The sequence below is a fragment of the Mycobacterium sp. 3-98 genome (assembly GCF_035918355.1).
In the GTDB taxonomy this organism is placed as follows: domain Bacteria; phylum Actinomycetota; class Actinomycetes; order Mycobacteriales; family Mycobacteriaceae; genus Mycobacterium; species Mycobacterium intracellulare.
This window is the reverse complement of record NZ_CP142360.1, coordinates 4,323,504-4,381,174: the sequence shown is the minus strand read 5'-3', so window position 1 is coordinate 4,381,174 and position 57,671 is coordinate 4,323,504. Positions and strand designations below refer to the sequence as shown.

Here is a 57,671-nt window from a genome sequence, read left to right as displayed (position 1 = left end):
ATCGTCGGGAACATGGTGGGCAGGCCGAGGGATCGCATCACCTCATTGGGCGCCGACATGTCTCCTTTAAGGATGTGGTCGTCGGAGTGGCACAAGCCGGCGGCGGCCATCTGCACCAGGACCTCTCCGGCCTTGGGCGGATCCAGTTCAAATTCCTCGACCGACCACGGCCCTCCCACGTCGTGCAGGATCGCTGCGCGGCTTTTCATGCGGCGGGCGCGAAGGTGACCGGAAGCTTGTTGGGCGACCGGAAGGTTAGCCCGACGATCTTGGATTCCACGCCGGTGCCGTCGTCGGGGACGAACGCCAAATCCTCGACGCGATCGAACAGGCTGTTCAACATGACCCGCGTTTCCAGTCGCGCCAGATGCATGCCCAGGCACATGTGAATGCCGCCCGCGAAGGCGATGTGGGCCTGGCGCGGGCGGCAGATGTCGAACGTATCGGCATCGGTCCAGCGGGTCTCGTCGCGATTGGCCGAACCCATACACATGTCGATCTGGGCGTTGGCCGGGATTGTCTTACCGCCGATTTCGACCTCCTCGGTCGTGGTACGCATGACCGTGGTCAGTGGCGTTTCGAAGCGTAGGCCCTCCTCGATCGCCATCGGCAACAAGGATCGGTCCCGACGGACCATCGCCAGCTGCTCGGGGTGGGTCAACAGCAGATACAGCAAATTGCCCGACGAACGGTACGTGGTTTCCAGCCCGGCCGGAAGAAGCAGCCGCAGGAAGGCGATGATGGCCTCGTCGGTGAGCTTCTCGCCGTCGATCTCCGCGGCGACCAGGTCTCCGATGATGTCGTCGGTGAGCTTGCGCCTGCGCTGCTCGACCTGTTTGAGGAAGTAGTCGTAGAGCTCGTTGGCGGCGTTCAACCCCGCCTCGATGTCGGTCGGGATCGAGATGAGGTCGAGCGACAGGCGTCGGAACAGGTCGAGATCTTCGGCGGGCAGACCGAGCAGCGTGGAGATGATCCGCGTCGGGAACTCGAAGGTCACCGCCTTCACCAGGTCCGCCTGGCCGTCGTTCTTGATTTCGTCGACGAGCTGATCGCACACCGGCCCGATGACCGAGGGCTCCCACCGCGCCAGCGCGGTCGCACGAAAGGCTTTGGCCACCAGGTTGCGGTGGTCGTGGTGCTCCCTGCCGCCCATCGCCAGAATGGTGTGTCCCATCACCAGCCCGATGGTCTTGTCGTAGGCGGCCGACGTGAACACCCGGTCGTCGCGGAAAGCCTGGGACACAGCGTCGTAATCGAACAGGACCCATTCGTCGTCGGGCCGCAATTCCTCGGGCAGCTGTCCGGAATCGGCCAGGGAACCATGCCAGACCGGGTCCGTGCGCCGCATGTACTCGAAGAACGGATAGGGGCTGGTTTCACCGGTGAAGTCGAGCGGGGGCACCACGGGCTGACCGTTCGGGTCAGTGCTGAGCGTCATCAGCGCTTCCTCCTGAAAACAACCGAGTCAGGCCGTTCGCGCGGACCGATCGTCGACCGCGAGTCCACGGCGGGTGTGTACCGAGCGGAATTTAGCTATCATAGTATAAATAGCAACGAATCCCAACGGCTCGCGCGATCGCCACACCCCGGTTAGGCAATGCCGCAACGCGTTCGGCACGGCCGGTCCCGTTCGCCGCGCCGCCCCGGGGCTTTTCGCGCCAATACCTACCTCGTCTGCCTCCGGCCAAACGCGCAGGTCTACCTTGAAGGTGGTTTAGCGTGCATGACGAGCCGGAGAAAACGAATAGGTATGACACAGACGAACCTGGCCCGCCCACACGGCCTCACCCGCATCGACCCGGTACTGCGCGACGCCGCCGTCGAGTTGGGCGCCTTCGAGTTCCGCGCCGAGACACTGGCCGCCGAACGGGAGCACGCCAACCTGCTGGCCGCCCAGCGCGCCGCGGCGGCCGACACCAGCGGCGTCTCGATCGACTCCCGATCCATCGCCGGGCCCGGCGGTCAGCTGGGGCTCCGTTTGTACCGCGGCGACACCGAATCCCCGGCGCCCCTGGTGGTGTACGCCCATGGCGGCGGGTTCGTCACCGGCAACCTGGAGACGGACCATGCGCACTGCGTGGAGTTGGCCCGCGACGGCGGCTGTCTGGTGGTTTCCGTCGACTACCGGCTGGCGCCGGAGAATCCGTGCCCGGCGGCGCTGGACGACGTCGAAGCGGCCTTCCGCTACGTGGTCGACAACAGTGAAGAACTGGACGCCGACGCCGGCCGCATCGCGGTCATGGGGCGCGACGCCGGCGCGGCGCTCGTCGCCGGCCTGACCCAGCGCATGTTCGACCAGGAAGGTCCGGCCATCCTGATGCAGATCCTGCACCAGCCGATGCTCGACTCCGACGCCACGCCGTCGCGTCGCGAGTTCCAGCGCACCCCGGGCCTCAACGGCCCGGCCGTGAGCCGGGCATGGAATCACTACCTCGGCCACGCCAGCGCCAGTGGGCAACACGTCCCGGCGCACCGGGCAAACCTCGAGGGGCTGCCACCCACGTTCGTCAGCTGCTCCGAGATCGATCCCTGTCGCGACGAGGCCATCGACTACGCCAATCGGCTGCTGCACGCTTACGTCCACACCGAATTGCATGTGATTGCAGCGACCTTCAATGGCTTCGACTCGATGGTGCCGGATTGGATTGTTTCCCGGGAGAACCGGGCGTTGCACGCCCAGGCGGTGCGCCGCGTGTTCGCCATGTAGGAACGGCTCGTCCGGGTAAACGCGACGGCCCGCGCTGTTCGCCGAGGCGGAAACCTCGTCACCGCTTTTACCGACTGAACTCCGGTATCTCTTACCGTATTGCCCGTTGCTAACATCAGAAATGCCAGCCAACCGAGGACCGATCGGGCGGATGATCAAACACCCAAACCGTTTCCGTTGCACCCGCAGCGATCGAATGTCAAGAAGGATTCCCTCGGCACCATGACCACCATCGACTCCCCCGAAAAGGTCCTCTTCACCTCGACGACCCAGGCCTTTCTCGAAAAGGAAGCGCCGCTGCGCCGGGTGCGGGAGCTACACGCCGAGGGGGCGTCGTTTGACCCAGCGTGGTGGCGGCGCGCCGCGGAGCTCGGCTGGACGGGGCTGCTCGTTCCGGAGGAGCTGGGCGGCGGGAGTGTGTCGGAGAGCGGCTTCGCCGACCTGGCGATGGTCGCCGAGCAGCTCGGAAAGACGGTCGCGCCCGGGCCGCTGTATCCGGTCAGCACCGTCCTGTCGACGCTCGCCGAGTGCTCCAACTCCGAAGCGCACGCCGATGCCATCGAGGCGCTGATCGCGGGTGAATCGGTGGCGTCGTGGGCGGTTTGTGAGCCCGGCCAGGGCTGGGCGCCACTGGCTCCCGCGGTGACGGCGACCGAAACCGACGCCGGCTACCGCATCGACGGCGTCAAGGACCGCGTCGAGGCGGGCGCCCAGAGCTCGGCGCTGCTGGTGGTGGCGCGCGGCGGCCCGAATGGCGCTGAGATTCGCCAGTTTCTGGTCCCGACGGACGCTCCGGGCGTCAGCATCGAGCCCCAGCAGTCGGTGGACTTGGTCAAGCAATACGCCCGCGTGCGCTTCGAGGGTGTCGTCGTGCCCCGGTCTGCGGCCGTCGGCACCGCCGGTGAGACACCCGCACTGGTCGATCGACAAAGCCAGATCGCCCAGGTGTTGCAGTGCGCCGAGGTCGTCGGCGTCCTGCAAACGGTGTTTGACTTCACCGCCCAGTGGGCGCTGGACCGGCACACATTCGGTCGCCCGCTGGCGTCGTATCAGGCCCTCAAACACAAGTTCGCCGACATGAAGCTGTGGCTGGAGGCCTGCCGGGCGACCACGTGGGCGGCGGTGGACAACGTGGCGGGTCGCGCGCCGCAGGCGGGATTGTCGGCCAGCATCGCGAAGTCCTACGTGGGGGAGATGGCCGGCCAGATCGTCCAGGCCTGCGTACAGATGCACGGCGGCATCGGTGTCACGTGGGAGCATGACCTGCACCTGTACCTTCGCCGGGTTACGTTGTACCGCAGCATGTTTGGTACGCCCGAGGAACACAACCTGCGGGTGTACGAGTTCGAAAAGGCGGGTCGTTCGGACAGATGACGCACACCGAATCTGTCGCAGAGTTCGCCGCCCGGGCCAGGGCATGGTTGGCCGACAACATGCCCGCCATCGACCGCGACGCCCCACCACCGGCCCCGCGCGACGACGAGCGGGCCTGGCTGCGGGCCCGAGAACTCCAAAAGCGCTTGTACGACGGCGGATTCGCCGGCATCTGCTTTCCCCGCGAGTATGGCGGTCTGGGGCTGGACTACGAATACCAAAAGGCATTCGACGCCGAAACCCTCGACTACGAAATGCCCCTGATCCTTAACACCCCGACGTTCACCATCTGCTGCGCAACGCTGCTCGACACCGGCAGCGAAGACCAGAAGAAGCAGCACATCGCCGCGGCGCTGCGCGGCGAAGAGGTGCTGGTGCAATTGTTGAGCGAACCCAGCGGCGGATCGGACCTGGCCGGCGTGCTCACCCGGGCCGAGCGCGATGGCGACCGTTGGATCATCAACGGCGCCAAGACGTGGAGCACGAGCGCGTTCGCCGCCGATTACGGCCTGTGCCTGGCCCGCACGAATTGGGATGTGCCCAAACACGAGGGCCTGACCATGTTCCTGGTGCCCATCTCTCATCCGGGAATCACGTTGCGGCACATCACCATGCTGAGCGGTTCCACCGAGTTCTGCGAGGAGTTCCTCGACGGAGTCGACGTTCCAGACGACGCCGTTGTCGGGGAGGTCAATGGCGGCTGGGCGGTGGCCTCGCGACAGCTGTACCACGAGCGCCGCGCAGTGGGGCAGGGCTCGGAGTTCGCCAGCGGCGGCGGCAGCGAGGGAGGCAACGCGATCCCGGTCGACTACGTCGGCCTCGTGGAGAAGACCGGACAGGCCGACGACCCACGCGTGCAGGAAAAGGCCGGCAGGGTCCTGGTGCACCGGGCGGTGGCCGAGCAGTTGATCGGCCATGTGTACCGCAGTGTCAGAGACGGCGTCCTGCCGCCGGCGGCCGGAACGCTCATCAGACTGTTCCACTCCGAAACCGTGACCACCGACGTCGACACGGCGCTGGAGATCGCGGGAAGCGCCGGCGTTGTGGGGGAGCCGGGCGCGGGCCTGGAGGCGGGGCTGCGCTACCTGTCGCGGCAGACGGTCGCGATCGGCGGCGGCACAACGGAAATGGCCCGCAACGTGATCGGCGAGCGGGTGCTGGGCTTCCCCCGCGAATATGCCGCCGACCGCGGGGTGCCGTTCAGCCAGGTACGGCATGGCGAGCGGTCCGAGCGGTCCTAGCCCTCGGCGACGACGTTCTCGGCCAGACCGCTGACCACCGGGATCTGCACCAGTGACAAGACGTGGTGCGCCGGGCTTCCCGGCGGGGCCACCAGCACGTACTCGCTGCCCTGTCGTTGTGCCCGCTCCCGCGCGGCGGCAAGGGCGCTGACGCCCGACGATCCGAGGTGGGTGACCGCGCTGAGATCGATGGTCAACGGTGCGACGCCGGAACGGCTTTCGACCGCGATCTGACGGTCCAGCGTGGACGCGGTGTTGGAATCGACGTCGCCGCTGACCACGATGCGGCCCGGTTCGGTGACCGCGGAGACGAATTCGGAGTTGACCGTCCGCTGACGGGTCGCGTGGCTGACCAGCGAGTCGGTAACGAAGTCCGCCGGCCGCGACAGGTGGTGCGTCACCCGCGCGGTCGTCCCATCGGGGCCGTGACTGACGTGCGCCTCCGACACCAAGGCTTCGGCCATGGCAAGGCCGCGGCCGCGGCCCGTTTCGCCTTCGCGGTGATCCTTCCACCGTCCGCGGTCGATCACCGAAATGTGCAGATCGCCGTCGCCGGACAGCATCGCTTCGACGTCAACGCCGTCGGAGACGTCGGTCGCGTACCCGTGCTCGACCGAGTTCTCGACGAACTCCGAGATCGCGTGCACGACATCGGAGATGTCGTCGGCGGTGGCGCCGATCTCCGCCAGCCACTGCCGGAGCCGAGTGCGTACCGCGCGGGCGGCGTGCAGGGTTGCGTCCAGCGTCATGTGCAGCGGCGCGGGTGGAGTGCGGCGTTGCGCCGCGAGCAGTGTCACGTCGTCGCTGTAGCCGGTCGAGCGCAGCAGCAGTTCCAGTGTCTCCGAACAGATTCGGTCGATCGCTCGCATCGATGATTCGATGACGAAGCCGCGTTGGCCGCCGGCGATATTCGCGGCCAGTTCGGCGAATTCGGCGGTGCTGGCGCCCAGTGGCCGGCCGGGCCGCTCGATCAGGCCGTCGGTGTACAGCAGGATCGAGTCGCCCACATCGAGGAACTCGGTGCGGACCGGAAACCCGGTGCCGCTGCCGAGCGGACCCGCGCCGGAAGGCTCGAGATAGCGCGAGGTCGCCTCGGACGTCACCAGCAGCGGCGGCGGGTGTCCGGCGGTGCAGTAACGGAATTCGCCGGTGCCGAAATCGAGCGCGCCGACGCAAATTGTGGCCGTGTTCGACCCGGGCACGTGCTTGCGGAACCGGTCGACGGCCTCGAGCGCCTCGGCGATCGGATATCCCGCCACGACCTGCATCCGCAGCGCGGTCCGCAGCTGCGACATCACTGCCGCCGCTTCGACACCATGGCCGACGACGTCACCGACGACGAGAACCAGCCTGTCCCCCAGGGGAATCGCATCGAACCAGTCGCCACCGGCCGCGGTGTCCTCCGCGGCGACGAGATACTGCGCCGTCACATCCGCGCCGGGAATGACGGGCACCGACGGCGCGAGCAACGCCTGCTGCATGACCGTGGCGGAATCGCGGACGTTGCGGTACCGCTCGGACAGCTCCTCGAGGCGCGCCTCGGCGGCCATCCGCGTTTGCACCCGGTCTGTGACGTCGGTGAACGCCAGCTGCACGCCCTCGATCGTGCCGTCCTCGGCGCGGCGTGCCGTGACGATGAAGTCGAAGAAGTGTTCCTGCGCCTGCCCCGCGCCGTCGAAGTCGGCTTGGACCCGCCACTCTGTTCCCGATTGCGGCTCGCCCGTTTGGTACACCCGGTCGAACATCTGGATGATTTCCTGGCTCACCAGTTCGGGATAGACCTCGCGCGTCAGCAGCCCGATCGAGTCGATGGGCGGACTGAGGACGCGGTACGCCGCGTTGACCGCGACGAATCGGTGCTCGGGCCCTTCAAGGCCGACCAACAGCATGGGGACATTCTCGAAGACGCGCCGCACGTCCTCGGCCGCGCCGACCGTTCGGTCCCAGTCCTTTTCGGCCACCATCTGGCCGTTCCTCCTCGCAGTTTTCGACGGGCCTGCGGGCTAATCAGAGTCGTAACCGGGTCAAATCAAGCGACCAATTTTGCACACGTAGATGTTCAGATTAGCAATGGTATTAGTTGCATATCGCAACGGTTTGATACCGGAGTGTTACATCCGGCGAATTCGGCGACGCGCAAAATTGACGTTGCCGAAAATCGAGATAGCCATCGGCGGTGGCGCGCGGGTGCGGAAACGCGTTGCACGAGTGCGCCATCGGCGGCGCCACGCGGACCCGTCACGTCATGCCCACACCCGCAATCAGGTGGATCGACTACGCGCTGCCAACGTGCGAGTGCGCGATGGCCGCCCAAAGCAACGGGCGCACATCATGTTTCGGTCGTCCAGCGGACTGCGCCCGGCGCGCAATCAGGCCGAGACGGGCTTCTTCGACGCCGGCGCGGAAACCTTCATCAGCTTCATCAGGTTGCCGCCCATGATCTTTGCCTTGTCCTCGTCGCTGAAATCGGCCAGCTCGTCGACGAACGTGATCGGGTCTTTCAGGCCCTCGGGGTGCGGCCAGTCGGATCCGAAGACCACCCGGTCGGTGCCCACCATGTTGACGATCTCGGTGAACCGGTCTTCCCAGAACGGGCTGACGTAGACGCACCGCTTGAACGTCTCGATCGGGTCCTCGGTGAACGCCTGCGGCATCTTCTTGTAGACGCCCTTGAGGCCCCGGAACAGGGTCGGCACCCAGTCCGCGCCGTTCTCGATGGACAGTATCCGCAGGTCAGGGTTGCGGGACAGCGCGCCATGGCAGATCAGGGCACCGAACGCATCCTCGATGGGGCGATGGCCCATGGCCAGGCTGCGGAAGGCGGTCGGCTTGAACGGCAGGAACTCGTCGCCCGGCTCCCAGATGTTGAGCAATTCGGAGTAGCCGCTGTCCGAGGCGTGCATCGAAACGGGGATCTCGGCCCGCACGCAGGCCTGCCAGAACGGGTCGAATTCTTCGAGCCCGAACGACCGGCTGCCGCGGTAGCCGGGCACCGGCGCGGGACGCACCAGCACCGTGCGGGCGCCGCGCTCCAGGCACCACTGCAGTTCCTCGAGCGCACGGTCCACGATCGGCAGGGTGATCACCGGGGTGGCAAAGATGCGGTCCTTATAGTTGAACGACCATTGCTCGTACATCCATTCGTTGAGGGCGTGGATGACGTCATGGGTCATCTCCGGGTCGTCCTTCATGCGCTCCTCGACCAGGCTGGCCAGTGTCGGGAACATCAGCGCGAAGTCGATGCCGAGCTCGTCCATGACCTCCAGGCGCGCGCCCGGTTCGCGGAAGGCCGGGATGGCTTTCATTGGCTCGCCGAGGATTTCGCGATAGCTCTTGCCCTGTGAGCCGTTGCGGAAGTAGTCCTCCTGGGCGCCCGGGCGTGCCACCACCTCGAACGTCGGGTTGGGGATGTATTCACTGATGTGGCCGCGCACCACGATCTTGGTGCGGCCGCGCACCTGGACGTAGTCGATGACGTTCTTGCGTTTGTCCGGCAGGAACTTGGTGAGCGCCTCCTGCGGCTCGTACATGTGGTTGTCCGCATCGAAAACGGGGAAGGGAAGCTCGCGAGACGGCATGGCGATCTCCTTGCAAATGGTCTAAATTCTCATTGCGTGGTAACGACGTTACCACCGCTGGGCGGCGAGGGACACCCGCGTTATTCGTCGGCCCACGGCCCGATCGTCGGCGTCGCGCCGTTGATGATGGCGAAGTTCACGGTGGCCGTGGCGAGCAATTCGTCGTCGTCGTCGCCGTCTCCGTCGCCGAAGATGTCCACCTGCATCACCATCGCCCGTCGTCCGGATCGCAACACCTTGGGCACCGCGAACGCCGAGCCCTGGCGGACGGGCCGCAGGTAGCGCACAAACAGATCCGAGGTCGTCATCGTGGTGCCCGGCTCCAGGTAATCCAGCCCGAATTGGCCGCCCGCCACGTCCACCAGCGTCGCGATCAAGCCGCCCTGCAGGGCGCCCGACGTGTTGACGACTTGCGGGCTGACCGGCATGGTCATCGCGAACTCGCCGTTGCGGCTGCCCGGGCGCATGCCGATCTGAGCGAACAGCTCGGCCAGCGACGGGACCGTCGACTCTTCGTCCGTCTCGCGGATGCCGAGCGCGCGGCTGCAGAAGTCGTAGAGGTGGCCCGTATCCACGGGTGCGCCGTTCAATTCCGAACCCAGCCAACGCAATCGCTGCGCGCCCATCACCGTCTGCATGACGATGGCGGCGGCCGCACCGACGTCCAATCCGGGGTTGAAGACGCCCTCGGTGATGCCCTGCCCGACGATGTCGCGAGTCAGCCGGTGCAACGGTGTGAGCACCCGGGCGTAGTCACGGGGACGAGTCTCGGCCAAGTGCTGGTTGTAGAGGGTCAGCGCGCGATTCAGACTGTCCTGGGTGCTCGATTCCGGTTGCTCGCTGAGCCGATCGATCAGCAATTTCAGCGCCGACGTGCTGTCCAGTCCCGCGGTTTCGGCGCGCCAGGCCTGAACCGATTGAGCGATGGTTCTGTCGAACAGCGCCAGAAGTAGTTCGTCCTTGCTGGCGAAGTGTTGGTAGAAGGCCCGCAGCGACGTCTTGGAGCGGGCGACGACCTCCTGCACGGTGAAGTCGGTGCGTCCCGTCTCGCCCAGGATCGCGACGGCGGTCTTGATGAAGCGGTCGCCGCGCGTCACTTCGGCTTCGTCATTGGGGGCGGTCATCGGCGCTGTTCCCTTCCGTGGCGCAGTCCTTACGCTCTGAGAATGAGGTTACCGCGTCCTGGGGCCCATCCGCGAAGCCAGACCTTCTGGGTCGTCGCGCCGACCGACGGTCGGACGCTCAGCCGCCCCGCGCCGCGATCATCGCCGAGCGGTTGACCTTGGTGGCCGCGGTGCGCGGTATCGCGTCGACGAATTCCACCGTCTTGGGCGCCTTGTACGGGGCCAGGCGGCTCTTCGCGTAGTCGATCACGCCCTGCTCGGTGAGGGGCTCGGCGCCGTCGGCCTCGGCGCGCTGGATCACCGCGTGCACGCGGCGCCCCCACTGCGGATCGGCAAGCCCGATCACGACTACGTCGGCGATACCTGGGTGGCCGGCCAGCGCCGACTCGACCTCGGCGGGAAAGACATTGGCGCCGCCACTGACGATCATGTCGACGCGGCGGTCCACGATGTAGAGAAAGCCGTCCTCGTCGAGGTGGCCCATGTCCCCGGCGGAGCGGAAGCCGTCCTCGGTCGACGGCAGTGGGGGCGCCCCACCCAGGTAGCGATACCCCGCGCTCATCGGTGCCCGCAGATACACGTCCCCGTCCTCGCCGGGACCCAGCGGCCGCTTCTCTGCGTCCAGAATCCGGATCTCGGTGTCCCGGAATCCGCGGCCCACGCTGCCCGGGTGGGCGAGCCACTCGTCGCCGCGCAGCGCGGTGAGCCCCAGGTTTTCCGTCATCCCGTACGCCGTCACGATCTGCTCCGGGCTGAGCAGTTCGAACCACGTATGCAGCAGCGAGGGCGGCATCACCGCGGCGCCCTGCAGGATGAAGACGATGCTGGACAGGTCGCGCTCCCGGACGTCGGGCCGGGCCGCGATGCGCGCCAGCATGGTGGGCGTCGCGGTGAAGTTGGTGATCCGGAAGCGCTCGATCACATCGAGAGCCAATGCGGCGTCGAACTTTTCGAGTATCACCAGATGGTCGCCCGCCAGCAGCATGAGGAAGGTGGCGAAGCCGTTGGTGTGATACATCGGCGCGGGCACCATGATTGTCTGCGGCTGGGAAACCGGTGTCCAGTTCGACAGGAACGGCTCGCCCTGCTGGGGGATCCACAGCGAGGGCGCCAGGTTGAGGATCACCTTGGGCACGCCGGTCGAACCGCTGCTGCAGATCCCGTTGGCGGTGGGGGAGACGGCCACCGGCAGGGGGCCGTCGGACTCGGCGGCCGCGCGGGCCTCGAGGTCCCAGCGGCTCTTTTCATCGACGACGACGGCGGGATCGATCACCTCGCGCACCCGGTCGCGCTCCCACTCGGGAAGATCCCAGTGCATGGGCACCGGAACCGCGCCAATCTTCCAGCACCCCAGCGTCGCCAGCACCAGATGCTGAGAATTCGGAATAGCAAGCGCCACAAGGGAACCGATTGCGGCGCCGGCGGCGGCAAGGGCGCGGCCCCACTGGTTGGCGCGGGCGTCGAGCTCACCGAACGTCAGCGTCTGCGCGGTGCCGTCGAGCGCGACGATCGTGACGCCGGCATCGTTCCCACGTTGTTCGGCGAGCTCTCGCAGCTTGGTTCCGAAGGGAACCCCGTCGGCGAACGGGTTCGCCGCCGCTTCGGCCGCGACAGGTTCGCTACTCACCTGCGCCGCTCCTCCTCATCGCTTCGCTCTGCATCGTCGCCGGCGGTCACCTTCGCCGCTCCTCCTCATCGCTTCGCTCTGCATCGTCGCCGGCGGTCACCTGCGCCGCTCCTCCTCATCGCTTCGCTCTGCATCGTCGCCGGCGGTCACCTTCGCCGTTCCTCCTCAATCGTCGTGCGGCGGCTCACGCAGATACCGGCTCGCTGAACAGCGTCTCCAGCGACCCGTCCGACACGCTGGGGATCAGGCGCAGGGCGAGTTCGTCGGTGCCCAGCGGCAACCGGATCAGCGGCTGGGTGTGCCGGTCGAGCACGCTGACGTCGGACTCGTCGCAGAAACCCAGGGCCCCGAGTAACTGGTGCGACGTGCGCATCACCTGGCGCGCGGTGTCGGCGGCTTTGAGCCGAAGCACCAGTGCGTCGGCCGAATGGATCGGCGCCGGCAGCGATTCGGGTCGGCAGATCGTGTACTTCGCGAGTTCGTGCAGCCCGCGCACCGCGACGGCGGCGTCCGCGACGGCAAACCTGACGGCCTGAAAGTCCGCGAGCGGCTTACCGAACTGGATCCGGGCGCGCACGTGCTCGGTGACGATCTGCAGCGACTGCTGCACCGCTCCCAGAATCCGCCATGATCCGAGCACGAGATGAAGGTTAACGTCGGGGGCTCCGACGCTTCCCTCGGGTGCGCCCAAGGTCGCCGGAACCAGGAACGGCCCCAGCTTGGCGCCGGTGCGCGCGGCCGGCCGCGGCCGGTACCGGTTGCCGTCCAGGTCCGCGGCGATCCAGTCGCCGGCCAAATCGCCGTGGTCGATGCGCGGGGCTTTCGGATTCACCAGGGCCAGCCGCGCGCCATCGATCGACAACAGCTCCTCCACAAGTGGATAGGGCAGCACCGTGGCGCCGGCGGCCTGGCACAGCACCGCGGCGGCCAGCAGATCGTCCGGGGACGAGCGCACGTCCAGGTCGAACGCGCCCACCTCGTTCAACGCGGCACGGGCCGCGTCCCGGACGGAGTCGTCGGCCTCGGCGCGCAGCGCGGCCGGCGGTCCGCCTAATCGGGTGAGCCGCTTGCCCGCGACGGCGGCGAAGTCGCTGATGTCTTGTGGCAGATCGGTTTTCACCGGCTTCCTCCCAACACGTCTCGTGCCACCAGCATCTTCTGCACTTCGATGGTGCCCGATGCGACGGTGGCCGCCTGTGCGTAACGCCAATGGTCTTCGATCGCCCCGTGCAGCGGCGCGGAACTGCCGCTGTCCAGCGCCGTGGGGCCCAGCACGTCGAACAGCAGCTCGGCCACCTGCTGATCGAGGGTCGTCGTGACGATGCGCGCGGCGCTGGCGGCCGCGCCCGCCGCCGGATCGTCCTGCAGTGACACGGCGCGATAGGCCAGCAGCCGGGCGACCCGCAGGTCGACCAGCGCCCGCACCCACCGCGTCCGAATCGTCTCGGGCAGCTCGTCCCACTCGTCGCCGAGCTGGCTGCGCATGCGTTCGAGCAGCGACTCGCACCGCGCGTAGCGGGCGATGCCCACCCGCTCGAAGGCCAGCGCCTCGCGCATCACCCGCCATCCGTCGCCGACCTCGCCGAGCACGTCGCCGGGAAACGCCTGCACGTCGTCCAGGAACATCTCGTTGAGATGGTGCGGCCCCAGCATCGACGGGATCGGCCGGACGGTGAAACCGGGACGGTCCATCGGGATCAGAAACAGGGTGAGCCGCTTGTGTTTTGGGGCGTCGGGGTCGGTGCACGCCGCCAGCACGCACCACGACGCCATCAGCGCGTACGAGGTCCACACCTTCTGCCCGGTGATGCGCCATCCGTCACCGTCGGCGACGGCGCGGGTACGCAACGACACCAGGTCGGTTCCGGCCTCGGGCTCCGAAAAGCCTTGGCACCAGATGACATCCCCGGCGGCGATGGCCGCCAGGTGCTTGGCTTTCTGTTCCTCGGTCCCGTACCGCATCAGCGCCGGCCCGACCCAGTTGATCCCCATGTACTGCGGACCGCGCGGCTCGTGTTGCGCCCACATCTCCTCGCGCAGCACCGTCTGCTGCCAAACCGAACCCCCGCCGCCGCCATGCTCCTTCGGCCACGCCAGCGCGAGCAGCCCCTCGGTGGCCAGCAGTTTGCAGAACGTCTCGGTGGTGGCGAGGTCCTGCGGGTTTTCGGTGCAGGCGCCGAGGAAGTCGGCGGGGATGTGGTTGGCGACCAGCTCGCGCAGGTGGCTTCGCAGTTGTCCGGCGTCGTCGCCGAGGTCGTAGTCCATCGTGGTCATCCCTTCGGCAGTCCGAGCAGCCGCTCGGCGATGATGTTGCGCTGCACCTCCGACGTTCCGCCGTAGATGGTCGCGGCCAGCGCGTCCTGACGTTCGAACAGCAGGTCCGGATCGGCGGCCGACTCCGGGCCCGCAGCGGCGGCGCCGAGTTCCCAAACACGCTGCAACGTAAGCGATCCGAGCAGCTTCATGGTGTCGGCTTCTGGGCTGGGCCGCCCCGCCAGCTCGTTGCCCAGCGCGCGATATCCGGTGGCCCGCAGGGCTTCGGCGTCGGCGATCAGCGAGCCGAGCTCGGTGTAGACGTCGTCGCCCGAGACCCCGCCGCCGGCGGTGCGCACCGCCTCGAGCCCGCGTTTGATCTCGACCCAGTTCATGATCCAGATCATCTGGCGTTCATGCTGCAGCGACGACAGGGCGACATTCCAGCCGCCGTTGAGCGGCCCCAGCAGGTTGTCGCCCGGCACCTCGACATCGTCGAGGAAGACCTCGCAGAACGTCTCGTCGGAGATCGAGGCCATGCGGATCGGCTCGATCCTGACCCCGGGCGCGTGCAGATCCAGGATCAGGCAGGAAATGCCGCGGTGTTTCGGCGCATCGGGATCCGTGCGGGCATACAAGGTGCACCACCGCGACTTGTGGGCCTGGGTGGTCCAGATCTTGTGGCCGTTGACCCGGAACACGTCGCCGTCGCGTTCGGCGCGCGTGCGCAGTCCGGCGAAATCGGACCCGGCTTCGGGTTCGGACATGCCCAGCGCCCACCATTCGTCACCGCGTAACAGCGGGACGAGCAGGCGCTCGACCTGGGCGGCGGTGCCGAACTGACGAATGCCGGGCGCGGCGACGTTGGGACCGGCGATGTTGGGCAGTTTGGGCGCCGAGCGCAGCGCGGCCTCGAGCCGGACCTCCATGGCGTCGCGCAGACCGAGGGACCGTCCGCCGTGTTCGCGGGGCCAGGTCGGCTGGATCCATCCGGCCTCGAACGCGGCCCGCTGGTAATCGCGCCGCAGGCCCAGGTCCCACCGGTACTGCCGATACTTCTCGTAGTAGTCGTCGGGCAGGAACTCCGCCAACCACGCGCCGAATTCGTCCACCACCGGGCTCACGCGGCGCCCCCGCAGAATCGGCGGCCCACCTCGTGGTAGAGCGCGCGACTGTCGCCCAGCAGCGCGGCGCCCTGCCAGGCGCGCCTGACGTAGAGGTGGACGTCGTGCTCCCAGGTCTGACCGAGCGCGCCGTGCACCTGGACCGCCGTGCGCGCACAGGCGGCGGCCGCGTCACCGGCCGCCGCTTTGGCGAGCGCGGCGGAGGTCCACGCGTCGCCGGGTGCCGCAGCCGGATCGGCGAGCCGGGCCGCGGCCGCATACGTCAGACTGCGGGCGCGTTCCAGGCCGACGTAGTTGTCGGCCAACGCGTGTTTGATCCCCTGGTATGCGCCGATCGGTTGGCCGAACTGGCGCCGCGACTTCGCGTGCTCGACCGAGCGGCGCAACGCGGCGCTCGCGACGCCGATCAGGTCCGCGGCGCAGGCCACCCACGGCGCCGTCAATGCGGACTCGACGTCGGCGCTCGCGACGGCCACGGGCTCGGCGTCGATGTCGGCCGTCGCCAACGGCTGGGCGGGGTCGGTGGAGTCAGCCGCGGGCACCACGGTGACACCGTCGCCGCAACGCGCGACCGCCGCCACGGTGTCACCGGCGTCGTCGCGGGCAAGGGTGACGACCAGCTCGGCGCGCGACAGGTGGGGGACCGCGACCGCACGACCGCGCAGCCGTCCGTCGCGCAGGGTCATCGGCGCCCCGGGCAGGCGCGACCCGGGGGCGTGGACGGCCAGCGTCGCCACGGTTCCACCGGCGATGTCGGCCAGGACCGAGTCGAGTCCGGCGTCACGCAGCACGCCCGCGGCCAGACCGACGCTGCTCAGCAAGGGGATCGGGGCGAGGGCGGCACCGCATTCCTCGAGAACCACGGCCAGCTCGACCGGCCCGTAGTCGCCCGCCTCTTCCTCGGAGGGGGCGGCGAGCTCGGTCCACCCGAGATCCACGACCGTCTTCCACAGGGCGCGCCAGCGCTCCGGATCCGTGAGCGCTTGGCGGGCGGCCTCAGGCGGGCACTCCGTACGTAATATGTCGCGTACGGCGTCGCGGAGCGACAACTGCTCCGAGTTCAGCCCTACATCCATAAGACCTCTAACATAGTAAAGATAATAAACTAGCCCTGCCGTCAATGACACGGGGTCAAACGCATAGGTGGCGCATGGCCGAGTGGTATTTGTTCCTGCCGCAGGTCCGGTTGTCGGCGGGCGACATCGCCGAGCGTGCGCGCCGGGCCGAGGCCAGCGGTTTCGACGGCATCGCTTTCATCGATCACCTCGAGGCGCCCGGCCTGCCCGACGAAAGCATCTGGGAGGCAATGGGGATCGCCACCTGGGTGGCCGCCAAGACCGAGCGGCTGCGGATCGGTCATCTGGTGCTCTGCGACGCCTTCCGGCATCCCGCGGTGCTGGCCAAACAGGCCGTCACCCTCTCAGAGGCGTGCGGCGGCCGATTCGAGCTCGGTCTGGGGGCGGGGTCGTGGCCCGCGGAGTTCGCCAGATTCGATGTCGGCCAGCAGGATCCGAGAGCACGGGTCGATCAGCTCGACCGCCACCTGAGACTGCTCAGGCAGTACTGGGGCGACGGGACGGGGGAGGCCGCGGTGGCGCCGCAGGCCCCGCGTCGGTCCTACCCGATACCGCTGGTCCTGGGTGGCAGCGGACCCCGGATGATGGAACTCGTTCGCAGATACGCGGATTGGTGGAATCTGCCTGCCCATCAGCTCGACAAGCTGCCGACGCTGGCCACGGCCGCCGGGACGGCCCGGTTGTCCATCCAGCAGATGGTGGGCTTCGTCCGGTCCGGCGCCGATCCCGACACCGTGCGCGAGGTGAGCACCCGGCGATTCGGCAACCTGGGATCCGGACTGGTCTGCGGGGATGCCCGCGAGCTGGTCGGGCACTTCAGCGGACTGGCCGGGCAGGGGGTCGAGCGGTTCTACGTCTGGTTCGCCGACTTCGCCGCACCGGACTCGTTGCACGAGTTCGGCGAATCGGTGATCAAGCCGTTCCCGGCGCCGTAGGCGTCAACCCCGTTGCGCGCGGCGGCGGGCCTCGGTGGGCACGACCGGCGGCCGCGCGTAGGGGCCGCGCTCCACCGCGGACAGGCGGATCTCCGGCAAATCGACCGATGGGTCGACGGTATCCAGCCAGACGACCGCCTCGGCGACGTCGGAGACCGCGATCGCGTACATCTCGAACGGAACGTCCTGCAGCATCTCGGTGGCCACCGGGCCGGGCGTGACGATATGCACGCTGATGCCGTCGCGATCGACTTCGAGCGCCAGGGCCCGCGCGAACGCGTTCATGCCGGCCTTTGAGGCGGAATACGCGGTGCGGGCCGGCATCGGCTCGTGTGCCGCCGACGACGAGATGAACACCAGCCGCGAGCCCGCCTTCATCCTGGGCAGCACCGCGGACGTCACCACGAAGCACGAATCCAGGTTGGCCGACATGATGGCCTGCCACTGCTCGAAGGTCTGCTTGCGCGCGTAGGTTCCGCCGAGCGCCCCCGCCGCGTGGACGACGAGGTCGATTTCCCCCAATGCGCTTATCGCGGCGGGGAATCCGATCGGATCGGAGGCGTCGGCCACCACGTGGCGCGCACCGATCTCCTCGGCGGCGGCGCGCAACGGATCTTCCCGCCGCGCCGAGAGCACCACGTCGTAGCCGCGCTCAACGAGCTTGCGGGCGCACCCTTTTCCGATCCCGCCGCTACCGCCGGTGACCAATGCGGTTCGCATGACCGTTGCAGGCCGCCCTTCAGGAGTGCCGGATGTCCCGCGACCGCGACAAGGCCTGCGGGGAGAGCGCATAGATGCGTTGATCGTGCTGACCGGACAGCACGTAGGTTTGGGTGTCGGCGAGGTGGCGTCCGGCGATACGACGAGCCCGGTCGACGTTGCCCTCCGCGATCGTCTCGGTCAGTTTGACGTGGGTGGTGAGCACGGCGCGGCGCTGAGCCAGCGACGGGTAGGTGCCCCGCGACGCACTCTCGTCGGCCCATTGCCGTTCGTGACTGGTCCACAGCGTCTCCAGGCTGCCCACGACCGCGATGATCGTGTGGTTGCCGCAGCCGCGGACGACGAGATCATGGAATTCACGGCCGATTTCGGTGAACCGGCGGCCGTCTTCGAGGTGTTCGGCCATCGACTCGTTGATCCGCGTGAGTTCGGGCACCAGCGTCTCGGCCCGGTCCGGACGGCGGGCGGCCAGCGCCGCGCAGGCGGGCTCGAGTTCCTGCAACGCCATGCCGAGATCGGCCAGCTCAACGGACTCGCTCTGCAGCAACAGGCCGAGCATGTAGGCGGCGCTGGTCTTCGCCGGGGCGTGCACGACGGCACCGCCGCGGTTGCCCCGCCGCACCGACACCAGCCCCTCGGTCTCCAGGATCCGCAACGCCTCGCGCAGCGACACCAGGCTCACGTTGAACTGCTCGACGAGCACCTCTTGGCGCGGCAGCAGGTCGCCATCGGCGAGGTCGCCGTCGATGATCTGACGACGCAACTCATCGGCTACGATTTCGGCGATCCGCGGCGCCGACAACCGGCGCCGGGCGTCGGGGCCAATTCCCAAGGCGGTCATCCGATCCTCGAAACAAAAGCAACTCGCTGGCTTAGCTATTTTAGCAGTAATGATATAAATAGCTTCTCTGATCGCGCGTCGATCGGAAGGGCGGGTGCAATTGAGCGAGCGGTCCGACAGCCGGCCGACACCGCTACACGATTTGCGTGTCGTCGAGATCAGTGACCGCATAGCGGGCAGCTACTGCGGAAAGCTGCTGCTCGACGCCGGCGCGCAGGTCTGCAAAATCGAACCGCCGCAAGGGGATTGGCTGCGCCGGTACACCGCCAGCTGTTCGCCGGTCGCCGAAGACGGCACCGCTCCTTTTTTCAGCTACCTCAACGCGGGCAAGCGCAGCATGACGTTCGCGCCCGGCGCCGAGGATTCGGCGCGCTTTCGCGCCACGCTGGGCGCCGCCGACGTCGTCGTCGTCACCGCGGGCCCGGCGCGGGCCGCGGCGATGGGGATCGACCCGCGGCAACTGCGGGAGCACTCGCCGCGAGCCGTCATCGTGACGATCTCCGATTTCGGCTGGAGCGGACCCTACGCGGACCGCGCCGCCAGCGAGTTCACCTTGCAAGCGTGGGCGGGCTCACCCGGCTTCCGCGGCGATCCCGCCGGGCCCCCGATTTCCATCGGCGGCGATCTGGGCGAGTACATGGGCGGTGTGTTCGCGGCGTTCGGCGCGCTGGCCGTGCGCCGCCGCATCGAGCGCGGCGGGCCCGGCGAGCACCTCGACCTGTCCATGCTGGAAGCGCTCACCGCGATGCAGAGCAGCGAATGGCTGCATTCGCAACTGCTGCGCGTCCCGCCGATCCGCCGCACCACCGAAGTGCCGTCGATCGAGCCCGCCAAGGACGGCTACGTCGGGATCACCATGGTCACCGGGCAGCAGTGGCTCGACTTCGCCGCGATGGTCGAATGCCCGCAATTGGAGGAGATCGAACAGCTGCGGTTTCAGATCGGCCGGTGGCAATACCGCGACCTGATCCGCGAGCAGATCCATCCCTGGCTGGCCGAACGGACCGTCGCCGAAATCGTCGAGCTCGGACAGCTGTTCCGGCTGCCGATCGCCGCGCTGGGCAACGGCTCCACCATCCGGGATCTGGAATACGTGCGCCAGCGCGACGCCTTCATCCACAACCCCGCCGGTTTTCACCAGCCCCGCCCGCCGTGGTTGATGTCGGCCTGCGCGCCCGCACGCGTGGGTGCCACGCCCTCACTTGGCGAGGACGATGACGAATCGCCTTGGCGCCGTGACGAATCCGAATCCGAACCGGCGCTGGACGGGTTACCGCTGGCCGGTGTTCGCATCATCGACCTGACCGCGTTCTGGGCCGGGCCCGCCGCGACCCACCTGCTGGCCGCGTTCGGCGCCGACGTCGTCAAGATCGAATCCATCCAGCGGCCCGACGGCATCCGCTACTCGGGCGGAATGCGCACCGACGTGGACGACTGGTGGGAGTACGGCTGGGTGTTCCACGCGATGAACACCAACAAGCGTTCGGTGACACTGGATTTGGGATCCGAGGAGGGTCGTCGCCTGTTCACCGAACTGGTCGCCGGCGCCGACGTCGTGATCGAGAATTTCTCGCCGCGGGTGATGGAGCACTTCGGCCTCACCGCCGAGGTGCTGCTTGGGGTCAACCCCAGACTGGTGTTCGCCCGGATGCCCGCGTTCGGCGTCGAGGGCCCGTGGCGGGATCGGGTCGGCTTCGCGCCCACCATGGAGCAGATCGCGGGCTTGGCCTGGGTGACCGGGCTGCCCGAGGCCCCGCCGGTGACCCCGCGCGGGGCCTGCGACCCGCTGGCCGGTGTGCACGCCGCGTTCGCCGTGCTCGCCGCGCTGAGCTTCGCCGAGCGCACCGAGAAGGGCCAGCTGGTCGAGTTGCCGATGCTGGAAACGGTGCTCAACGCCACCGCGATCCAGGCGATCGAGTCCGAGGTCTTCGGTGTGACGCTGAGCCGTCGGGGCAATCGCGGTCACGGCACGGCGATCCAGAACATCTACCGCTGCGCCGGCGACAAGGACGATTGGATCGCCGTGACCATTCGCGACGACGCGCAGTGGCACGCGCTGGTCGACGTGATGGACCGTCCCGAGTGGTGCCGGGACGAGGCCCTGTCCACCGTTGCCGGTCGCCGGCAACGAGCCGACGAGATCGACGCCCGGCTGGCGGAGTGGTTCGCCCGCCAGACCCTTGAACCGACGGTGGAACGCCTGGCCGGTGCGGGAATTCCCGCCGCGCCGGTGGTATCGCCGTCGCTGGTCACCGACAATCCGCAGCTGCGCGAGCGCGGGTTTTTCGAGGCGCTGCACCATGGCAGCACCGGCCTCGGTCTCTACCCGTGCCCGCCGTTCGCCCTGCTCGACGGCCAGGACCACTGGCTGCTGCGGCCGCCGCCGAAGCTGGGCGAGCACAATGAAGAGATCCTGCGCGATCGGTGCGGGCTGACCGACGAAGAACTGACACGCCTCGCGGCCAGCGGGGTGATCGGGACCCGCCCCAAGGGTCTGTAAGAGAAGTGGAGGGCATCTGATGCGCGTGACGGTCGACGAAAACTTGTGCGAGGCCAACGGCTTTTGCGAATCGCTTGCGCCGGACGTGTTCGAGCTGGGGGACGCCGACGTGGTGCAGATCGCGGACGGCCCCGTGCCGGCGCGGCTGGAAATCGACGTGCGCGCCGCGGTGGATCAGTGCCCGAAGGCCGCGCTGCGGCTTGTCGAGGACTGACTCGCCCGACGACGGCGAGCGCCGGAACGGCGCGAGTGAGAAGTCGGGCAATCAGACTCAGCGGCGCTCGCGTAGCGATATCGCCATCTCGTCGTAGATCGACATGTTGGTGGTCAGGTTGGGATGGGCGGCCTTGGCCGGGCCGATTTCGATGTCATCGCAGCGCAGCAGCAGTTCGTCGAACACCGCGCGCAGTTCCGCACGGGCCAGCATGGCGCCCAGGCAGTGGTGCGGTCCGCCGCCCCCGAACGCCACGTGCGGGTTGGGCTGGCGGCCGATGTCGAAGACGAACGGTGAATCGAAGACTTCCTCGTCGCGGTTGGCCGAGCGCAGCATCGACACCACCCGCTCGCCCTTGGCGATGCGCTGGCCGTCCATCTCGACGTCGACCTTCGCGGTGCGCGTCCAGTACGCCACCGGCGACGCCCAGCGCAGCACCTCCTCGACCGCGCCGGGCCGCAACGCTTCCTGCGCGCGATACCGCTCGATCTGCTGTGGATTGCGCACGAACGCCTGCAGCCCGATGGCCAACGCGTTCTTGGTGGTGTCGCTGCCGGCGAACGCCAGCACGAAGAAGAAGAACTCGAGCTCGTTCTCGGGCAAGCTGAATCGCTCGCCGTCCTCGCCGGTGATCACCGCGGTCGCGAGCGTGCTCCAGATGTCGTCGGTGGGATTGCGCCGCTTTTCGGCCGTGAGCTCCATCGCGTACCTGAACACCGAAGCGAAGAGATCGAGTTCTACCCGCCCGCTCGGGTGTGCTTCGGGCGCAAGCGCTTTGAGGATCTGGTCGAAGATGCCGAAGATTCGCGGCCGATCCTCGTCCGGGATGCCGATGATGTCGCCGATCACCGACATCGGCAACGCGTCGGCGACGTCCTCGATCCAGTCCCCGCCGCCCGCGGCCAGCAAGTCGTCGATCATCCGTGCGGCACGCGCGCGGATCCCCTCCTCGAGTTTGGCTATGGCGCGCGGATTGAACGCGTTGGAGATGAGTTTGCGGCGTCTGTTCAGCTCCGGCGGGTCCAACGTGATGATCGTCGGGAACGACGAGAACATGGCGACCGGCTGGATGAGCGGGCCGTCGGCCGCGGTGAACGACTCGGTGTCGCGGTGCAGGCGGACCGCGTGCCGGTGTTTGGTCGCCATCCAGAAATCGCGGTGCACGGTCTGGGCCACTCCCGGCGTCAGCTCGTGCCGGAACAGTGGGCTGCTGCGTCGCAGCTCGGCGAACAGGTCGTCGGGAAAGCCGTTGCACCACAAAGACAGATCGGACAGGTCGACCGCTGCAGCCGTCATCGCCGGGCCCCATTCTGCGGCGACGCACCGGGAACCGGTGAGCGCCGCGTTGACGTTCTATGCCTAAGATAGTAAAAATAGAGCTAGTCGTCGAACTGGAGTGCTCGTGACGCGTACAGTTTCGGACCCGGCCCCGGAGTCGGCCGAGGACCCCTCAGAACGAGAGTTCGGGCAGGCCGGCATCGCCCTGTCGACCTACCGTTTCCCGACGGGCTGGTTCATCGTCGCCTTCGGCTCCGACCTGGCTCCCGGTCAGGTCAAGCGCGCGCACTACTTCGGTGAGGAGATGGTGCTCTTTCGCACCGAGTCGGGCCAGGTTCATGTGATGGACGCCTACTGCCAGCACATCGGCGCCAACCTCGCCGTCGGCGGCACCGTGGAGGGCGAGAACATCGTCTGTCCTTGGCACGGTTGGCAATGGCGCGGTGACGGCAGCAACGCGCTGATTCCCTACAGCAAGATCGGCTGCAAGAACAACGTCCGCATCCGGACCTATCCGAGCATGGAGTGGTACGGCTTCGTGCTGGCCTGGCACGAGCGGCACGGTCGGGCGCCGTACTGGCAGCCGCCGGTGTTGCCCGAGCTGGAGACCAACGAGTACTACCCCCTGCACCCGCACACCCAGATGCTCAACCGGGTCAAGGTGCACCCGCAGATGATCATCGAGAACGCCGCCGACCCGTACCACGTTCAGTACGTGCACAAGGCCGCCAATCCCGCCACCACCGCGTCGTTCGAGGTGTCCGGCTACCACCTACACGCCACGGTCAACGCCCATTTCGGCGGGGGCCGGGCGCAGACCTGGCTGACCCCGAACGGGCCGGTCGACGCCAAGATCATCTACGACAACTACTCGCTGGGGCTGGGCGTGGTGCGATTCCCCAGCGAGCTGGTGGCCACCGTTCAGGTCACCGGACAGACGCCGGTCGACGAGGACTACACAGACTACTTCTACACGCAGGCCTCCGTTCGTGAGCCGGGCGACACCGGTGACGTGCCGACCGGACGCGCCGCCCGGTTCCTCGCGCTGCAGCAAGAAGTCATCAAGCAGGACTTCTTCACCTGGGAGAACATGAAGTATCTCGAGAAGCCGAATCTGGCTCCCGAGGAGGCGCACGATTACGCGGCCCTTCGCCGCTGGGCGCACCGCTTCTACCCGGGAACGCAACCGTCGCCGTCCGATTTCGGCTACACCGCCGACGGCGCGCCGGACCCGGCGGCCGCGAAAGCCTGATGAAACCCTGATGCCCGGTCCCGCCGATTTCGGTGTCGACGGTTTCACCGTGCCGGCTGTGCTGGATCGGCGGGCCGAGCAGCATCCCGACCGGGTGATGATGTCGATCGCCGGTGTCGACGTGACCTTCGAGCAGATGCGGCGGCGGTCCCGCGCGGCGGCAAACATACTGTCCGGCTTGGGCGTCGGCCGCGGCGACTGCGTGGCGTTGTTCACCGCCACCTGCCCGGAATGGGTCTACTTCTGGTTGGGCGCGGCGCGCATCGGCGCGGTCAGCGCTGCCATCAATGCCGCGAACAAGGGTGAGTTTTTGCTGCACACCCTTCGGCTGTCATGCGCCAAGGTGATCCTCACCGATGCTGAGCGGCGGCCCCGCGTCGACGAGGTCGCGGGCGGACTGAATGCGGCGACCGACGTTGTGGTGCTGGATGTTTCGCTCACCGAGGCGTTGAGTAGCACGCCGGTTCACCCGGTGGGCGACAGCCCCGCCGGCGCGGCGGACGTGGGCGTGCTGTTCTACACCTCGGGCACGACCGGGCCCTCCAAAGCGGTTGCCACGACGTGGCATTACCTGTTCTCGGTGGCGGCGACCGTCGCTTCGGCGTGGGAGTTCGGCGCGGGGGAGGTGCTGTGGACGGCGATGCCGCTCTTCCATCTGAGTGCGGCGCCCAGCGTGCTGGCACCGATGCTGGTCGGTGGAACCACCGTGTTGGCGAAAGCCTTTCACCCGGCGCAGGTGTGGGATGAGATCCGCGCCCACGGCGCCGTCGGTTTCGCCGGCGCCGGCGCGATGGTCTCGATGCTGCAAAACCTGCCCGCCGATACGCGGGACGCGCAGCTGCCGCTCCGGTTCATCTCCGCCGCGCCCATCGACGCGGCCTCCTACCGTGACATCGAAAAGCGTTACGGCTGCCGCATCGTCACGATGTACGGATTGACCGAGGCGTTCCCGATCGCCCTCAAGGCCGTGGCCGACGAGGGTGTACCCGGAACCTCGGGCCGGCCCAACCCCGATTTCGACGTGCGCATCATCGACGAGCGCGGCGATCCGCTACCGGCCGGCGCCGTCGGAGAGATCGCGTGCCGGCCGAAGCGGGCCCACGTAATGAGCGAAGGCTATGTGGGCCAGGGGATGCGGGTGGACCCGCACCCGGAGTGGTTTCGCACCGGTGACCTGGGCCGGCTCGATGCCGATCAGAACCTGACCTATGTGGACCGCGTCAAAGACTCGTTGCGCAGGCGGGGCGAAAACGTCTCATCGGTCGAAGTGGAGACCGTCGTCATGCGTCACCCCGCCGTCGCCGAAGCAGCGGCCGTCGGAGTCCCCAGCGAGCTGGGCGAAGACGACATCCTGGTAGCCGTGACCCTGCGTCCCGGGGCCACACTGGACTGCGCCGAGTTGCTCGACTTCTGCGCGGCCCGGATGCCGTACTTCTGCGTGCCGCGATACGTCGAGACGGTGGACGAACTGCCAAAGAACATCATCGGCCGCATCCGCAAAGACCTGTTGCGCAACCGGGGCGTGAGTCCGGGCGCATGGGATCGGGAAAAAGAGGGGTATATCGTTGCCCGGTAACGTTGCCCGTCACTGTGAGAGAGGCTGCGAAGCACAATGACCATGACCTATCAGGAACAGCAGCTGCTCCATGCCGCCACCGGCCGCGCCGCCATCCTCAACCTGAACGCCCGGCACAATCGCGCCTATTCGGAGGGCGACCGCGAGCGCTGGATCGCCACCTTCCGCCATTCCGGCGCCAGCTATACCCGTGACGGCGAGGCGTTCACCGATCTGCGCGCGGCCTTCGACGGCGGCGACGGGCAACGGTTGATCACGGTCGACCACGAGATCGCCGTCGACGGGGTCAACGCCGACCAACATTGCGTCGCCGTGCTTTTCGCCGCGATGTTCGAGGACACCGCGCTGCGGGCCACCGGGGTCTTCCACGACACACTGGTCTACGAGCGCGGCGGATGGTACTTCACATCCCGTACGTTGCAGTGGGATTCGGTCCCGAGCCGGCATCCGCTCGTCATGTGAGCGGCATCGATACGTGGACCAGGATTTCAGTCAGCGGCTGGCCTTCGGCACCTACGAGGATGCGTTGCGGATGGTCGGCACGAAAAGCGAACCCCGCACCGCGGCCACCGCGGTCAGCGCCGCACGCATCCAATTGTTCGCCGCGATGGTCCGCGACGGGAACCGTTCCTATTGGGATTCCGAGTTCGCTCGTCGGCAATGGGGAGGCCTGCTCGCGCCACCCGCTTTGCTGATGGGCTGGTTGATCACGCCGCCCTGGCAGCCCGGAGGGAGGAGGTCCGGTTCATTGATCGCCCTGCGGGTGCCGCTACCGGGCACCACATTCATCAACGCGGCCAACGAGGTTGAGTTTCCCCAACCCATCGTGGAAGGCGACGTCCTGACCGTCGTCGACGAGCTGGTGTCGGTGTCGCCGGAAAAGCGGACCAGGCTGGGCGTCGGCCATTTCGTCGAGACGCTGGAGACCTATCGCCGCCAGGACGGCGCCGTGGTCGCCACCTCCCGCAACACCCTGTTCCGCTTCACCCCCGGGCCGCCCTCGTGACCGGCGACGGCCTGGACTTCGACCGGATCACCGTCCCGGTCGAGCTGCCCGAGGTGGTTGACCACATCAGCTACCAGCGCGTGGTGGAGAACGCCGGAGCGACGTGGGACTACTTCCCCGGCCACTTCGACCCGGATTACGCTCAAGCTCAAGGGAATCCGACGATCTACGTCAACACGATGCACCTCGCCGGCTTCGCCGACCGCGTCGCGACCGAGTGGGCGGGGCCGCGCAGCCGCGTGATGCGGCGCTCCATGCGGCTGACCGGGTCGGTGTACGCCGGCGACACCATGACCGGGCGCGGGCGGGCGGTGGCCAAACGGCGGGACACCTCGGTGGACCCGCCGCGCTGCCTGGTCGACCTCGAAATCCAGGTGACCAATCAGCATGGCGCGCTGTGCTGCCCGGTCGAGCTGACGCTGCAGGTGCCCGAGGACCCGCATCACGGCGATGGATGACAACGCCGAACTGCACCTGGCGGTGTGCCGCCGGTTCGGTGAGGCGGTTGCCGCGGCGACCGGCAGATGGGACCGTCCATCCCCGTGCGATGCCTGGGATGCCCGAGGAGTGCTCGAGCACGTCATCGGCTTTCACGACGTACTCCTGTTGCGTCCCTTGGGACTCAAGCCCGACCGCCCGCGTGAGGATCCCCTCGAGCGCTGGCGACTGACGTACCGCTCGCTGACCGAGGCCTTTACCTCGGGCGTAGCGACACGGCTCGATGCCTACCCGCTCATCCCGAATCTGACCCGCGATGTCCTGGTGCATACCTGGGACCTCGCGCGTGCGGCGGGGGCCGACGACAGCTTGGACCCCGAGTGGTGTGAACGGTTTTGCGTCGGGTTACCGACGGATTCCCAGACGCTGAGCTCGGGGGCGATGTTCAAGGCCCCGCTTGCCGTACCCGCCAAAAGTGACGCGCAGACAAGGCTTCTCGCCGGCCTGGGCCGCGACCCCCGGTGGAGGCCGCGCACCTCATAGGGGTGGCAACTGCCCTTTGCATATCAGCGTCTGCAGTTCGACATACTCGTGCAGACCCTCGGGGCCGAACTCGCGCCCGATGCCGGATTGCTTGAAACCGCCGAACGGTGCCCCGATGTCGAGGGTGTACATGTTGATGCCGTAGGTCCCCGTGCGGACGGCGGCCGCGACGTCGAGGCCGTGCCCGATGTCGGACGTCCACACCGAACCGGCCAGACCGTAGTCGGTTTCGTTGGCGATGCGGATCGCGTCGTCCTCGTCCCGGTAGCGCAGCACCGTGAGCACCGGCCCGAAAATCTCCTCCCGGGCGATGCGCATGTCATTGGTGGCGTCGGCGAACAGCGTCGGCTGCACGTACCAGCCGCGCTCGGACGGGCTCTGTTCGCCACCCAGGACGACGCGGGCCCCTTCGCGGCGGCCGGACTGGATGTAGTCCTGGACGCGGCGCTGTTGGCGTTGGGCGACAAGCGGTCCGATGTCCGTTGCCTCATCGGCCGGGTCACCGACGTGCAGCGCTGACATCATGCCGGCCAGGGCGTCGACGACCTCGTCGTGCTTGCGGTCGCTGACCAGGATGCGGGTCTGGGCGACGCAGGCCTGGCCATTGTTCATCAGGCCCGCGCTCTTCAACCCGGCCACGGTCTTGTCGATGTCGGCGTCGTCGAGGATGATCGCCGCCGATTTGCCGCCCAGCTCCAGGCTCACGCGTTTCAGTTGTTCCCCGCACAGCGCGGCGATCCGGCGCCCGACGGCGCTGGACCCGGTGAACGCGATCTTGTCCACGCCGGGGTGGCGCACCAGCGCTTCGCCGACGTCGGTGCCGCCGGGCAGCACCGAGACCACGCCCTCGGGCAGGTCAAGCTGCTCGATCATCTCGGCCAACCACAAAGCGTCCAAAGGCGTTTCGGGTGCGGGCTTGACGATCACCGTGCACCCCGCGATGAGCGCGGGGATCAGCTTGGGCATGATCAAAAACTGGGGCACGTTCCAGGGCACGATCGCGCCCACCACCCCAACCGGGGCCCGGCGCAGGTGCACTTCGCCGAGCACGCCCTGGCGGCGTTCGGTCCACGGAAAGTCGCGGGCGGCGGCCAGCGCGAGGTGGATCAGCGACGCGGCGGCCGCCCCCTGGCCCATCCGGCTGAAACTGCGCGGTGATCCCATCTCGTCGGTGATCAGGTCGGCCATGTCGTCGCTGTGGCGGGCGTAGATCGCGGCGAGCTGTTCGACTTTGGCCATCCGATCGGCGTGGCTCATCCGCGGCCACGGTCCGTGGTCGAAGGCGTGCCGAGCGGCGACAACGGCGGCGTCGACGTCCTCGGGGCCGGCCGCCTGGACGTGACCGACCGGCTCCTCGGAGTGCGGCGAGATCACTTCGAGCTGTTGGGGATTGGCGGGCTTGCGCCACTGCCCTCCGATGAACACTTCGTCGTAACAACGATGGTCGGAATTCTTCGTCATCGGGGCGCCTCCTCGAGGCAGCGGTGGGTGCAGTACGACCGTGACCGTAATTCGCTATTGACGCTAACATAGCGAAGAAAGAGCGAGGCGGGAAGCCGCGAGCGGATCATCAGCGACGATGTCGAGGCGGGCGCGATATGAAGAGCGACTGGCGCAGTTACCCATTCCAGTTGGTGCCCGGCGACGGCCAGCTCGAGTTTCCCGCCGCCGAAGGCGAACACCCCGACCAGGAGTCGGACACCTGGTTCATCGCTGGCCAGCTGGACGCCGCCGAGACAGACCGGTCCTTTGCCTTCCTGACGATTTTCAACAAGAACCGGCCCGGCGGGACGATCGTCGCCGATTTCTACACGATGGCGCTCTTCGACCTCGACACCGGCGATTACGGCACGTACACGGATTACGACATGCCGCCGGCCAACCTCGAACCGGGGGCGTCCCGCAAGCTGGAGCTGGCCACGGGTTATCTCGACATCAGCTACGCCGGCGGTGCGGGCACCGCGTCCTGGACCACGTGCCGCAACGGCGACGGGGGTCTACTGCCCTACACCTACCGCGTCAGCCTGGTGGGGGAGGACCATTCCGGCCGGCGGATGCGGCTGGACCTGGCCGTAACCCCCACGCGCGCACCGACTCCGGTGGGCGCCTCGACCTACAATGGCAAGATCGTCTGCTTCGGCCAAGACGACACCTACTCCTACTTCCAGACCGGTATGGCGATGACCGGCACCCTATGCTGGGGCGAGGAGATCCACCAGGTCTCCGGCAACAGTGGCCATGTCGATCGGCAATGGTTTCCAAAATACGCCGGCGGCGGGGGAACGGCGGGGGATCCGCGGGCCCGGTCGCACGAATGGCGCACCATCAACTTCGACAACGGCGTCGACTTGAGCATGTGGCGGCAGTTCGACCGGACGAACGGCAATGTCCTGCAGCCCTTCACCGGTGTCACCACGAGCTACCCCGATCCCGCCACGTCGCCGCAATGCGCCGAAGACATCGAGGTCACGATCAGCAGCTACGTTCGGTGGCCGGAGACGGTGCGGCCCCTGGTGCGCCCGCTTGCCCCGGCCCGGTACATGCCCGACCGTCACCGGATCACCTGTCCCACACTGGGACTCGACATCGTCGGTGAGCCGGTGGTGCCGGCGCCCGCGCATGGCCTGCCGATCGAATACATGGAGGGGCCCTACCGTTACCGCGGGATGCTGGGCGGGCAGCCGGTGACCGCGTTCGCCTTCAACGAACGATCGCTCGCCTTGTATCGGGATTGGGAGCTGGTCGAGGTGCTCACCACCACCGTCGCGAACATCGAACCTTCCGACCCCGACCTGCAGACAACAGCGGATCGTCTGGTGCCGTTGGTGGCCGCCGGGCGGCGGGGCGAGGCGGTCGAACTGCTGACCGCGGTGCGCCCCTCTCAAACCGGTGCGCTGGCAACGCTTCTGGACGATCTGGTCGCGGTGCTGTCGGCCGATGAGTCAGCGAGCTGAACTCGCCAGCGCCTGCGCCCACGTGATGTGTCGGTGCTGCAGCCCCGGCTCGTTGCGGCCGAACACCAGGTGGTCGCGGGCGCCCGACTCGAGGTTGGCCTGGAGCCCCTGCACCAACCGGTAGTCCTCGTCGCGCACGGTGGCGTGCGCGTATTCGAAGACGGCCTGAGCGCCGGCGGCCACCGATTCGTCGGACAGGTCCTGCGGTGTGGCGTTCTGGTGCACGGTGATCGAGCGGCCCGGCTGATCACCGGGGTAGACGCGGAACAGTTCGCCGTTGGCGATCGTCACCGACAGCACGATGTTGGGGAACAGCGCGTAGATCACGACCATGTTGTGGAACGGATTCCACTGTTCCTCGGGCAGCTCGTCGAGCTCCAGAATGGTGTTGAGCGGAAAGATCAGCCGGTGGTGCGGGCCGAAGGAGTCGAACACCGTGCAGTTGCTGCGCGCGATGGTGGCGAACGTCTGCTGGTGGACGGTGGCGAAGTGGTAGTTCTCGGCGAAGGTGTCGATCGCCAGCTTCCAGTTGATCGGGGTGTCGAGCACCTTCTCGCCCAACGGCGACCAGCGCCCGATGCCCCAGGAATCGAGTTCGTCGGCCAGCGGTCCCAGGTGCGCGGCCACGTCCAGCGCCGTACCGGGATCCAGTGAGACCCAGAGGAATCCGGCGAACTCGGTGGCCGGGAGTTCGGCCAGGCCGTCGGAGCGCAGCGTCATGTCCGGGAAACCCTCACGCCCTGGCAGACCCACCAACCGACCGGTGTTGTCGTACGTCCACGCGTGGTAGGGACAGGTGAACCGTTTGGCGGTGCCGCATCCCGTGACCACCTGCGACTGCCGATGCAGGCACACGTTGTCGAACGCCTTCACCGAGCCATCGGCAGTCCGGGTCAACAGGATGGAGCGGCCCATCACCGTCTTGGTGCAATACGCCCCCGGGGCGGGAAGTTCGGACACGTAGCCGACCAACTGCGGGCTGGCCAGCAGCATGGCCCGGTCGAGGTCGTGGCGTTCGGGACTGGTGTAGTCCCGCGCCTCGACCCGGTGCTCGCTCGGCGCGAGGTCTGTTGTCTTGTCGCGCGCCAACTTCAAGGCGCGGCGGGTCAGGTCGATGAGCTGGTCGCGTTCCATCTGAACTCCGGTGGCAGTCAAGCGCTCGCGGTAACTCTACTAACTTTATAGTGATAATAAATTAAGGTCCACGCGCTGACGCTAGCCGATGTAGGGAAGCAACTGCGGGTGCTGCTGAGCGATCGCGCGCAGCCTCCAATCACCGTCGAGACCGCGCAGGTAGTCGCCGGTCGCCGGGTCCGCGGGAAAGAACGACTCGATGATCAGGCTTTCCACGGAGATGTCGAGCGGACTGCCGAAGGTGGCGATGATGCTGACGAATCGGAGCTCGGTGCCGTCCAGCGTGAGCATCTGAAACGGCACGTACAGCTCGCCGGTCCGCTCGCCGCGGTCGCCGCCCTTGGGCACCGGATAACTCGAGAGCTCCTCGTAGAGACGGCGGATGTCCGGGGCCGCGGTGGCCTGCGCGTGCCGGCGAACCCGGCCCAGGATGGCGGCGTGCACCTCGGCGCGGTTGAGCAACCGCTGCGCCAATCCCCGCGGGTGCAGGCACAACCTCATGACGTTGATCGGTGGGCGCAGCAGTTCGGCGTCGACCCCTTCGGCGAGCACGACGCACCCCACATTGCCCGCTATCAGGTTCCAGCAGGCATCGGTGACGATGGCCGGGTACGGGGCGTGGCCGGCCAGTACCGAGTCGACGGCCGCCTTCACCGGCCTCATGCGTTCGGCGTCCAGGGTGTGCTCGCCGAACATCGGTGCGTAGCCGCCGTCGAGCAGCAGTCGGTTGCGCGCGGCCAGCGGCAGGTCCAGGGACTCGCCGATGCGCAGCAACAACGCGCGGCTGGGATTGGCCCGGCCGGTCTCGACAAAACTGAGGTGGCGGGGCGACACACCTAGCTGATGCGCGAGTTCCATCTGGCTCAATCGCCGACGGGTGCGCCACTCGCGCACCGCCAGACCCGCTGTACTCCCAGGCATCGTGAAGAACCTAACGCCGTTGCGTGGAGCTAAACCACTACCTCGAAGGTAATCGACCTACTTACCTGCGCGGCGAAGACTGCATTGCATGACCACAACAACGAAACCAGCCTCAGCGCCGCAGCCCGCGGGCCTGCGCCGCGCGTTCGCCGCCGCCGCCGTCGGTCGGATCCTGTTGGGCGCCACGGCGTTTGCCTACCCGGCGTCCCAGACTCGCATGAACGGGGTGCCCGATCACATGCTGTCCACGGAGCTCAAGTATCTGATCCGCATTTTCGGGGCCCGTGCCCTGGCCCTGGGCATCGGTTATCTCGGCAGCGACGAACCCAACCGGCGGCGCTGGCAATACATCGGCCTGATGGTCGACACGCTGGACAACATCAACGCCCTGCTGGAGCTGAGACATCTCAAGCGCGGCGACCCCAGGGTCCGCGCGCTGCTGAGCCTCATGGCGGTGACCGGCCCCTACGCGATGTTGGGCGCGGCGGGCGCGCTGCAGCACCGATGCGGCACCGTGACGCACATGTGATCAGTGTGACCAATGTGTCACATGGGGTTTGTGTCGTACCCTGTGGCTTGTGTCATCGGTTTCGCGGCGCGACCTGTTCAAATACGCGGCCGCGGCGCCCGCCCTGCTGGGTCTGGGCGCCGCGGGTGCGTCGTTGGATGCCGCGCCGGCCTCGGCGTCGCTGGGCACCCTGCTGGACTACGCGGCCGGGGTCATTCCGGCCAGCGAGATCCGCGCCGCGGGCGCCGTGGGATCGATCCGGTACGTCTCGGACCGACGGCCCGGTGGGAAGTGGATGCTCGGCAAGCCGATCCAGGTCGCCGAAGCGCGCGACCTCCACAGCAACGGACTCAAGATCGTCTCCTGCTACCAGTACGGCAAGGGCAACACCGCGGACTGGCTGGGCGGCGCCAACGCCGGCCTGCAGCACGCGCAACGCGGAATGCAGCTCCACGCCGCGGCCGGCGGCCCCGCCACGGCGCCCATCTATGCCTCGATCGACGACGACCCCTCCTACGAGCAGTACAAGAGCCAGATCGCGCCGTACCTGCGGTCGTGGGAGTCGGTCATCGGCCATCAGCGCACAGGCGTGTACGCCAATTCGAAGACCATCGACTGGGCACTGCACGACGGTTTGGGCTCTTACTTCTGGCAGCACAACTGGGGCTCGCCCAAGGGGTATGCCCATCCCGCCGCCCACTTGCACCAGGTTGAGATCGACAAACGCAGCGTCGGCGGGGTGGGCGTGGACATCAACGAGATCCTCAAGCCCCAATTCGGGCAGTGGGCCTAGCTGCCCCACATCGTCGTCCGGTCCGACCGGGACGCGGACTCTTAGAAAGCCCAGCAAACACTCGTTCGCTCATTTTCGCGCCGGCTCGGTGTGCCCGCCCGGCGGTCGGCATCGGTGATGCCGCTCAGACGGCGCTCCGCGGCCCCAAAAATTTATATAACGATTCGATAACAAAACTGCTTTGATCTGCGCAGTTATAGCTACTCGACCGTAACCACCTGCATGCAGCAGGTTTGGGAATCGCGTCCGCGCCGCCGGTCAAACCCCGTGTTACCCAGGACACGGTTACCCATGCGTAGAACTCGCCAGTAACCGATCACCACGCAAAACGGGGGTGGAATCTTATGACACTCTTAGTACAGCCGATGAAGTCCGTCGCACCGCTCAGCGCCATCCGGGCGGTCGCCGACAACGCACCGGCCGCCGTTTCCCGGCTGTGATTCGACGCTGAACCACACCGCATCGAGGAGCACTGGCGAGTGCCCACCCTCTGGTGGTGACCGCCCATACGAACCGAGACGTAAAGACGCATACCAGGGGAGACAGAGAAGGTGACAATCCACGAGCATGACCGGGTGTCCGCCGAGCGCGACGGGCAGGGCCCGCAGGGAGGCAAGCACCCAGCCGGGGACACCCACGCTCTTGTCGACCGCCTGACGGCCGGTGAGCCCTACGCCGTGGCGTTCGGTGGCCAGGGCAGCGCCTGGCTGGAGACCCTCGAAGAACTGGTGTCGTCGGCCGGCATCGAATCGGATCTGGCGGGGCTGGTCGGTGAGGTCGAACTGCTCCTCGAGCCGGTGGCAAAAGAGCTGGTCGTGGTGCGTCCCATCGGCTTCGAGCCGCTGACGTGGGTCCGCGCGCTGGCCGCCGAGGACCCGATCCCGTCGAACAAGCACCTGACCTCGGCCGCGGTATCGATCCCGGGCGTGCTGCTCACCCAGATCGCGGCCGTGCGCGCGCTGGCGCGGCAAGGCATGGATCTGAGCGCGACGCCGCCGGTGGCCGTCGCCGGGCATTCCCAGGGCGTGCTCGCCGTCGAGGCGCTCAAGGGCGGGGCCGCTCGCGACGTCGAGCTGCTGGCGTTGGCCCAGCTGATCGGCGCGGCCGGGACGCTGGTGGCCCGTCGCCGCGGGATCTCCGTGCTGGGCGACCGGCCGCCGATGGTGTCGGTCACCAATGCGGACCCCGAGCGCATCAGCCGGCTGCTCGACGAGTTCGCGCAGGACGTGCGGACCGTCCTGCCGCCCGTGCTGTCCATCCGCAACGGCCGCCGTTCGGTCGTCATCACCGGCACCCCCGAGCAGCTGTCCCGCTTCGAGCTCTACTGCCAGCAGATCTCGGAGAAGGAAGAGGCCGACCGGAAGAACAAGCTGCGGGGCGGCGACGTCTTCTCGCCGGTGTTCGATCCGGTGCAGGTCGAGGTGGGCTTCCACACCCCCCGCCTGGCCGACGGCATCGACATCGTCGGCGCCTGGGCCGAGAAGGTGGGCCTGGACGTCGCCCTGGCCCGGGAACTGACGGAATCCATCCTGGTGCGCCCGGTCGACTGGGTGCAGGAGATCACCCGCGTCAACGACGCCGGCGCCCGGTGGATCCTGGACCTGGGTCCCGGTGACATCCTGACCCGGCTGACCGCACCGGTGATCCGCGGCCTGGGTGTGGGCATCGTGCCCGCCGCCACCCGCGGGGGTCAGCGCAACCTCTTCACCGTCGGCGCCGTCCCCGAGGTGGCGCGGGCCTGGTCGAGCTACGCGCCGACGCTGGTTCGCCTGCCCGACGGCCGGGTCAAACTCTCGACCAAGTTCACCCGCCTGACCGGCCGCTCGCCGATTCTGCTCGCGGGCATGACCCCGACCACGGTCGACGCCAAGATCGTGGCCGCCGCGGCCAACGCCGGCCACTGGGCCGAGCTCGCCGGAGGCGGGCAGGTCACCGAGGAGATCTTCGCCAACCGGATCGACGAGCTCTCCGGGCTGCTAGAGGACGGTCGCACCTACCAGTTCAACGCGCTGTTCCTCGACCCCTACCTGTGGAAGCTGCAGGTCGGCGGAAAGCGGTTGGTGCAGAAGGCGCGTCAGTCCGGCGCGGCCATCGACGGGCTGGTCATCAGCGCCGGCATCCCCGAGCTCGAGGAAGCCGTCGAGCTGATCGAGGAGCTGGGCGACGTCGGCATCAGTCACGTCGTCTTCAAGCCCGGCACCGTCGAGCAGATCCGCTCGGTCATCCGCATCGCCACCGAGGTGTCCACCAAACCGGTGATCGCGCACATCGAGGGCGGCCGCGCCGGCGGCCACCACTCCTGGGAAGACCTCGACGACCTGCTGCTGGCGACCTACTCGGAACTGCGGTCGCGCTCCAACATCACCGTCTGCGTCGGCGGCGGCATCGGCACGCCCGAGCGGGCGGCCGACTACCTGTCCGGGCGCTGGGCGCAGGCCTACGGCTTCCCGCTGATGCCGATCGACGGCATCCTGGTCGGCACCGCGGCGATGGCGGCCAAGGAGGCCACGACCTCGCCGTCGGTCAAGCGGATGCTGGTGGAAACCCAGGGCACCGACCAGTGGATCGGCGCCGGGAAAGCCTCCGGTGGCATGGCATCCAGCCGCAGCCAGCTCGGCGCGGACATTCACGAGATCGACAACAGCGCCTCGCGGTGCGGACGGCTGCTCGACGAGGTCGCCGGTGACGCCGACGCCGTGGCTCAGCGCCGCGCCGAGATCATCGCGGCGATGGCCACCACCGCCAAGCCGTACTTCGGCGACGCCGGCGAGATGACCTACCTGCAGTGGCTGCAGCGCTACGTCGAGCTGGCCATCGGGGACGGCGATTCCACCGCCGACACCGCCTCACCGGGCAGCCCGTGGCTGGCCGACACCTGGCGCGACCGTTTCCAGCAGATGTTGCAGCGCGCCGAAGCGCGTTTGCACCCAAAGGATTTCGGCCCCATCGAGACGCTCTTCAACGACGAGGCCCTGCTGGAGAACCCCGGGGCGGCGATCGATCTGCTGCTCGAGCGCTACCCCGACGCCGAGACCGTCCAACTGCACCCGGCCGACGTTCCGTTCTTCGTCACCCTGTGCAAGACGGTGGGCAAGCCGGTCAACTTCGTGCCGGTCATCGACAAGGATGTGCGGCGCTGGTGGCGCAGCGACTCGCTGTGGCAGGCCCACGATGCCCGCTACGACGCCGACCAGGTGTGCATCATTCCGGGCACCGCGGCCGTCGCGGGGATCACCCGAATGGACGAACCCGTCGGTGAACTGCTGGACCGCTTCGAGCAGGCGGCCGTCGACGAGGCGCTGGCCGCCGGGATCGAGCCGACGGCCGTCACGTCGCGCCGCACCGGCCGCGCGGATGTGACCGGGCCGTTGGCCGTCGTGCTGGACGCCCCGGACGTGCAGTGGGCCGGCCGCACCGCGATCAACCCGGTCCACCGGATCGCCGACCCCTCCGAGTGGCTGGTGCACGGAGACTCCGAAGGACCCGAAAGCCGCCGCGCCACGCACTCGTCGACCGGGGCGCGGCTGCAGGTCGAAGGCGACCGCGTCGTCCTCAGCGTCCCGGTGTCAGGGGTCTGGGTCGAGATCCCGTTCACCTTGCCCCCCAACACCGTTGACGGCGCGACGCCGGTGGTCTCCACCGACGACGCCGCCACGGCCATGCGGTCGGTGCTGGCGATCGCCGCCGGCGTCGACGGGCCGGAGTTCATGCCCCCGGTCACCGACGGAACGGCCACCGTCACGGTGGACTGGGACCCCGAGCGCGTCGCCGACCACACCGGTGTCACGGCCACCTTCGGGGAGCCGTTGGCGCCCAGCCTCACCACCGTGCCCGACGCCCTGGTCGGCCCGTGCTGGCCCGCGGTCTTCTCCGCAATCGGTTCGGCGGTTACCGAAACCGGCATCCCGGTGGTGGAGGGGCTGCTGAGCCTGGTGCATCTCGACCACGCCGCGCACATGGTCGGCGCGCTGCCGAAGAACCCGGCCCAATTGACGATCACCGCAACGGCTTTGGCGGCCGCCGACACCGACATGGGGCGCGTCGTTCCCGTCTCGGTCACCATCGCCGGCGCCGACGGTGAGGTGATCGCGACCCTCGACGAGCGCTTTGCGATCCTCGGACGCACCGGTGCCGCAGAACTGGCCGACCCGGTGCGCGCCGGCGGCGCGGTCTCCGAAAACGCCACCGACACTCCGCGTCGGCGCCGCCGCGACGTCACCACCACCGCGCCCGTCGACATGCGACCGTTCGCGGTAGTGTCCGGCGACCACAACCCCATCCACACCGACCGGGCCGCCGCCCTGCTGGCCGGCCTGGAATCGCCCATCGTGCACGGCATGTGGCTGTCGGCGGCCGCCCAGCACGCGGTGACGGCCACCGACGGCCAGGCCCGCCCGCCGGCGCGGCTGATCGGCTGGACCGCCCGCTTCCTGGGCATGGTGCGTCCCGGCGACGAGGTCGCCTTCCGCGTCGACCGTGTCGGAATCGACCAGGGCGCAGAGGTTTTGGAGGTCACCGCCAAGGTTGGATCCGACCTGGTGATGTCAGCGACGGCACGCCTGGCGGCCCCGCACACCGTCTACGCGTTCCCCGGTCAGGGAATTCAGCACAAGGGCATGGGCATGGACGTCCGCGCCCGGTCCAAGGCCGCCCGCAAGGTGTGGGACAAGGCGGACAAGTTCACCCGCGACACACTCGGCTTCTCGGTGTTGCACGTGGTGCGCGACAACCCGACCAGCATCATCGCCAGCGGGGTGCCCTACAACCACCCCGAGGGGGTGCTGTACCTGACGCAGTTCACCCAGGTCGCGATGGCCACGGTGGCGGCGGCGCAGGTCGCCGAGATGCGCGAGCAGGGCGCCTTCGTCGAAGACGCGATCGCCTGCGGGCACTCCGTCGGCGAGTACACCGCGCTGGCCTGCGTGACCGGCATCTATGAGCTGGAAGCGTTGCTGGAGACGGTGTTTCACCGTGGATCGAAGATGCACGACATCGTGCCCCGCGACGAGCTGGGCCGGTCCAACTACCGGCTGGCGGCGATCCGGCCGTCGCAGATCGACCTCCCCGATGACGAGGTCCCGGGGTTCGTCGCGGGAATCGCCGAGAGCACGGGCGAATTCCTCGAGATCGTCAACTTCAACCTGCGCGGCTCGCAGTATGCGATCGCCGGCACGGTCCGCGGGCTCGAGGCGCTGGAGGCCGAGGTGGAGCGGCGTCGCGAGATCACCGGCGGCAAGCGCTCGTTCATCCTGGTGCCGGGCATCGACGTGCCGTTCCACTCGCGGGTGTTGCGGGTGGGCGTCGCGGAGTTCCGGCGCTCCCTTGACCGGGTCATGCCGCGCGACAAGGATCCCGACGTCATCATCGGGCGCTACATCCCCAACCTGGTGCCCCGCCCGTTCACCCTGGACCGCGACTTCATCCAGGAGATCCGTGACCTGGTGCCGGCCGAGCCGCTCGACCCCATCCTCGCCGACTACGACACCTGGCTCGCCGAGCGTCGCATCGAGATGGCGCGCACCGTCCTGATCGAGCTGCTGGCCTGGCAGTTCGCCAGCCCGGTGCGCTGGATCGAGACCCAGGACCTGCTGTTCACCGAGGAGGCCGCCGGCGGCCTGGGTGTGGAGCGGTTCGTCGAGATCGGCGTGAAGTCCGCGCCGACCGTCGCCGGGCTGGCCACCAACACGCTCAAGCTCCCCGAATATGCCCACAGCACAGTCGAAGTGCTCAACGCCGAGCGCGACGCCGCGGTGCTGTTCGCGACCGACACCGATCCCGAGCCGGAGCCCGAGGTCGACGAGGTCGCGGTCGAGGCGCCGGAGGCATCCGGTTCGCCGGTGGAGGCCGCCCCGGCCGCCCCCGCACCGGCGGCCGCCGCATCGGGCCCGCGCCCCGACGACATCGGATTCGACGCCGCCGACGCGACGTTGGCGTTGATCGCGTTGTCGGCCAAGATGCGCATCGACCAGATCGAGGAGCTGGACTCCATCGAATCCATCACCGACGGTGCCTCATCGCGGCGCAACCAGCTGCTGGTGGACCTGGGTTCGGAGCTGAACCTCGGCGCCATCGACGGCGCCGCCGAAGCCGACCTGGCCGGGCTGCGCGCCCAGGTGACCAAGCTGGCGCGCACCTACAAGCCTTACGGCCCAGTGCTTTCCGACGCGATCAACGACCAGCTGCGCACGGTGCTGGGGCCGTCGGGCAAGCGGCCCGCCGCCATCGCCGAGCGGGTCAAGAAGACCTGGGAGCTGGGCGAGGGTTGGGCCAAGCACGTCACGGTCGAAGTCGCGCTGGGAACCCGCGAGGGCACCAGCGTCCGCGGCGGCGCCATGGGTCATCTGCACGAGGGGGCCCTAGCCGACGCCGCCGCCGTCGACAAGGCCATCGACGCCGCGGTCGCGTCCGTCGCCGCGCGCCACGGCATCTCGGTCGCGCTGCCGTCGTCGGGCGGTGGCGGTGGCGGTGCGACCATCGACGCGGCCGCGCTGGGCGAATTCACCGCCCAGATCACCGGACGCGACGGCGTGCTGGCGTCGGCGGCCCGCCTGGTGCTGAACCAGCTGGGCCTCGACGACCCGGTCAGCGCGTCGCCGGCGGCCACCGATGCCGAGCTGATCGACCTGGTGACCGCCGAACTCGGCGCGGACTGGCCACGCCTGGTCGCGCCCGTGTTCGAGCCGAAGAAGGCGGTGCTGTTCGACGACCGGTGGGCCAGCGCCCGCGAGGACCTGGTCAAGCTGTGGCTGACCGACGAGGGCGACATCGACGCCCGGTGGGTGGAGCTGTCCGAAAGGTTCGAGGGCGCAGGCCATGTCGTGGCCACCCAGGCCACCTGGTGGCAGGGCAAGGCCCTGGCCGCGGGCCGGCAGATCCACGCGTCGCTGTTCGGCCGGATCGCGGCCGGCGCCGAGAATCCGGATCCCGGCCCGTATGCACACGAAGTCGCCGTGGTGACGGGGGCCTCCAAGGGCTCGATCGCGGCGTCGGTCGTCGCGCGACTGCTCGACGGCGGCGCCACGGTCATCGCCACAACGTCGAAGCTCGACGACGAGCGGCTGGCGTTCTACCGGGGCCTGTATCGCGACCACGCTCGTTACGGCGCTGCGCTGTGGGTGGTCGCGGCCAACATGGCCTCCTACTCAGATATCGACGCCCTGGTCGAGTGGGTCGGCACCGAGCAGTCCGAAAGCCTTGGGCCGCAGTCGATTCACATCAAGGACGCGCAGACCCCGACGCTGCTGTTCCCGTTCGCGGCGCCGCGCGTCGTCGGCGACCTGTCGGAGGCCGGGTCCCGCTCCGAGATGGAGATGAAGGTGCTGCTGTGGGCGGTGCAGCGATTGATCGGCGGGCTGTCGAAGATCGGCGCCGAGCGCGACATCGCATCGCGGCTGCACGTCGTGCTGCCCGGCTCACCCAACCGGGGAATGTTCGGCGGTGACGGTGCCTACGGTGAGGCCAAGTCGGCGCTCGACGCGTTGGTGAGTCGTTGGCACGCCGAATCCTCGTGGGCGGCAAGGGTCAGCCTGGCGCACGCGCTGATCGGCTGGACCCGCGGCACCGGGCTGATGGGCCACAACGACGCCATCGTCGATGCGGTCGAGGAGGCCGGCGTCACCACGTACTCGACGGACGAGATGGCGGCAATGCTGTTGGCCCTCTGCGACATCGAGTCGAAGGTGGCGGCCGCCGCAGAGCCGATCAAGGCCGACCTGACCGGTGGGCTCGGGGAGGCCAACCTCGACATGGCCGAGCTGGCCGCCAAGGCCCGCGAGCGATCCGCCTCGGGCGAGGACGACGACCCCGAGGCGCCCGAGGCCGAGGGCAGCATCGCCGCGTTGCCGTCCCCGCCGCGGGGCTACAGCCCCGCGCCGCCCCCCGAATGGGCGGACCTCGACGTCGACCTCAACGACCTGGTGGTCATCGTCGGCGGCGCGGAACTCGGGCCGTACGGTTCGTCGCGGACCCGCTTCGAGATGGAGGTGGCCGGCGAGCTGTCGGCGGCCGGTGTGCTCGAGCTGGCCTGGACCACCGGACTGGTCAAGTGGGAGGACGATCCCCAACCCGGTTGGTACGACACCGAATCCGGCGACTTGGTCGACGAGTCGGAGCTGGTCGATCGCTACCACGACGCCGTGGTCGAGCGGTGCGGCATCCGCGAATTCGTCGACGACGGTGCGATCGATCCCGATCACGCCTCACCGCTTCTGGTCAGTGTGTTCCTCGACAAGGACTTCTCGTTCGTGGTGTCCAGCGAGGCCGACGCGCGTGCGTTCGTCGAGTTCGATCCCGAGCACACCGTGGCCCGGCCGGTGCCGGACTCCAGCGACTGGGAGGTGATCCGCAAGGCGGGCACCGAGATCCGCGTTCCGAGAAAGACCAAGCTGTCGCGGACGGTCGGCGCGCAGATCCCCACCGGGTTCGACCCGACGGTGTGGGGCATCACCCCGGACATGGCCAATTCCATTGACCGGGTGGCGCTGTGGAACATCGTGGCGACCGTAGACGCGTTCCTGTCCTCGGGCTTCACCCCGACCGAGCTGCTGCGCTGGGTGCACCCCAGCCTGGTGGCCTCCACGCAGGGCACCGGCATGGGCGGCATGACCTCGATGCAGACCATGTACCACGGCAACCTGCTGGGCCGGGCCAAGCCGAACGACATCCTGCAGGAGGTCCTGCCGAATGTCGTTGCGGCCCACGTCATGCAGTCCTACGTCGGTGGTTACGGCGCGATGGTGCACCCGGTCGCGGCCTGCGCGACGGTCGCGGTGTCGGTCGAGGAGGGCGTGGACAAGATCCGGCTCGGCAAGGCCGAATTCGTGGTCGCCGGTGGGTTCGACGACCTGACCCTGGAGGCCATCATCGGCTTCGGTGACATGGCGGCCACCGCCGACACCGAGATGATGCGGGCCAAGGGCATCAGCGATTCGAAGTTCTCGCGCGCCAACGACCGGCGCCGCCTCGGGTTCCTGGAAGCCCAGGGCGGTGGCACCATCCTGCTGGCCAACGGCGCGCTGGCGGCCAAGATGGGATTGCCGGTGCTGGCCGTGGTCGGCTACGCACAGAGCTTCGCCGACGGTGTGCACACCTCGATCCCGGCGCCCGGGCTCGGAGGCCTCGGCGCCGGCCGCGGTGGCAAGGACTCGCAGCTGGCCCGCTCGCTGGCCAAGCTGGGCGTGGGAGCCGACGACATCGCGGTCGTGTCCAAGCACGACACCTCGACGCTGGCCAACGACCCCAACGAGACCGAGCTGCACGAGCGGTTGGCCGACTCGATGGGCCGGTCGCCTGGCAACCCGCTGTTCGTGGTGAGCCAGAAGACCCTCACCGGTCACAGCAAGGGTGGCGCGGCAGCGTTCCAGCTGATGGGCCTGTGCCAGATGCTGCGTGACGGCGTCATCCCGCCCAACCGCAGCCTGGATTGCGTCGACGACGAGCTGGCCACCGCCGGTCACTTCGTCTGGGTGCGTGAGGCTTTGGACCTGCGCGGCAAGTTCCCGCTCAAGGCCGGTCTGGTGACCAGCCTCGGCTTCGGCCACGTGTCGGGTCTGATCGCACTGGTGCACCCGCAGGCGTTCATCGCCGCGCTGGACCCGGCCGATCGGGACGGCTACCGCAAGCGGGCCGAGCAGCGCCTGCTGGCCGGTCAGCGTCGGCTGGCCTCCGCGATCGCCGGCGGGCGTCCGATGTATGAGAAGCCGGCCGACCGGCGGTTCAACCACGACGAGCCGGAGAAGCGTCAGGAGGCGGCGATGTTGCTCAACGCCGACGCCCGCCTCGGCGAAGACGATCTTTACGTCGGCTAGGGTCGGTGCGTGGCGATCGTCGGAGTAGGCATCGATCTCGTCTCCATCCCGGATTTCGCCGAGCAGGTCGACCAGCCGGGAACTGTCTTCGCCGAGACGTTCACCCCGGGTGAGCGCCGCGACGCCTCGGACAAGAGTTCGTCGGCGGCGCGTCACCTGGCGGCTCGGTGGGCGGCCAAGGAGGCGGTGATCAAGGCATGGTCAGGGTCTCGCTTCGCGCAGCGGCCCGTGCTGCCCGAGGACATCCACCGCGACATCGAGGTGGTCACCGATATGTGGGGGCGGCCGCGGGTGCGGTTGAGCGGCGACATCGCCAAACACCTGGCCGATGTGATCATTCACGTGTCGTTGACGCACGAGGGGGACACCGCTGCCGCCGTGGCGATCCTGGAGACGACGTAGGCTCCTCCCTTTGTCTTTGAGTGTGGGTCCTCTGGGCGAATTCACGCCGGTCTTCGTATCTAGCCCCCACGCTCGACGGCGCGTGCGTAGGAGGAAGGCATGAGCGATCTGGTTGACCGCGTCCGCGAGGTGCTGCCGTCGGTGCGGCGCGACCTGGAAGACCTGGTGCGCATCGAATCGGTGTGGGCCGATCCCGGCCGACGCTCCGAGGTGCACCGCAGCGCCCAGGCGGTGGCAGATCTGTTGTCACAGGCCGGTTTCGGCGACGTGCAGATCGTCAGCGAGGGGGGAGCGCCCGCGGTCATCGCGCGTCATCCCGCGCCGCGCGGCGCGCCGACCGTGCTGCTGTATGCCCATCACGACGTGCAGCCCGAGGGCGACCGCGGCCAGTGGACGTCGCCGCCGTTCGAGCCCACCGAACGTGACGGGCGGCTCTACGGCCGCGGCAGCGCCGACGACAAGGCCGGTATCGCAACGCATTTGGCGGCCTTTCGCGCGCATGGCGGCAAGCCCCCCGTCGGCGTGACGGTGTTCGTCGAGGGCGAAGAGGAATCCGGTTCGCCCTCGCTCGCCCGATTGCTTGCGGCCCACCGCGACACGCTGGCCGCCGACGTGATCGTCATCGCCGACTCGGACAATTGGAGCGCCGACACCCCGGCGCTGACGGTGTCGCTGCGGGGTCTGGTCGACTGCGTGGTCGAGGTCGCCACGCTCGACCACGGGCTGCACTCCGGCCTGTGGGGCGGGGTGGTGCCCGACGCGCTCAGCGTCCTGGTGCGGTTGCTGGCCAGCCTGCACGACGACGACGGCAACGTGGCCGTGGCGGGCCTGCACGAAACCGACACCGCCGCGCTGAACTACCCCGACTACCCGGCCGAGCGGGTCCGCACCCACTCCGGCCTGCTCGACGGCGTGTCCGAGATCGGGTCGGGCTCGGTGCCGCAACGGCTGTGGGCCAAACCCGCGATCATGGTGATCGGCATCGACACCACCCCCATCGAGAAGGCGTCGAACACGCTGATCCCGCGGGCGCGGGCCAAGATCAGCATGCGGGTGGCTCCCGGCGGCGACGCCGCCGCGCACCTGGACGCCCTGACCGCCCATTTGCAAAGCCACGCACCGTGGGGCGCCCACGTCAGCGTCACCCGCGGCGACCTCGGCGAGCCCTACGCCATCGAGGCCAGCGGCGACGTCTACGACGCGGCCCGCGCGGCGTTCCGGCGGGCGTGGGGGGCCGAGCCCATCGACATGGGCATGGGCGGCTCCATCCCGTTCATCGCGGAATTCGCCGCCGCCTTCCCGCAGGCAAAGATCCTCGTCACCGGCGTGGAAGACCCGGGTACCCAGGCGCACAGCATCAACGAGAGCCTGCACCTGGGGGTGCTGGAACGCGCCGCGATCAGCGAGGCGCTGCTGCTGGCCAATCTGGCCTGAGAGCGCGGCTGAGCGGGAAACTCGCCTGCCCGAATGCTTAACGAGACCGATAGTCTCGTCGCATACTGCTTCTACAGGCAGCAGCCACTCGTCCGCAGGAGACGCCACCGTGAGTACGGAAGACACCCTCACCGGCATCACGCGCACCAAGGCCGGCAAGACCCACCGTTACCACTTCGATCGCCACACCCCGGAGTACCGCGAGCGGTTCACTGCAATCACCGAGGAGATGCACGCCAAGTGCCCGGTGGCGTGGACCGACACCTACGACGGGCATTGGGTGGCGGCGGGCAGCCGGGAGGTCTTCGAGCTCGCGCGATGCCCGCACGTGTCCAACGACCATGACGTCACCGGCGAAGGCACCGGCTACAAGGGCATCACCATTCCCACGATTCCGCAGGCCACCGGCGTGCGTGGCGGCATGCTCGAGATGGATGAACCCGAGCACTCCGCCTACCGCAGCATCCTCAACCCCTACCTGTCGCCGGCGGCCATCAAACGCTGGAAGCCATTCGTCGACGAGATCGTGCGGGCCAGCATCGACGAGAAGATCGAAACCGGGCGGATCGACTTCGTCGACGATCTCGCGAACGTCGTGCCGGCCGTCCTGACGCTGGCCCTGATGGGCGTTCCGCTGAAGAAGTGGCAGCTCTATTGCGAGCCGGCCCACGCCAACGTCTACACTCCCGCCGATTCCCCGGACGCCCCAAGGGTTTTGGAGCAGACGATGGCGATGGGCGCGGACCTGTTCAACCACCTCCTCGAGATCCGCGAGCACCCGCGCCCCGGCATCGTGGACGCGCTGGCACGACTGCGGATCGACGGCGAACCCGCCCCCGACGCCGAACTGCTCGGAATGCTCGGCCTGATCATCGGCGGAGGTTTCGACACGACGACGGCGTTGACCGCGCACGCGCTCGAATGGCTCGGCGAAAATCCCGAGCAGCGCGAACTGCTGAGGCGGGAATCGGACACGTTGCTCGCCTCGGCGACCGAGGAATTCCTGCGTTTCTTCACGCCCGCGCCGGGGGACGGCCGCACGATCGCCGCCGATCTCGAGATCGCGGGCACGCAGTTCAAGGAGGGCGATCGCCTGTGGCTGTCCTGGGCGATGGCCAACCGCGATCCCGCGGTGTTCCCCGATCCGAATCGATTGGACCTCGCTCGAAAGAACAACCGGCACTTCAGCTTTGGTCTAGGCATCCACCGCTGCATCGGCTCGAATGTCGCGCGGGTGGTGTTCAAGTCGATGCTCACGGCGGTCCTCGACCGGATGCCCGACTACCGCTGCGACCCCGAAGGCACCGTGCACTATCCGACCATCGGCGTGATCCAGGGCATGCAGCACCTTCCGGCGACCTTCACCCCCGGCAGGCGGCTTGGCCCGGGGATCGACGAGACGCTGGAGAAACTGCAGCGGGTGTGCGACGAACAGGGGATCGCGCGGCCGATCACCGAGTACGCCGAGGCCGCCGTAATCAGCTAGACGGACAGGTCGCGGCGCAGCTTGGCGACGTGGCCGGTCGCTTTCACGTTGTACTGCGCGACGGCGATCTTGCCCTTCTCGTCGACCACGAACGTCGAGCGGATGACGCCCGTGACGGTCTTGCCGTACATCTGCTTTTCGCCGTAGGCGCCATAGGCCGTCAGCACTTTGCGGTCGGGATCGGACAGCAGCGGGAACGTCAGCCCCTCCGCGTCACGGAATTTGGCGAGCTTCTCCGGCTTGTCGGGGGAGATGCCGATGACGTCGAGGCCCGCGCCGTTGAGCTCGGCCAGGCTGTCCCGAAAGTCGCACGCCTGCTTGGTGCACCCGGGAGTCGACGCGGCCGGATAGAAGTAGACGATGACCCGGCGCCCCTTGTAGTCGGCCAGCGACACCTTGTTGCCGTCGGCGTCGGGCAGGTTGAAGGAGGGCGCTTTGTCGCCGGGTGCAAGCCGCGTGGTCTCGGTCAAGGTGGGGCCCTTTCTGTTCACCGGAGCGTCGGGGTTACCGCCAGCTGATCTAGGGTAGTTCGGGCAGGTGCATGAGCCGGATAGTGGGCGACTTGGAGGACACAGTGGCGGACCGCGACCCCGAAGCCATCAAGCGAGACATCGACGTCGCCCGTGACCAGCTGGCGGCCACCGTCGACTCCCTCGCCGAGCGGGCAAACCCGCGTCGCCTCGCCGACGACCTCAAGGCCCGGGTGATCGGGTTCGTGCAGAAGCCCGTGGTGCTGGCGTCGCTGGCCGGGGTCGGGGCGTTGGTCGTCGTGGTGGCGGTGCGCCGCGTCAGGAACCGCTGACGCGGTCGCTCTGGACGTACACCGGAATGTTGTCGGCCCAGGGCTGATTCACCACCATGTCGGCGACCTCGCAGTAGCCGCGTTCGAATTCCCCGGTCGCCGCGTCGACCAGCCGGTATTCCTGCCGTTGCCGGTGGATGGGCTGGGCGTCGAGGATCACCACCCGCACCTCGCCGGGCTCGAATCCGCACCGTTGCTGCAGCGCCTCGATGAGGCACTCGTTGTGCATGTGCCCGTCGCCGAAGTTCCAGCCGAGAACCATTGAGCACAGGACTTCACCCTCGCACAGGTTGTAGTCGTCCTCGTCGTAGTCGGCCATCGCCCGGTGCGCCAGGGTGAGCAGCGCGCGCCCGTGGGTGTTCATGCCGCGGAAGGCGAGCGCGAGGTGAAGCGGTACCAGGGTTTCCTCTTTGCTGCCGTACAACCGCTCGAGCTGCAGGTGCTGCATCGGGCCGAGCGCGCGTGAGCCGACGCGGAACTTCTCGTCGGCCGACGGGCGGACGCACCACAGGGTGGTGTCCCAGTTGCCGGCGTAGTAGCGCATGCCGGGCAGGAAGGAGACCTTGCGCGGGTAGAGGTTTCCCGCGGCGACGGTCCCGGCCATCACCGCGAACAGGATCCCGATCGGCCACGGGTTGCCGATGTTCGACAGGCCCAAGGGCGCGTGCGTGACGAACAGCCACAGCACGCCGAAGATCATGAACACGTTCCATTCCAGCGGCACGCCCATCGGAAAGGCCAGCAGGATGTTCAGGTGGAACACGATCATCACGAACGCCGCGAGCGCCGTCGGCCAGCCGCCGTGGGAGAACAACAGCACCAGCGGCACCAGCCCTTCGACCGCGGTCGAGAAGTGGGCGATGAAACCCGCCAGCGCGCTGGGCCGCAAATCGTCGGGATAGCGCTTGAACATCGACCGTTTGAGCGGTCCCGACGGGATGAACGGATTGTTCGCCAGCATCGTCGAGATCACGAACGGGAAGTGTTTGTTGAGTTTAGATGTCGCCGCGCCCAGCCAGATCACCATGAAGACGACCTTGGCACCGACGACGATGTCCGCCCCGGCGAACAGGAACGTCAGCGCCAGCGGCGCGTACACCTCGCCGCGCGCGGCCAGGAAGATCACCTTGTCGCGCAAGCTGATTAGGGCCAGGACCGCCAGGACGGCGACGGTCTGCCACCGCGGCAGCACGCCGATCGCGGTGTCCAGGGCGGGAATCGGGCCGGTGCCGTCGGACAGCAGCGCGAACACCAGCAGCGCCAGCAGGATGCCGTAGAGCAACGCGTCGACGGGAGTTCTGTTGCTGCCCTTGGTCAGTGGCACCCGGTCGGGCCAGGGCGGCAACCGGATGGTGCCGGGGCGCAGCCAGTACAGGATGGAACCCATCGGTGGGAAGTAGCGCCCGGCGAGCGGACCGAAACAGCATCCGAGGCCGACGACTTCGAACAGCATCGTGTACAGCACGGCCTTTTGGAACACGATCGGCTCCGCCCACCAGGCGCTGACCTGGGTGAAGCCACCGATGCCGCGCGTGGACCATGCGAACAGCCAGCCCCCGAGGATGTACAGCGCGATCTTCACGCCGTACATCACGTGCATCACCAGCGGGGTGCCGAACCCGTGCTGGGCGATGTGGCGGGCCATCGGCACGATGCGTTCGGCGCGTGGTCGTGCGCTCCAGTCGGCCACGTCGACGACGACGGGCAGATTGGGCCGGATGAACCCCATTGCAGCTCCTTCGACGCGGCAAGACCAATCGGTGCCAGCAAGAAATTACCTGTACGAAGGGCTTTCGCGGGGGGATACGACGGCAACTGGCCGGCGGAGGTCGATCGGCCGAACCGGCTACTCCCACCCGGGCGGGTCGTTCTCGGCCATGTACGTCTCCCACGCCGCGCGCCGCATCGCCCGCGTATGCAGGTCCTGGCAGATCGCCCGCGCTCCCGCGGCGTCGGTCGCCCGGCCGAGATCGTGGTGCACGAAGCCGTCGTCGACCCGTTCGGCGCGGAAGCCGCCCGTGGAGACCGCGTGGACGCGGTACTCGCTGCGGTCATCGATGTTGGCGTGGAAGTGGCCCTCGTGGGGTTCGACCCACTTCAGCTCGGTTTTCACAGGTCCCCTCTGGACGAACACCGTCGCAGCGATGGTAGGTCCCCCGCGGGGGCCATGAAAAGGGAGGTCCGAGACATTGGCGCCAGTGTGGAAGCAAAAGCCACCGAACGATGAACTATCGGTGAGCTGTGCGCCGTCAGGGTTTCGAACCCCGGACCCGCTGATTAAGAGTCAGCTGCTCTACCAACTGAGCTAACGGCGCTTGTGGTCAGTCAGACCGCGTAGGCGACAATAACAGGCGTCTTGCCGCGGAGTGAAATCCCGACCATTTCCCAGGATAGCGTGCCCGCGCAGCCGGTTGGGCCTTGCCGGGCTGGGCCGTCGTCAACTGTTCGCCGCGCGATCTGCATGGAAGACGAAAGGTACTGTCGCGCAGTCTCATTCACAAGACCGTGCCGCAGAAGGGCGCGCGGTCGGTGGCGAAGGCGGCGTCCAGTTCGGCCAGTGCGCCCGCTCGTGCTTCGGTGATGCGGCCGGCCCGGGCCAGCTGGGAAGCCCGGTGCGCCCCCATGTAGATGGTGGCCAGGTCGGCCAGGCCGATCTCGATGTCCGCGTTCCCGTCGTGGGGCGTGCACTTCCCGGCGCCACCGCGTGTTTGCAGCTGGAACCGTCCGCCCGCGAGCTGAAGCGGGTCGGTGACGTCGAGCACGATGTCGGTATCGGCGCTGTAGGTGCGCGCGCCCAGCACCTCGGGGACGTCGTTGATGCGCACCCACAGGAAGTCGCTCACGCCCTTGATTTCCGCGGCGCGTTGATCGGTGAGTTTGAGCGGAAGCGGATCGTCGCCCGGCACGTCGATCTCTACGCGATAGAACATCTCCAGGACCAACAGCGTCTGCAGCAGCTCGGTGTGAGCCTCCTCGGTGATAGGGCAGAAGTCCTCGACGACCACCGTGCCCAGGGGCGGGCGAAACGCATGCTGTTGCGATCCGACGACCCGATACGTCAGGAAGCCGTCAGGATGGATCGTGTAATGCAGCGCCGACCCGTTGCCCCGCTGGGTTTCCCGGTCGTCCAGGTAGTCGGCCCACCACGCGTCGTCCCGGGTGATCGCGCCATTGGTTGCGGCACACCACCGTTCGTAGAGTTCTGGCAAGTGTCGTCTCGCCTCGGCGGCGTTGACCTCGCGTGCCCGCCTGCCGCTCGGTGCGGCCCGCAACTTCGCGAAGCGGCGGTCGATCGAATAGGTGTGGCTATAGCTGGCCACCCCGGCGCCGAAGCCGTCGTACATCGCGGTCTGCGTTGGGACGCCGCACACGATCGGATAGCCGCGGTCCAACAGAATCCCGAGTCCCTTCGCGCTGAGCTGTGCCCAGAGTCCCTTGCCCTGATGCGTTGACGCGACGGCGATCATCGTCAGCCACGCGGCTCGCAGGTTGGCGCCACCCGGCACGGTGAGCTGCGCGCGGTAGATGATCGACGTTCCCACCAGAAACGGATGTTCGGGATCGGAGACGTCCTCGGCGATGAGAATGTCGTCGAGGTTGACTCGGCGTTTCCACGCTTCGAGGTCCTCCGGGCCCACCGGATCGCCGAACGTGCGGGCCTGATTTTCAAACACCGCCTGCCAGTCGTCTTCGCTTGGATGCCGAATGTTGGTGCCGTCGTCCGTCGTGTTCATTGCACATCCAATCCGCTTGTAGCCCAGGCAATCCGGCACTGCGCACACCGAATCCACGTGCTGAGTGTGCTTTTACGTTCGATACCCGAGTACCAGATGGTCAAACCTCGAGGGCCGCCGCCCGGGTGACTGCTCGATGCGAACAATCGGCGCCGGGGCGGGTCAAAAGGCGTGGTTTCGGGTAGGCGATACGCCATGCTGCAGGTAATCACCCGGCTAGCCATTGCCGCCCCGCGCCGCATCGTCGGGATCGCCTTCCTGGTGCTGGTGGGGGCCGCAGTCTTCGGGCTTCCGGTGGTCAACAGCCTTTCCGGCGGTGGCTTTCAGGACCCGACCTCGGAGTCCGCGCGGGCAACCGAGGTCCTGCGCGACAGGTTCAACCAAACCGATCAGCAGATGCTGATCGTGGTGACGGCCCCGGACGGCGTCCGCAGCGAATCGGCGCGCCGGGTCGCCACCGACATCGTCGACCAGCTGAAACGGTCGCCGTGGGTGCTCAACGTGTCGTCGGCGTGGACCATGCCGCCCGATCGCCCCCAGGCCGCGTCTCAGCTGATCAGCAAGGACAACAAATCCGGGATGATCGTCGCCGGCCTGAAAGGCGGCGAGAACGACGCGCAGAAGTACGCCAGCACGCTCACCAGCGACCTGGTGCACGACCGCGACGGCGTGACCGTGCGCGCCGGCGGCATGGCCGTGGCATACGCGCAGATCAACGGGCAGAACCAGCGGGATCTGCTGTTGATGGAGTCCATCGCGATCCCGCTGAGCTTCGCGGTCCTGGTCTGGGTGCTCGGCGGTGTGGTGGCGGCGACGCTGCCGATCGTCCTTGGCCTCTTGGCCATCGTCGGCACCATGTCGGTGCTGCGGTTGATCAGCTTCGCCACCGACGTGTCGACCTACGCCCTGGACCTGAGCATCGCCATGGGCCTGGCCCTGGCCATCGACTACAACCTGCTGATCATCACCCGCTACCGCGAGGAGCTGGCCCGGACCGAGGACCGCGACCGGGCGCTGTATCGCACCATGGCCACCGCCGGCCGGACCGTGCTGTTCTCGGCCACGACCGTCGGGCTGTCGATGGCGGTGATGGCGCTGTTCCCGATGTACTTTCTGAAATCGTCCGCCTACACCATCGTGGTCACAGCGATCATCGTGGCGATCGCCGCGGTGGTGGTCACCCCGGCGGCGATCGTGCTGCTGGGGCCCCGGCTGCACGTGCTGGACGCCCGACGGGTGCTGCACCGCATCCTGCACGGACAGCGGTCGTTTCGCGACCACGCGCACCAGCCACTCGAGGACCAGTTCTGGTACCGGTCGACCCGGTACGTGCTGCGCCACGCCATCCCGATCGGCCTGAGCGTCGTGGCGCTGCTGCTATTGCTGGGCGCGCCGTTCTTGGGGGTGAAGTGGGGCTTCCCGGACGAGCGCGTGCTGCCCGAATCCGCGTCGGCGCGCCAGGTCGCCGACATGCTGGACAACGACTTCGCGAACGGGTTCGGCACCGAGGTGTCCGTCGTCGTGCCCGACGCCCGCGGCGTGACCCTCGCCGAGCTGCAGCGGTACGCCGCAGACCTGTCGCGCGTGCCCGACGTGTCTTCGGTCAGCGCACCGGCCGGGACGTTCGCCGAGGGGAATCGGGTGGGGCCGCCCGTCGCCCCCACCGGTGTGGCCAACGGCAGCGCGTTCTTGACCGTCTCCACCACCGCGCCGCTCTATTCGCAGGCCTCGAACACCCAGCTGGACCGGTTGCATCAGGTCGCGGGGCCGGGCGGGCGCGCGGTTCAGATGACCGGGCTCGCGCAGATCAACCGCGACAGCGTCGACGCGATCACCCAGCGTCTGCCGATCGTGTTCGCCCTGATCGCCCTCATCACCTTCGCGCTGCTGTTCCTGCTGACCGGCAGCGCGGTGCTGCCGGTGCAGGCGCTGGTGTGCAACGTGTTGTCGTTGACGGCGGCGTTCGGGGCGATGGTGTGGATCTTCCAGGACGGCCATCTGGGCGCCCTGGGTACCACCCCCAACGGGACGCTGAACGCCAACATCCCCGTGCTGCTGTTCTGCATCGCCTTCGGGCTGGCCATGGATTACGAGGTCTTTCTGGTCTCGCGCATCCACGAGTACTGGCTGGCCTCGCAGGCCATGCGCGAGACGCCGCCCACCGCGGCCGAGGCGCGCGCCGCCACCGACGAGAGCGCGGCCCTGGGCATTGCCGGCATCGGCCGCGTCGTGACGACCGCCGCGGTGGTGATGTCGATTTCGTTCGCCGCGCTGATCCCGGCGCACGTGTCGTTCATGCGCATGCTGGGTCTGGGCCTCACGCTCGGCGTGCTGGTCGACGCCACCCTGGTGCGCATGGTGCTGGTTCCGGCGTTCATCCACCTGCTGGGCCGCTGGACGTGGTGGGCGCCGCGGCCGTTGGTCTCGCTGCGCGAACGGTCCGCCATCGGGGAGGACGGCGAGATCGCGGTCGGACGCGGCCGCTGGGCCCGCGACGCGCCCGACGCGGGCCGCGCACTGATCAGAAGGTGGCCCACCAAGGCCACGACCGGGCGCGGGTGACCCGACATGTGTTGTGAGGCAACGCCTTCGACCGGCACCGCGGCGCCGATCCCGGACGGGACGGAGTAATCCCCATGGGCCGAACCGATATCGCCGCCCTGCTCGCGCTGAGTTCCGCGTTGTGCGTCGCGGTCGGCGACGTCTTGCAGCAACGTGCGGCGCACTGCATCACCGACAGGGCGGTCGGTTCGGTCGAGTTGTTCGCCAATCTGCTTCGCAGCCAACGATGGTGGTGGGGCACTGTGTTGTTGGCAGCCAGCATCGGATTGCAGGCAGCGGCCCTGGCCGGCGGATCGGTTTTGCTGGTGCAGGCGCTGCTGATGTTTTCGGTGCTCTTCGCGCTGCCCATCAACGCCAGGTTGTCGCATCGCGCGGTGACCGCCGGCGAGTGGATGTGGGCCGCCTTGTTGACGGCCGGGGTAAGCGTGGTCGTCATCGTCGGCAATCCGCGGGCCGGGCATTCGGGCGCCTCGCTGGGAACCTGGGCCGCCGTGGCCGTCGTCCTGGGCCCGCTATTGGTCGGCTGTGTGCTGGCCGGACGGAGCCGCGGCGGGGCCGTGGCCGCGGTGCTGTTCGCGTTGGTGTCGGGGTCGCTGTGGGGCATCTTCGCGGTGCTCACCAAGGAGGTCGTCGCCCGGCTCGGGGACGGCCTCGGCGCGGTGATTCGGACTCCCGAGCTGTACGCCTGCATCCTGGTCGCGCTGGGCGGTGTGGCGTGGAGCCAGTCGGCGTTTCGGGCCGGGCCGCTCACGGCGTCCATGCCCACTTTGCAGATGTCACAGCCGGTGGTGGCAGCGGTGCTGGGCGTGGTCGTCCTCGGCGAGACGCTGAACACGGGTCGCGCCGGGATGATCGCCCTGGTGGCGGCCGCGTCGGTGATGACGGCGGCCATCATCAAACTCGCCCGCGTCGAGGCCGTCGCGACCCGCGACCGGGCCGAAGCGCAGCTGCAGGAAGCCCGCGCAGATGTGGTGCCGCGAGGTCACTGACCTCGCCCGAGTGACGAATTCATTGCGGCGGAGACACCGTACGGCCGCCCGCGCCGGTGTGGGCATGTCGGGTCGGCGGAACCCTTTAGAATGCGTGCAGCGAGGTCAGCGGTGACCAACTTCGAGAATTGAATGGAAGGTCACTGGATGACGCCTTTGCGTGGACGCAGATCGTGGCTGGCGGCCGCGATCGCCGCGGTTGCCGTGTTTGCCGTCGCCTGCGGTGGCAACCACGCGGCCGCGCCGGCGAAGGTGATCTTCGACAAGGGCACGCCCTTTGCCGACCTGCTGGTCCCCAAGCTCACCTCCTCGGTGACCGACGGCGCCGTCGGCGTGACGGTGGATGCGCCGGTGACGGTGAGCGTCGCCGACGGCGTGCTCGCGTCGGTCACCATGGTCAACGAAAACGGCAGGTCGATCAGCGGGAAGCTGAGCCCCGACGGGCTGCGCTGGTCCACCACCGAGCAGCTCGGCTACAACAGGCGCTACACGCTGAACGTCAAGGCGACCGGGCTGGGTGGCGCGGCCAGCAAGCAGATGACCTTCGCGACCAGCTCACCGGCCCACCTGACCATGCCGTACGTCAGTCCGGTCGACGGCGAGGTGGTGGGCATCGGCCAACCGGTGGCGATCCGCTTCGACGAGAACATCGCGGACCGGGCGGCGGCCCAGAAGGCCATCACCATCACCACGAACCCTCCGGTGGAGGGTGCGTTCTACTGGCTCAACAATCGCGAAGTACGTTGGCGCCCAGAGCATTTCTGGAAGTCGGGAACGGCCATCGACGTGGCCGTCAACACCTACGGCGTGGATCTGGGCGACGGGATGTTCGGTGAGGACAACGTCAAGACGCACTTCACCATTGGCGACGAGGTGATTTCGACCGCCGACGACACCACGAAGACCGTGACCGTGCGGGTCAACGGTGAGGTCGTCAAGACCATGCCGACGTCGATGGGCAAGGACAGCACGCCAACGGCCAACGGCATCTACATCGTTGGCGCGCGGTTCAAACACATGATCATGGATTCGTCGACCTACGGGGTTCCGGTCAACTCGCCCAACGGATATCGCACCGAAGTCGACTGGGCCACCCAGATGTCCTACAGCGGAGTCTTTGTGCACTCCGCGCCGTGGTCGGTCGGCGCCCAGGGCCACACCAACACCAGCCACGGATGCCTGAACGTCAGCCCCAGCAACGCCGAATGGTTCTACGACCACAGCAAGAGCGGTGACATCGTCGAGGTTGTGCACACGGTGGGGCCGACCTTGCCGGGCACCGAGGGGCTCGGCGACTGGAACATCCCGTGGCCGGAGTGGAAGGCGGGCAACGCCAACACCTGACCGGCTCGGTCAGTCGATCTTGTGCCAGCTTCCGCAGCTTCGGGTCATGAACGCGGTATCGGTCCGCATGATCCGAACCACCTGGGGGCCGTCGCCGACGTTGTTGTCGATGATGTCGTTGGTGTCGAAACTGCGCAGCCTTGCCCAATAGCAGCCGTATTTGCCGCCATCGGTCCGATAGGTGCCCGCCGCGATGTCCTTGTTGACGATGTAGGTGCCGTTGGCCTCGATGGACGTCTTCGGGCCCGGTGGGGGCGGCGGGGCGACGGTCTTCGTCACCGTTTTGGTCTCAGCCGGCGGGGTCGATATGACCGTCGTCGACGTGTGGCTCGAACCACCGCAGCCCGCGAGGAACAGCGCGGCGGCCGCGATGGCCGTTCGCATCATGGGCGAGGCAAGACGTTGTCGATTCACTGCATTCCACTCACCGGTGCAACAGCGGTGCGCGGAGTCGCTACCACCGTAAAAGGTCAGGGAGCGGCGATGCTCCCTGACCAATGGGGTGAGTGACGGGACTCGAACCCGCGACATTCAGGATCACAACCTGACGCTCTACCAACTGAACTACACCCACCATGGCTGTGTGCCGACCCGCAGGCCTGCACGAGCAGCGACTGTAGATACTAGCGGCTCGTCGGCGCGCTGGCCGAATCGCTTGGTCCCGGTGCGTCTCGTCCACCGTCAAGGGAGGTGACCACCGCCTCGATTTCGCTGGTAGACGGGCCCGGTGGGGAGACGAACGCGGTGCGCCGATAGAACTGCAATTCGCGGATCGACTCATGGATGTCGGCCAGTGCGCGGTGGGCGAGCCCCTTGGTGGGCTGGCCGAAGTAGATCCGCGGATACCAGCGGCGGCAGAGTTCTTTGATCGAGCTCACATCGATCATGCGGTAGTGCAGGTACGTGTCCAGCGCCGGCATGTCGCGCACGATGAACGCGCGATCGGTGGCGATCGAGTTTCCTGCCAGCGGCGCCGTCTTGGGTTGCTTGACGTGTTGGCCGATGTAGTCCAGCACCATCGCCTCGGCAGTCGCCAGGTCGACGGCGGACGCCCGCACCTCGTCGATCAACCCGGAGCGCGAATGCATTTCGGTCACCACGTCACCCATCGCCGAGAGGGCGGCGTCGTCGGCGTGGATCACCACGTCCACACCGTCGCCGAGGATGTTCAGATCGGCGTCGGTGACCAGGGCCGCGATCTCGATCAGCTTGTCCGAACCGAGATCGAGTCCGGTCATCTCGCAGTCGATCCACACCAATTCGTCACGCACAGCGCTCAGACTAGTGGCGATCGCAAGCGCGGCGGAGCCGGGCGCGGCGGGTCGCCGTTGGGCCTCGCCCCCGGATCCGCCCGAGAAGTAGGGTGAGCGTTGTCGAACTGCATGCCGAATCACT

44 protein-coding genes, 2 tRNA genes and 2 pseudogenes (1 of these 48 only partly in view) are annotated in these 57,671 nt (G+C 67.9%); 23 read left to right on the top strand and 25 right to left on the bottom strand.

From position 1 onward, the window contains the following. Together QGN30_RS20495 and QGN30_RS20490 are read right to left on the bottom strand one after the other, a co-directional pair. A protein-coding gene (locus QGN30_RS20495) for a Zn-dependent alcohol dehydrogenase (RefSeq protein WP_009957681.1) crosses the window boundary here: on the bottom strand, positions 1-209 show its beginning. 949 nt of this gene lie to the left of the window's left edge; the window shows 209 of its 1,158 coding nt (coding positions 1-209); its start codon is at positions 207-209; its stop codon lies off the left edge, out of view. After that, entirely contained in the window at positions 206-1,438 is a 1,233-nt protein-coding gene (locus QGN30_RS20490; RefSeq protein ID WP_014941546.1) for a cytochrome P450, read from the bottom strand. Before QGN30_RS20490 ends, QGN30_RS20495 begins: the two co-directional genes overlap by 4 nt. Before the next feature lie 312 nt (positions 1,439-1,750). Between QGN30_RS20490 and QGN30_RS20485 the strand changes: the two genes are divergently transcribed. The 3 genes from QGN30_RS20485 (at position 1,751) to QGN30_RS20475 (ending at position 5,322) form a co-directional block, all read left to right on the top strand. Beyond that, positions 1,751-2,707 carry an alpha/beta hydrolase gene (locus QGN30_RS20485; protein WP_008255011.1) on the top strand — a complete coding sequence of 319 codons (957 nt, stop codon included), beginning with the start codon at positions 1,751-1,753 and terminating at the stop codon, positions 2,705-2,707. 222 nt (positions 2,708-2,929) lie between these two features. Continuing rightward, positions 2,930-4,081, top strand: coding sequence for an acyl-CoA dehydrogenase family protein (locus tag QGN30_RS20480; RefSeq protein WP_043955648.1), 1,152 nt, complete (start codon positions 2,930-2,932; stop codon positions 4,079-4,081). Next, positions 4,078-5,322, top strand: coding sequence for an acyl-CoA dehydrogenase family protein (locus QGN30_RS20475; protein WP_009957678.1), 1,245 nt, complete (start codon positions 4,078-4,080; stop codon positions 5,320-5,322). The genes QGN30_RS20480 and QGN30_RS20475 overlap by 4 nt, the downstream gene beginning before the upstream one ends. Here the strand turns inward: QGN30_RS20475 and QGN30_RS20470 are convergent. The 9 genes and pseudogenes from QGN30_RS20470 to QGN30_RS20435 form a co-directional block, all read right to left on the bottom strand. Further along, on the bottom strand, positions 5,319-7,286 hold the full coding sequence (locus QGN30_RS20470; protein WP_038535627.1) for a SpoIIE family protein phosphatase: 1,968 nt from the start codon (positions 7,284-7,286) through the stop codon (positions 5,319-5,321). The two genes, QGN30_RS20475 and QGN30_RS20470, sit on opposite strands and share 4 nt — an antisense overlap. Before the next feature lie 405 nt (positions 7,287-7,691). Then, positions 7,692-8,900, bottom strand: coding sequence for an amidohydrolase family protein (locus QGN30_RS20465; protein WP_008255021.1), 1,209 nt, complete (start codon positions 8,898-8,900; stop codon positions 7,692-7,694). A gap of 80 nt (positions 8,901-8,980) precedes the next feature. Then, positions 8,981-10,024, bottom strand: a complete 1,044-nt coding sequence (locus QGN30_RS20460; protein ID WP_014941550.1) for a hotdog fold thioesterase — start codon at positions 10,022-10,024, stop codon at positions 8,981-8,983. Between the two features lie 118 nt (positions 10,025-10,142). Next, entirely contained in the window at positions 10,143-11,651 is a 1,509-nt protein-coding gene (locus QGN30_RS20455; RefSeq protein WP_038535630.1) for a class I adenylate-forming enzyme family protein, read from the bottom strand. 184 nt (positions 11,652-11,835) lie between these two features. Beyond that, the gene (locus tag QGN30_RS20450; protein WP_008255026.1) at positions 11,836-12,771 is read right to left on the bottom strand and encodes an acyl-CoA dehydrogenase family protein; all 936 of its coding nucleotides are present in this window, start codon (positions 12,769-12,771) and stop codon (positions 11,836-11,838) included. Beyond that, entirely contained in the window at positions 12,768-13,925 is a 1,158-nt protein-coding gene (locus tag QGN30_RS20445) for an acyl-CoA dehydrogenase family protein (protein ID WP_009957675.1), read from the bottom strand. The genes QGN30_RS20450 and QGN30_RS20445 overlap by 4 nt, the downstream gene beginning before the upstream one ends. After that, positions 13,922-14,299 (bottom strand): annotated as a pseudogene (locus QGN30_RS25805) (acyl-CoA dehydrogenase family protein); the annotation flags it as partial. The gene QGN30_RS20445 and the pseudogene QGN30_RS25805, both read right to left, overlap by 4 nt. A 153-nt stretch (positions 14,300-14,452) precedes the next feature. Continuing rightward, positions 14,453-15,016: pseudogene (locus QGN30_RS25800) on the bottom strand (acyl-CoA dehydrogenase family protein); the annotation flags it as partial. 8 nt (positions 15,017-15,024) lie between these two features. Further along, the gene (locus QGN30_RS20435) at positions 15,025-16,104 is read right to left on the bottom strand and encodes an acyl-CoA dehydrogenase family protein (protein ID WP_026071491.1); all 1,080 of its coding nucleotides are present in this window, start codon (positions 16,102-16,104) and stop codon (positions 15,025-15,027) included. Positions 16,105-16,178: 74 nt separating this feature from the next. Here QGN30_RS20435 and QGN30_RS20430 point away from each other — a divergent pair, with 74 nt between their 5' ends. Then, positions 16,179-17,039: an LLM class flavin-dependent oxidoreductase gene (locus QGN30_RS20430; RefSeq protein ID WP_009957535.1), complete on the top strand. Its 861-nt coding sequence runs from the start codon at positions 16,179-16,181 to the stop codon at positions 17,037-17,039. 3 nt (positions 17,040-17,042) lie between these two features. Here the strand turns inward: QGN30_RS20430 and QGN30_RS20425 are convergent, their stop codons facing one another. Next, a complete protein-coding gene (locus QGN30_RS20425; RefSeq protein ID WP_008255037.1) occupies positions 17,043-17,759 on the bottom strand; it encodes an SDR family oxidoreductase in 717 nt (238 codons plus the stop codon). Between the two features lie 19 nt (positions 17,760-17,778). Further along, on the bottom strand, positions 17,779-18,600 hold the full coding sequence (locus QGN30_RS20420; protein ID WP_009957534.1) for a FadR/GntR family transcriptional regulator: 822 nt from the start codon (positions 18,598-18,600) through the stop codon (positions 17,779-17,781). 94 nt (positions 18,601-18,694) lie between these two features. Between QGN30_RS20420 and QGN30_RS20415 the strand changes: the two genes are divergently transcribed. Both QGN30_RS20415 and QGN30_RS20410 read left to right on the top strand, forming a co-directional pair. Then, positions 18,695-21,100: a CaiB/BaiF CoA-transferase family protein gene (locus tag QGN30_RS20415; RefSeq protein ID WP_038535633.1), complete on the top strand. Its 2,406-nt coding sequence runs from the start codon at positions 18,695-18,697 to the stop codon at positions 21,098-21,100. Between the two features lie 19 nt (positions 21,101-21,119). Beyond that, positions 21,120-21,314 (top strand): ferredoxin, encoded by a 195-nt coding sequence (locus QGN30_RS20410; RefSeq protein WP_009957531.1) that lies wholly within the window; start codon positions 21,120-21,122, stop codon positions 21,312-21,314. 57 nt (positions 21,315-21,371) lie between these two features. Here QGN30_RS20410 and QGN30_RS20405 read toward each other — a convergent pair whose 3' ends face one another. Then, on the bottom strand, positions 21,372-22,610 hold the full coding sequence (locus QGN30_RS20405; RefSeq protein WP_008255044.1) for a cytochrome P450: 1,239 nt from the start codon (positions 22,608-22,610) through the stop codon (positions 21,372-21,374). Positions 22,611-22,716: 106 nt separating this feature from the next. Here QGN30_RS20405 and QGN30_RS20400 point away from each other — a divergent pair, with 106 nt between their 5' ends. Genes QGN30_RS20400 through QGN30_RS20375 form a run of 6 tightly spaced genes read left to right on the top strand, consistent with a single transcriptional unit; the run spans position 22,717 to position 27,407 of the window. Beyond that, positions 22,717-23,844 (top strand): aromatic ring-hydroxylating oxygenase subunit alpha, encoded by a 1,128-nt coding sequence (locus QGN30_RS20400; protein ID WP_326565423.1) that lies wholly within the window; start codon positions 22,717-22,719, stop codon positions 23,842-23,844. A gap of 10 nt (positions 23,845-23,854) precedes the next feature. Next, positions 23,855-25,420, top strand: coding sequence for an AMP-binding protein (locus QGN30_RS20395; RefSeq protein ID WP_014384130.1), 1,566 nt, complete (start codon positions 23,855-23,857; stop codon positions 25,418-25,420). Between the two features lie 36 nt (positions 25,421-25,456). Then, positions 25,457-25,882: a nuclear transport factor 2 family protein gene (locus QGN30_RS20390; protein WP_009957528.1), complete on the top strand. Its 426-nt coding sequence runs from the start codon at positions 25,457-25,459 to the stop codon at positions 25,880-25,882. A gap of 13 nt (positions 25,883-25,895) precedes the next feature. Continuing rightward, positions 25,896-26,426 (top strand): FAS1-like dehydratase domain-containing protein, encoded by a 531-nt coding sequence (locus QGN30_RS20385; RefSeq protein ID WP_008255052.1) that lies wholly within the window; start codon positions 25,896-25,898, stop codon positions 26,424-26,426. Then, complete coding sequence (locus tag QGN30_RS20380; protein WP_008255054.1) at positions 26,423-26,884, top strand: MaoC/PaaZ C-terminal domain-containing protein; 462 nt, start codon at positions 26,423-26,425, stop codon at positions 26,882-26,884. Before QGN30_RS20385 ends, QGN30_RS20380 begins: the two co-directional genes overlap by 4 nt. Continuing rightward, positions 26,877-27,407, top strand: a complete 531-nt coding sequence (locus tag QGN30_RS20375; RefSeq protein WP_029385539.1) for a maleylpyruvate isomerase family mycothiol-dependent enzyme — start codon at positions 26,877-26,879, stop codon at positions 27,405-27,407. The genes QGN30_RS20380 and QGN30_RS20375 overlap by 8 nt, the downstream gene beginning before the upstream one ends. Here the strand turns inward: QGN30_RS20375 and QGN30_RS20370 are convergent. Then, entirely contained in the window at positions 27,402-28,868 is a 1,467-nt protein-coding gene (locus tag QGN30_RS20370; protein WP_009957526.1) for an aldehyde dehydrogenase, read from the bottom strand. The two genes, QGN30_RS20375 and QGN30_RS20370, sit on opposite strands and share 6 nt — an antisense overlap. A 137-nt stretch (positions 28,869-29,005) precedes the next feature. Here QGN30_RS20370 and QGN30_RS20365 point away from each other — a divergent pair, with 137 nt between their 5' ends. Next, positions 29,006-30,361, top strand: coding sequence for a hypothetical protein (locus QGN30_RS20365; protein WP_009957525.1), 1,356 nt, complete (start codon positions 29,006-29,008; stop codon positions 30,359-30,361). On the opposite strand, the gene QGN30_RS20360 is transcribed toward QGN30_RS20365, so the two are convergent. Both QGN30_RS20360 and QGN30_RS20355 read right to left on the bottom strand, forming a co-directional pair. Beyond that, a complete protein-coding gene (locus QGN30_RS20360; protein WP_009957524.1) occupies positions 30,350-31,495 on the bottom strand; it encodes an aromatic ring-hydroxylating oxygenase subunit alpha in 1,146 nt (381 codons plus the stop codon). The two genes, QGN30_RS20365 and QGN30_RS20360, sit on opposite strands and share 12 nt — an antisense overlap. Before the next feature lie 81 nt (positions 31,496-31,576). Continuing rightward, a complete protein-coding gene (locus tag QGN30_RS20355) occupies positions 31,577-32,416 on the bottom strand; it encodes a helix-turn-helix domain-containing protein (RefSeq protein ID WP_080552575.1) in 840 nt (279 codons plus the stop codon). A gap of 88 nt (positions 32,417-32,504) precedes the next feature. On the opposite strand from QGN30_RS20355, the gene QGN30_RS20350 reads away from it, so the two are divergent. The 6 genes from QGN30_RS20350 to QGN30_RS20325 all read left to right on the top strand — a co-directional run bounded on the left by QGN30_RS20350 (position 32,505) and on the right by QGN30_RS20325 (position 46,845). Beyond that, on the top strand, positions 32,505-32,945 hold the full coding sequence (locus QGN30_RS20350) for a hypothetical protein (RefSeq protein ID WP_009957522.1): 441 nt from the start codon (positions 32,505-32,507) through the stop codon (positions 32,943-32,945). A 49-nt stretch (positions 32,946-32,994) separates the two neighbouring features. After that, entirely contained in the window at positions 32,995-33,717 is a 723-nt protein-coding gene (locus tag QGN30_RS20345) for a DUF1906 domain-containing protein (protein ID WP_009957520.1), read from the top strand. Between the two features lie 551 nt (positions 33,718-34,268). After that, positions 34,269-43,523 carry a type I polyketide synthase gene (locus tag QGN30_RS20340; protein ID WP_248923570.1) on the top strand — a complete coding sequence of 3,085 codons (9,255 nt, stop codon included), beginning with the start codon at positions 34,269-34,271 and terminating at the stop codon, positions 43,521-43,523. Between the two features lie 9 nt (positions 43,524-43,532). Next, positions 43,533-43,925 carry a holo-ACP synthase AcpS gene (gene acpS / locus QGN30_RS20335; RefSeq protein ID WP_008255070.1) on the top strand — a complete coding sequence of 131 codons (393 nt, stop codon included), beginning with the start codon at positions 43,533-43,535 and terminating at the stop codon, positions 43,923-43,925. 99 nt (positions 43,926-44,024) lie between these two features. Then, positions 44,025-45,359: a dipeptidase gene (locus QGN30_RS20330; protein WP_014382142.1), complete on the top strand. Its 1,335-nt coding sequence runs from the start codon at positions 44,025-44,027 to the stop codon at positions 45,357-45,359. Between the two features lie 109 nt (positions 45,360-45,468). Continuing rightward, on the top strand, positions 45,469-46,845 hold the full coding sequence (locus QGN30_RS20325; RefSeq protein ID WP_014382143.1) for a cytochrome P450: 1,377 nt from the start codon (positions 45,469-45,471) through the stop codon (positions 46,843-46,845). Here QGN30_RS20325 and bcp read toward each other — a convergent pair. Then, positions 46,842-47,315, bottom strand: a complete 474-nt coding sequence (bcp, locus tag QGN30_RS20320; protein ID WP_008255078.1) for a thioredoxin-dependent thiol peroxidase — start codon at positions 47,313-47,315, stop codon at positions 46,842-46,844. The two genes, QGN30_RS20325 and bcp, sit on opposite strands and share 4 nt — an antisense overlap. A 104-nt stretch (positions 47,316-47,419) precedes the next feature. Here bcp and QGN30_RS20315 point away from each other — a divergent pair, with 104 nt between their 5' ends. Further along, a complete protein-coding gene (locus QGN30_RS20315) occupies positions 47,420-47,647 on the top strand; it encodes a DUF3618 domain-containing protein (protein ID WP_008255080.1) in 228 nt (75 codons plus the stop codon). On the opposite strand, the gene QGN30_RS20310 is transcribed toward QGN30_RS20315, so the two are convergent. The 4 genes from QGN30_RS20310 to QGN30_RS20295 all read right to left on the bottom strand — a co-directional run bounded on the left by QGN30_RS20310 (position 47,634) and on the right by QGN30_RS20295 (position 51,381). Next, positions 47,634-49,376, bottom strand: coding sequence for a DUF3556 domain-containing protein (locus QGN30_RS20310; RefSeq protein WP_248923571.1), 1,743 nt, complete (start codon positions 49,374-49,376; stop codon positions 47,634-47,636). The genes QGN30_RS20315 and QGN30_RS20310 overlap by 14 nt on opposite strands. Positions 49,377-49,493: 117 nt before the next feature. After that, the gene (locus QGN30_RS20305; RefSeq protein ID WP_009957510.1) at positions 49,494-49,760 is read right to left on the bottom strand and encodes a hypothetical protein; all 267 of its coding nucleotides are present in this window, start codon (positions 49,758-49,760) and stop codon (positions 49,494-49,496) included. Between the two features lie 129 nt (positions 49,761-49,889). After that, positions 49,890-49,962 (bottom strand) — tRNA-Lys (locus QGN30_RS20300). 180 nt (positions 49,963-50,142) lie between these two features. Continuing rightward, complete coding sequence (locus QGN30_RS20295; protein WP_009957509.1) at positions 50,143-51,381, bottom strand: GNAT family N-acetyltransferase; 1,239 nt, start codon at positions 51,379-51,381, stop codon at positions 50,143-50,145. A gap of 195 nt (positions 51,382-51,576) precedes the next feature. On the opposite strand from QGN30_RS20295, the gene QGN30_RS20290 reads away from it, so the two are divergent. The 3 genes from QGN30_RS20290 to QGN30_RS20280 all read left to right on the top strand — a co-directional run bounded on the left by QGN30_RS20290 (position 51,577) and on the right by QGN30_RS20280 (position 56,276). Further along, entirely contained in the window at positions 51,577-53,943 is a 2,367-nt protein-coding gene (locus QGN30_RS20290; protein ID WP_248923572.1) for an MMPL family transporter, read from the top strand. Positions 53,944-54,017: 74 nt separating this feature from the next. Continuing rightward, positions 54,018-54,932, top strand: a complete 915-nt coding sequence (locus QGN30_RS20285; RefSeq protein ID WP_038535645.1) for a DMT family transporter — start codon at positions 54,018-54,020, stop codon at positions 54,930-54,932. A 132-nt stretch (positions 54,933-55,064) separates the two neighbouring features. Then, positions 55,065-56,276 (top strand): L,D-transpeptidase, encoded by a 1,212-nt coding sequence (locus QGN30_RS20280; protein ID WP_009957506.1) that lies wholly within the window; start codon positions 55,065-55,067, stop codon positions 56,274-56,276. 9 nt (positions 56,277-56,285) lie between these two features. Here the strand turns inward: QGN30_RS20280 and QGN30_RS20275 are convergent, their stop codons facing one another. The 3 genes from QGN30_RS20275 to orn form a co-directional block, all read right to left on the bottom strand. Next, on the bottom strand, positions 56,286-56,663 hold the full coding sequence (locus QGN30_RS20275; protein WP_014382148.1) for a hypothetical protein: 378 nt from the start codon (positions 56,661-56,663) through the stop codon (positions 56,286-56,288). 111 nt (positions 56,664-56,774) lie between these two features. Continuing rightward, positions 56,775-56,850: transfer RNA gene (locus tag QGN30_RS20270), tRNA-His, on the bottom strand. A 49-nt stretch (positions 56,851-56,899) separates the two neighbouring features. Next, on the bottom strand, positions 56,900-57,547 hold the full coding sequence (orn, locus tag QGN30_RS20265; RefSeq protein WP_008255097.1) for an oligoribonuclease: 648 nt from the start codon (positions 57,545-57,547) through the stop codon (positions 56,900-56,902). Positions 57,548-57,671 lie beyond the last annotated feature (124 nt).

Excerpts from the sequence above, each read along its gene's own strand:
- QGN30_RS20430 (WP_009957535.1), top strand. The coding sequence starts at position 16,179 with ATGGCCGAGTGGTATTTGTTCCTGCCGCAGGTCCGGTTGTCGGCGGGC.
- QGN30_RS20475 (WP_009957678.1), top strand. The coding sequence starts at position 4,078 with ATGACGCACACCGAATCTGTCGCAGAGTTCGCCGCCCGGGCCAGGGCA.
- QGN30_RS20330 (WP_014382142.1), top strand. The coding sequence starts at position 44,025 with ATGAGCGATCTGGTTGACCGCGTCCGCGAGGTGCTGCCGTCGGTGCGG.
- QGN30_RS20365 (WP_009957525.1), top strand. The coding sequence starts at position 29,006 with ATGAAGAGCGACTGGCGCAGTTACCCATTCCAGTTGGTGCCCGGCGAC.
- QGN30_RS20275 (WP_014382148.1), bottom strand. The coding sequence starts at position 56,663 with ATGATGCGAACGGCCATCGCGGCCGCCGCGCTGTTCCTCGCGGGCTGC.
- QGN30_RS20460 (WP_014941550.1), bottom strand. The coding sequence starts at position 10,024 with ATGACCGCCCCCAATGACGAAGCCGAAGTGACGCGCGGCGACCGCTTC.
- QGN30_RS20395 (WP_014384130.1), top strand. The coding sequence starts at position 23,855 with ATGCCCGGTCCCGCCGATTTCGGTGTCGACGGTTTCACCGTGCCGGCT.
- QGN30_RS20285 (WP_038535645.1), top strand. The coding sequence starts at position 54,018 with ATGGGCCGAACCGATATCGCCGCCCTGCTCGCGCTGAGTTCCGCGTTG.
- QGN30_RS20490 (WP_014941546.1), bottom strand. The coding sequence starts at position 1,438 with ATGACGCTCAGCACTGACCCGAACGGTCAGCCCGTGGTGCCCCCGCTC.
- QGN30_RS20390 (WP_009957528.1), top strand. The coding sequence starts at position 25,457 with ATGACCATGACCTATCAGGAACAGCAGCTGCTCCATGCCGCCACCGGC.
- QGN30_RS20310 (WP_248923571.1), bottom strand. The coding sequence starts at position 49,376 with ATGGGGTTCATCCGGCCCAATCTGCCCGTCGTCGTCGACGTGGCCGAC.
- QGN30_RS20405 (WP_008255044.1), bottom strand. The coding sequence starts at position 22,610 with ATGACGGCTGCAGCGGTCGACCTGTCCGATCTGTCTTTGTGGTGCAAC.
- QGN30_RS20295 (WP_009957509.1), bottom strand. The coding sequence starts at position 51,381 with ATGAACACGACGGACGACGGCACCAACATTCGGCATCCAAGCGAAGAC.
- QGN30_RS20370 (WP_009957526.1), bottom strand. The coding sequence starts at position 28,868 with ATGACGAAGAATTCCGACCATCGTTGTTACGACGAAGTGTTCATCGGA.
- QGN30_RS20465 (WP_008255021.1), bottom strand. The coding sequence starts at position 8,900 with ATGCCGTCTCGCGAGCTTCCCTTCCCCGTTTTCGATGCGGACAACCAC.
- QGN30_RS20445 (WP_009957675.1), bottom strand. The coding sequence starts at position 13,925 with ATGACCACGATGGACTACGACCTCGGCGACGACGCCGGACAACTGCGA.
- QGN30_RS20420 (WP_009957534.1), bottom strand. The coding sequence starts at position 18,600 with ATGACCGCCTTGGGAATTGGCCCCGACGCCCGGCGCCGGTTGTCGGCG.
- QGN30_RS20290 (WP_248923572.1), top strand. The coding sequence starts at position 51,577 with ATGCTGCAGGTAATCACCCGGCTAGCCATTGCCGCCCCGCGCCGCATC.
- QGN30_RS20485 (WP_008255011.1), top strand. The coding sequence starts at position 1,751 with ATGACACAGACGAACCTGGCCCGCCCACACGGCCTCACCCGCATCGAC.
- QGN30_RS20280 (WP_009957506.1), top strand. The coding sequence starts at position 55,065 with ATGGAAGGTCACTGGATGACGCCTTTGCGTGGACGCAGATCGTGGCTG.
- QGN30_RS20360 (WP_009957524.1), bottom strand. The coding sequence starts at position 31,495 with ATGGAACGCGACCAGCTCATCGACCTGACCCGCCGCGCCTTGAAGTTG.
- QGN30_RS20435 (WP_026071491.1), bottom strand. The coding sequence starts at position 16,104 with ATGGATGTAGGGCTGAACTCGGAGCAGTTGTCGCTCCGCGACGCCGTA.
- QGN30_RS20350 (WP_009957522.1), top strand. The coding sequence starts at position 32,505 with ATGACCACAACAACGAAACCAGCCTCAGCGCCGCAGCCCGCGGGCCTG.
- QGN30_RS20480 (WP_043955648.1), top strand. The coding sequence starts at position 2,930 with ATGACCACCATCGACTCCCCCGAAAAGGTCCTCTTCACCTCGACGACC.
- QGN30_RS20355 (WP_080552575.1), bottom strand. The coding sequence starts at position 32,416 with ATGCCTGGGAGTACAGCGGGTCTGGCGGTGCGCGAGTGGCGCACCCGT.
- QGN30_RS20470 (WP_038535627.1), bottom strand. The coding sequence starts at position 7,286 with ATGGTGGCCGAAAAGGACTGGGACCGAACGGTCGGCGCGGCCGAGGAC.
- QGN30_RS20375 (WP_029385539.1), top strand. The coding sequence starts at position 26,877 with ATGGATGACAACGCCGAACTGCACCTGGCGGTGTGCCGCCGGTTCGGT.
- QGN30_RS20425 (WP_008255037.1), bottom strand. The coding sequence starts at position 17,759 with ATGCGAACCGCATTGGTCACCGGCGGTAGCGGCGGGATCGGAAAAGGG.
- QGN30_RS20410 (WP_009957531.1), top strand. The coding sequence starts at position 21,120 with ATGCGCGTGACGGTCGACGAAAACTTGTGCGAGGCCAACGGCTTTTGC.